This is a genomic window from Comamonas badia DSM 17552 (assembly GCF_000484635.1).
GTDB classification, from domain to species: domain Bacteria; phylum Pseudomonadota; class Gammaproteobacteria; order Burkholderiales; family Burkholderiaceae_C; genus Comamonas_C; species Comamonas_C badia.
Genome location: NZ_AXVM01000007.1, coordinates 110,603 through 151,422 on the forward strand (window position 1 = coordinate 110,603; position 40,820 = coordinate 151,422).

37 protein-coding genes, 1 rRNA gene and 1 pseudogene (1 of these 39 cut by a window edge) are annotated in these 40,820 nt (G+C 64.8%); 27 read left to right on the forward strand and 12 right to left on the reverse strand.

The genetic code is table 11. The features are described 5' to 3' along the window. A protein-coding gene (locus K320_RS0115095) for a MarR family winged helix-turn-helix transcriptional regulator (protein WP_024539660.1) crosses the window boundary here: on the reverse strand, positions 1 to 283 show its 5' portion. 152 nt of this gene lie to the left of the window's left edge; 283 of the gene's 435 nt are visible here — the first part of the coding sequence; it begins with the start codon at positions 281 to 283; its stop codon lies off the left edge, out of view. A gap of 160 nt (positions 284 to 443) precedes the next feature. On the opposite strand from K320_RS0115095, the gene K320_RS0115100 reads away from it, so the two are divergent. Next, positions 444 to 2,354 carry an FAD-dependent monooxygenase gene (locus K320_RS0115100; protein WP_024539661.1) on the forward strand — a complete coding sequence of 637 codons (1,911 nt, stop codon included), beginning with the start codon at positions 444 to 446 and terminating at the stop codon, positions 2,352 to 2,354. A 74-nt stretch (positions 2,355 to 2,428) separates the two neighbouring features. Here K320_RS0115100 and K320_RS0115105 read toward each other — a convergent pair whose 3' ends face one another. From K320_RS0115105 to K320_RS0115145, 8 genes are all read right to left on the reverse strand, one after another. Beyond that, positions 2,429 to 3,640, reverse strand: coding sequence for a BaiN/RdsA family NAD(P)/FAD-dependent oxidoreductase (locus tag K320_RS0115105; RefSeq protein ID WP_029696219.1), 1,212 nt, complete (start codon positions 3,638 to 3,640; stop codon positions 2,429 to 2,431). A 74-nt stretch (positions 3,641 to 3,714) separates the two neighbouring features. Further along, positions 3,715 to 6,867 carry an efflux RND transporter permease subunit gene (locus K320_RS0115110; RefSeq protein ID WP_024539662.1) on the reverse strand — a complete coding sequence of 1,051 codons (3,153 nt, stop codon included), beginning with the start codon at positions 6,865 to 6,867 and terminating at the stop codon, positions 3,715 to 3,717. A gap of 3 nt (positions 6,868 to 6,870) precedes the next feature. After that, positions 6,871 to 8,031, reverse strand: coding sequence for an efflux RND transporter periplasmic adaptor subunit (locus K320_RS0115115; RefSeq protein ID WP_156914020.1), 1,161 nt, complete (start codon positions 8,029 to 8,031; stop codon positions 6,871 to 6,873). 462 nt (positions 8,032 to 8,493) lie between these two features. Next, a complete protein-coding gene (locus tag K320_RS0115125; RefSeq protein WP_024539664.1) occupies positions 8,494 to 9,408 on the reverse strand; it encodes an EamA family transporter in 915 nt (304 codons plus the stop codon). Next, positions 9,405 to 10,409 (reverse strand): SDR family oxidoreductase, encoded by a 1,005-nt coding sequence (locus K320_RS0115130; protein WP_024539665.1) that lies wholly within the window; start codon positions 10,407 to 10,409, stop codon positions 9,405 to 9,407. Before K320_RS0115130 ends, K320_RS0115125 begins: the two co-directional genes overlap by 4 nt. Further along, a complete protein-coding gene (locus K320_RS0115135; protein WP_024539666.1) occupies positions 10,406 to 11,332 on the reverse strand; it encodes a bile acid:sodium symporter family protein in 927 nt (308 codons plus the stop codon). The genes K320_RS0115130 and K320_RS0115135 overlap by 4 nt, the downstream gene beginning before the upstream one ends. A gap of 18 nt (positions 11,333 to 11,350) precedes the next feature. Next, a complete protein-coding gene (locus K320_RS0115140) occupies positions 11,351 to 12,667 on the reverse strand; it encodes a flavin-containing monooxygenase (protein ID WP_029696222.1) in 1,317 nt (438 codons plus the stop codon). Then, entirely contained in the window at positions 12,664 to 13,506 is an 843-nt protein-coding gene (locus K320_RS0115145; RefSeq protein ID WP_024539668.1) for an SDR family oxidoreductase, read from the reverse strand. Before K320_RS0115145 ends, K320_RS0115140 begins: the two co-directional genes overlap by 4 nt. Before the next feature lie 82 nt (positions 13,507 to 13,588). Between K320_RS0115145 and K320_RS0115150 the strand changes: the two genes are divergently transcribed. Next, a complete protein-coding gene (locus tag K320_RS0115150) occupies positions 13,589 to 14,368 on the forward strand; it encodes an IclR family transcriptional regulator (RefSeq protein ID WP_024539669.1) in 780 nt (259 codons plus the stop codon). Positions 14,369 to 14,380: 12 nt separating this feature from the next. Here K320_RS0115150 and gstA read toward each other — a convergent pair whose 3' ends face one another. Next, the gene (gene gstA / locus K320_RS0115155) at positions 14,381 to 14,986 is read right to left on the reverse strand and encodes a glutathione transferase GstA (RefSeq protein ID WP_024539670.1); all 606 of its coding nucleotides are present in this window, start codon (positions 14,984 to 14,986) and stop codon (positions 14,381 to 14,383) included. A 252-nt stretch (positions 14,987 to 15,238) separates the two neighbouring features. Here gstA and K320_RS0115160 point away from each other — a divergent pair, with 252 nt between their 5' ends. Beyond that, positions 15,239 to 15,676, forward strand: a complete 438-nt coding sequence (locus tag K320_RS0115160; RefSeq protein ID WP_024539671.1) for a CBS domain-containing protein — start codon at positions 15,239 to 15,241, stop codon at positions 15,674 to 15,676. 34 nt (positions 15,677 to 15,710) lie between these two features. Here the strand turns inward: K320_RS0115160 and K320_RS0115165 are convergent, their stop codons facing one another. Both K320_RS0115165 and K320_RS0115170 read right to left on the reverse strand, forming a co-directional pair. After that, on the reverse strand, positions 15,711 to 17,234 hold the full coding sequence (locus tag K320_RS0115165; RefSeq protein WP_024539672.1) for a GGDEF domain-containing protein: 1,524 nt from the start codon (positions 17,232 to 17,234) through the stop codon (positions 15,711 to 15,713). Positions 17,235 to 17,302: 68 nt separating this feature from the next. Beyond that, positions 17,303 to 18,283 (reverse strand): NADPH:quinone oxidoreductase family protein, encoded by a 981-nt coding sequence (locus tag K320_RS0115170; RefSeq protein ID WP_024539673.1) that lies wholly within the window; start codon positions 18,281 to 18,283, stop codon positions 17,303 to 17,305. A 130-nt stretch (positions 18,284 to 18,413) separates the two neighbouring features. Between K320_RS0115170 and surE the strand changes: the two genes are divergently transcribed. The 24 genes and pseudogenes from surE to K320_RS0115295 all read left to right on the forward strand — a co-directional run. Then, positions 18,414 to 19,187 carry a 5'/3'-nucleotidase SurE gene (gene surE / locus K320_RS0115175; RefSeq protein ID WP_024539674.1) on the forward strand — a complete coding sequence of 258 codons (774 nt, stop codon included), beginning with the start codon at positions 18,414 to 18,416 and terminating at the stop codon, positions 19,185 to 19,187. After that, positions 19,184 to 19,960 carry a protein-L-isoaspartate(D-aspartate) O-methyltransferase gene (locus tag K320_RS0115180; RefSeq protein ID WP_029696225.1) on the forward strand — a complete coding sequence of 259 codons (777 nt, stop codon included), beginning with the start codon at positions 19,184 to 19,186 and terminating at the stop codon, positions 19,958 to 19,960. The genes surE and K320_RS0115180 overlap by 4 nt, the downstream gene beginning before the upstream one ends. 22 nt (positions 19,961 to 19,982) lie before the next feature. Next, positions 19,983 to 20,864, forward strand: a complete 882-nt coding sequence (locus K320_RS0115185) for a peptidoglycan DD-metalloendopeptidase family protein (protein WP_024539676.1) — start codon at positions 19,983 to 19,985, stop codon at positions 20,862 to 20,864. A 14-nt stretch (positions 20,865 to 20,878) separates the two neighbouring features. Then, the gene (locus K320_RS0115190; RefSeq protein ID WP_029696226.1) at positions 20,879 to 21,859 is read left to right on the forward strand and encodes an RluA family pseudouridine synthase; all 981 of its coding nucleotides are present in this window, start codon (positions 20,879 to 20,881) and stop codon (positions 21,857 to 21,859) included. A gap of 161 nt (positions 21,860 to 22,020) precedes the next feature. Then, positions 22,021 to 22,671 carry an SMC-Scp complex subunit ScpB gene (gene scpB / locus K320_RS0115195; RefSeq protein WP_024539678.1) on the forward strand — a complete coding sequence of 217 codons (651 nt, stop codon included), beginning with the start codon at positions 22,021 to 22,023 and terminating at the stop codon, positions 22,669 to 22,671. Then, positions 22,607 to 23,883: pseudogene (locus K320_RS18230) on the forward strand (pseudouridine synthase). Before scpB ends, K320_RS18230 begins: the two are co-directional and overlap by 65 nt. A gap of 74 nt (positions 23,884 to 23,957) precedes the next feature. Next, positions 23,958 to 24,383 carry a nucleoside-diphosphate kinase gene (gene ndk / locus K320_RS0115205; protein WP_024539679.1) on the forward strand — a complete coding sequence of 142 codons (426 nt, stop codon included), beginning with the start codon at positions 23,958 to 23,960 and terminating at the stop codon, positions 24,381 to 24,383. Positions 24,384 to 24,429: 46 nt separating this feature from the next. Beyond that, on the forward strand, positions 24,430 to 25,548 hold the full coding sequence (gene rlmN / locus K320_RS0115210; RefSeq protein WP_024539680.1) for a 23S rRNA (adenine(2503)-C(2))-methyltransferase RlmN: 1,119 nt from the start codon (positions 24,430 to 24,432) through the stop codon (positions 25,546 to 25,548). Positions 25,549 to 25,580: 32 nt separating this feature from the next. After that, positions 25,581 to 26,399: a type IV pilus biogenesis/stability protein PilW gene (gene pilW / locus K320_RS0115215; RefSeq protein ID WP_051384955.1), complete on the forward strand. Its 819-nt coding sequence runs from the start codon at positions 25,581 to 25,583 to the stop codon at positions 26,397 to 26,399. After that, complete coding sequence (locus K320_RS0115220) at positions 26,392 to 27,303, forward strand: helix-turn-helix domain-containing protein (protein ID WP_024539682.1); 912 nt, start codon at positions 26,392 to 26,394, stop codon at positions 27,301 to 27,303. Before pilW ends, K320_RS0115220 begins: the two co-directional genes overlap by 8 nt. A 6-nt stretch (positions 27,304 to 27,309) precedes the next feature. Continuing rightward, positions 27,310 to 28,590: a flavodoxin-dependent (E)-4-hydroxy-3-methylbut-2-enyl-diphosphate synthase gene (gene ispG / locus K320_RS0115225; RefSeq protein ID WP_407059768.1), complete on the forward strand. Its 1,281-nt coding sequence runs from the start codon at positions 27,310 to 27,312 to the stop codon at positions 28,588 to 28,590. 77 nt (positions 28,591 to 28,667) lie between these two features. Next, positions 28,668 to 29,957: a histidine--tRNA ligase gene (gene hisS, locus K320_RS0115230; RefSeq protein WP_024539684.1), complete on the forward strand. Its 1,290-nt coding sequence runs from the start codon at positions 28,668 to 28,670 to the stop codon at positions 29,955 to 29,957. Positions 29,958 to 29,972: 15 nt separating this feature from the next. Then, the gene (locus K320_RS0115235) at positions 29,973 to 30,632 is read left to right on the forward strand and encodes a YfgM family protein (RefSeq protein WP_024539685.1); all 660 of its coding nucleotides are present in this window, start codon (positions 29,973 to 29,975) and stop codon (positions 30,630 to 30,632) included. Next, entirely contained in the window at positions 30,629 to 31,765 is a 1,137-nt protein-coding gene (bamB, locus tag K320_RS0115240) for an outer membrane protein assembly factor BamB (RefSeq protein WP_024539686.1), read from the forward strand. Before K320_RS0115235 ends, bamB begins: the two co-directional genes overlap by 4 nt. Before the next feature lie 15 nt (positions 31,766 to 31,780). Continuing rightward, positions 31,781 to 33,124, forward strand: coding sequence for a ribosome biogenesis GTPase Der (der, locus tag K320_RS0115245; protein ID WP_024539687.1), 1,344 nt, complete (start codon positions 31,781 to 31,783; stop codon positions 33,122 to 33,124). 88 nt (positions 33,125 to 33,212) lie between these two features. Then, a complete protein-coding gene (gene hfq, locus K320_RS0115250; protein WP_024539688.1) occupies positions 33,213 to 33,461 on the forward strand; it encodes an RNA chaperone Hfq in 249 nt (82 codons plus the stop codon). Between the two features lie 52 nt (positions 33,462 to 33,513). Beyond that, positions 33,514 to 34,695 (forward strand): GTPase HflX, encoded by a 1,182-nt coding sequence (gene hflX, locus K320_RS0115255; protein ID WP_024539689.1) that lies wholly within the window; start codon positions 33,514 to 33,516, stop codon positions 34,693 to 34,695. Positions 34,696 to 34,734: 39 nt separating this feature from the next. After that, positions 34,735 to 36,105, forward strand: a complete 1,371-nt coding sequence (hflK, locus tag K320_RS0115260; RefSeq protein ID WP_024539690.1) for an FtsH protease activity modulator HflK — start codon at positions 34,735 to 34,737, stop codon at positions 36,103 to 36,105. A 9-nt stretch (positions 36,106 to 36,114) separates the two neighbouring features. Further along, positions 36,115 to 37,014 carry a protease modulator HflC gene (gene hflC / locus K320_RS0115265; protein ID WP_024539691.1) on the forward strand — a complete coding sequence of 300 codons (900 nt, stop codon included), beginning with the start codon at positions 36,115 to 36,117 and terminating at the stop codon, positions 37,012 to 37,014. Between the two features lies 1 nt (position 37,015). Continuing rightward, entirely contained in the window at positions 37,016 to 37,201 is a 186-nt protein-coding gene (locus K320_RS0115270) for a DUF2065 domain-containing protein (protein ID WP_029696231.1), read from the forward strand. Between the two features lie 61 nt (positions 37,202 to 37,262). After that, a complete protein-coding gene (locus tag K320_RS0115275; RefSeq protein ID WP_024539693.1) occupies positions 37,263 to 38,411 on the forward strand; it encodes an ATP phosphoribosyltransferase regulatory subunit in 1,149 nt (382 codons plus the stop codon). A gap of 38 nt (positions 38,412 to 38,449) precedes the next feature. Beyond that, the gene (locus tag K320_RS0115280) at positions 38,450 to 39,823 is read left to right on the forward strand and encodes an adenylosuccinate synthase (protein ID WP_024539694.1); all 1,374 of its coding nucleotides are present in this window, start codon (positions 38,450 to 38,452) and stop codon (positions 39,821 to 39,823) included. A 61-nt stretch (positions 39,824 to 39,884) separates the two neighbouring features. Continuing rightward, positions 39,885 to 40,409, forward strand: a complete 525-nt coding sequence (locus K320_RS0115285; protein WP_024539695.1) for a phosphoribosyltransferase — start codon at positions 39,885 to 39,887, stop codon at positions 40,407 to 40,409. A gap of 328 nt (positions 40,410 to 40,737) precedes the next feature. Continuing rightward, positions 40,738 to 40,820 (forward strand): 16S ribosomal RNA (locus tag K320_RS0115295); the annotation flags it as partial.

The following is a 40,820-nucleotide window of genomic DNA, read 5'->3' on the forward strand; positions in this document are numbered from 1 at the left end:
ATGACAGTTCACGCGCCCTGCGGTCCCTGGCGCTGACGACGCGGCGCACCCAGCCCTTTTGCTCCAGCCGGTCGATCACGCCGCCTATCGTGGCGCGGTCGTAGGCGATCAATTCCGCAATGCTCGCCTGATCGGATGCCGGATGCGCCCGAATCGCATCCAGCGCGGCGAACTGGACGGAAGTCAGGTCAAGGCCGGCCGCCTGGGTGCGCAGGGTGAAAATCTGCGTGGACCGCTGGTGCAGGCGGCGGATCAGGTGGCCTGCCATGTCGAGTGACTCCATCACCGGACTCCTTCACATTCGGGGTGCAGCGCCCATTGCGCGAGAAAAATGTTGCTGGCAAGCATACATACAGTCTTGACGGTTAATGATAAGTATAGATATTATCTGCCGGTGTCACGACGACCGGATCGGTTCACCTTCACCACCAGGAGATTTCCGCATGCAGTATTACAAGGACGGCTTTCGGGGTGGCAACCCCGATGTCAAGCAGGCCGCGCCCAACCGCCGCAGCCGCGGGGCGAACGAGCCTTTGCCGGAAAAGGTCGATGTGCTGATCGCCGGCACGGGGCCGGCGGGTCTGTGCCTGGCGGCGCAGCTGGCGCAGTTCCCGGAGATCGATACGCTGGTCGTCGAGCGCATGCCCGCCAACATCATCAAGGGCAAGGCCGACGGCATCAACACGCGCACGATGGAGATGTTCCAGGCCTTCGGTTTTGCCGACAAGGTCAAGCGCGAGACCTATTGGGTCAACCAGACCGCGTTCTGGATGCCCGACCCGCGGCGGCCCGAGCACATCCACCGCGTCGGCCGGGTGCAGGACGTGGCCGACGACAGCTCGGAGATGCCGCACATCCTGATCAACCAGGCGCGGCTGCATGAACTCTTTCTTGAGGTCATGCGCAATTCCTCGTCGCGCCTGGAGCCCGACTATGGCTGGGAAGTGGTGGGCGTGGCCATCGACGAGACGACCGACGACCACCCGGTGACGGTGACGCTCAAGGACGCCAGCGGCATCCACTGGTGGGCGACGAAAACGGTGCGTGCCAATTACGTGGTGGGCTGCGACGGCGCGCATTCGGCGGTGCGCAAGGCGATCGGCGGCGCGCTGCATGGCGACGCGGCGCACCAGGCCTGGGGCGTGATGGACATCCTGGCCAACACCGATTTCCCCGATGTGCGCCAGAAGTGCCTGGTCTCGTCGGCCAGTGAAGGCAATGTGCTGATCCTGCCGCGCGAGGGCGGCTACATCTTCCGCATGTATGTGGAGCTGGACAAGCTCCGGCCGGACGAGAAGGCGGCGAGCCGCAAGCTCAATCAGGATGACATGATCGCGGCGGCCAACCGCATCCTGCGCCCCTATGCGCTGGACGTGAAGGAGGTGGTCTGGTGGTCGATTTACGAGATCGGGCACAGCATCACCGACAGGTTCGATGACGTGCCCGCGGGCAGCGACCGCAACCCGCGCGTGTTCACCGCCGGCGATGCCTGCCACACGCATTCGCCCAAGGCCGGGCAGGGCATGAACGTCTCCATGCAGGACACCTTCAACCTTGGCTGGAAGCTGGCCCATGTGCTGCAGGGGCGCGCGCCCGCCAGCCTGCTGCGCAGCTACTCGAAGGAACGTTTTGCCGAGGCCAAGCGGCTGATCGATACCGACCATGCATGGTCGCGCACCATGTCCGCGCCGACCACCCAGGCCGAGCGCGACGGCACCGAGGAGCCGCGCATCATCCGCCAGTTCAAGGCCAACCTCGAATTCACCGGCGGCACGGCGGTGAAGTACGACCCCTCGTACTTGTTTGCCGCGCCCACGCACCAGGCGCTGGCCAGCGGCGAGGCCATCGGCCGGCGCTTTCACTCGGCGCCGGTGGTGCGCCTGGCGGATGCCAAGCAGATGCAGCTGGGCCACGCGGCCCAGGCCGATGGCCGCTGGCGCATCTACGCCTTTGCCGGCAAGGGTGACGGCGCAGGTCCGGGTTCGGCGATGCGCCAGCTGGCCGATTGGCTGGAACAGGACCCGAAATCGCCGGTGGTGCGCCACACGCGCGCGGGCGAGGACGTCGACGCGGTGATCGACGTCCGTGCCGTGTTCCAGCAGACCTTTGACCAGCTGGCCTATGGGCAGATGCCTTCGCTGTTCAGGCCGCGCACCGGCAGGCTGGGTTTGCAGGACCATGAAAAAATCTTCTGCGTCGATCACAAAGGCGCGGGCGACATCTTCACCATGCGCGGCATCGACCGCGAGCGCGGCTGCATGGTGGTGGTGCGCCCGGACCAGTACGTCGGCCATGTGCTGCCGCTGGAGGGCCATGGCGAACTGGCGGCCTATTTCGCCGGCATTCTGCGGTAGATTTAGATAGAAATAGGCTCTTGCGCTTGCCACACAAGCGCTGGCAGCTCTTCTATTGATAGCTATCGGTCTGGTTAAAGCGCCTGTGCGCAGGCGTAGGCGCTGGCCCAGGCCCACTGGAAGTTGTAGCCGCCAAGCCAGCCGGTGACGTCCACCACCTCGCCAATGAAGTGCAGGCCCGGCTGCGCCGTGGCCTCCATCGTCTGCTGCGAGAGCGCGCGGGTGTCTATGCCGCCCAGCGTCACCTCGGCCTTTTTGTAGCCCTCGGTGCCGCTGGGGGTGAGCTGCCAATCCGAGAGCCGGTCGGCGAGCTGGGCGAGCGCCTTGTCGCTGGCCTCGTTGACCGGGCGCTGCCATTCGGCGCGCTGCTGCACCCAGGCGTCGGCCAGGCGCGCAGGCAGCCACTGTGCGAGCAGGTTGGCGATCTGCTTTCTGGATTGCCCCTTGGCCTCTTGCAGCGCGGCGCGCAGATCGGTTTCGGGCGCAAGGTCGATGGCCAGCGCCGTGCCCGGCGGCCAGTAGCTGGAGATCTGCAGGATGGCCGGGCCCGACAGCCCGCGGTGGGTGAACAGCAGGTCTTCGTCGAAACGGCCGCGCTGTTTGCCGCTGCCCGCCTGGATGCGGACCGGCAGCGACAACCCCGCCAGCGCGGCGTAGGGCTTCCATGCTTCGGCGTCGAAGGTCAGTGGCACGAGGCCGGGGCGCTGCGCCACCAGTGCAATGCCGAACTGGCGTGCGATGCGGTAGCCGAAGTCGCTGGCGCCGATCTTCGGGATGGACAGCCCGCCCGTGGCGACGATGAGGCGCTGCGCGGTCACCGCCCCCCGGCTGGTGGCGATGCCGTAGCCGCCGCTGCCGGTGGCCGCTATCTGCTGCACGCCGCAGGGCTGCCAGTGCGTGACCTTGCCATCGGCGCATTCCGCCAGCAGCATGGCGATGATCTGCTCGCTGCTGTCGTCGCAAAACAGCTGGCCCTTGTGCTTTTCGTGGAAGGCGATGCCGTGGCGCGCCACCAGCGCGATGAAATCCTGCGGCGTGTAGCGCGAGAGGGCGGAGCGGCAGAACTGTGGGTTGGCGCCCAGGTAATGCTGCTGCGGCGCGCGCGGGTCCAGCAGGCGGTTGGTGAAGTTGCAGCGCCCGCCGCCGGAGATGCGGATTTTTTCCGCCACCTTGGGTGCGTGGTCTATCAACAGCACCTTGCGCCCGCGCTGGCCCGCCAGCGCCGCGCACAGCAGCCCGGCGGCACCGGCGCCCAGGATCACGGCGTCAAAGTGCGGGGCGGCCATGGATGCGAAAAATATGGATGAAAATCGGCCCTAGCGCTTTCTGCACAAGCGGTAGAAGCTATCAAAATAGTGAATCAATGCGCCGGTGTGGTCCCATCGGCCGCTTCGGGCACGCGCCCGCGCGTGAACAGCTTGCGCACCACCAGGAAAAATACCGGCACGAAGAAGATGCCCAGCAGCGTGGAAAACACCATGCCGCCCAGCACCGCCGTGCCGATGGCGTTGCGCCCCGCGGCGCCCGCGCCCGTGCCCACGGCCAGCGGCAGCACGCCGAAGCCGAAGGCCAGCGAGGTCATCAATATGGGCCGCAGGCGCAGGCGCACCGCGTGCACCGTGGCTTCGACCAGGCCCTGGCCGCGCTCCTGCAGCTGCATGGCGAATTCCACGATCAGGATGGCGTTCTTGGACGCCAGTCCCACCGTGGTGAGCAGCCCCACCTGAAAGTACACATCGTTGGCCAGACCGCGCCCGTAGGTGGCCAGCAGCGCGCCGATCACGCCCAGCGGCACGGCCAGCATCACCGAGGCGGGCACGCTCCAGCTTTCATACAGCGCGGCGAGGCACAGGAACACGAAGAGGATGGAGACGGCGTAGAGCAGCGGCGCCTGCGAGCCCGACTGGCGCTCCTGCAGCGAGGCGCCGGTCCATTCGATGCCGATGCCCGGCGGCATGGTGGCCATGATGCGTTCCACGGCCGCCATTGCGTCGCCCGAGCTTGCGCCCGGAGCGGTGTTGGCCTCCATCTCCATCGCCGGGCTGCCGTTGTAGCGCATCAGTTGCGGCGAGCCGCTGCTCCAGCGCGTGCTGGAGAAGCTGCCGAAGCGCACCATCTCGCCGTTCTTGTTGCGCACCGACCATTTGGCGATGTCCTGCGGCAGCATGCGGTCGGGCGCGTCGCCCTGGATGTACACGCGCTTGACGCGCCCCTGGTTGATGAAATCGTTCACGTAGGTGCCGCCCAGTGCGCTGGAAAGCGTGCTGTTGATGTCGGCCGTGGCAATCCCGAAGGCCGCGGCCTTGCGGTCGTCCACCTCGATCTGCAGCTCGGAGGTGTCGTCAAAACCCGTGGTGCGCATGCTGGCCAGCGCCGGCTCCTGCTGCGCGGCGGCGAGCATGCCGTCCTTGGCCTTCATCAAGGCCTCATGGCCCAGGCCGTTCAGGTCTTTCAGGATGAAGTTGATGCCGGCGCTGGAGCCCAGCCCGCGCACCGGCGGCGGCAGCACGGCGAAGATGCGCGCGTCGCGGATGCTGCGCAGCGCCTCGTTGGCCTTGCGTGCAATCACCTCGGCCGACTGCTCGGGCAGCGGGCGCTGGTCCCAGCTCGTGAGGCGCACGAACATGCTGCCTGAATTCTGGTTGCCGTTGAAGCCGTAGATCGCGCTGGTGCTGCGGATCTCCGGCATGTCCTTGAAGTACAGGCGGATGTCTTCCATCACGTCCTGCAGCCGGGCGTCGGTGGCGCCCGAGGGCAGGGTGACGTTCACGCGGATGAAGCCCTGGTCCTCGTTGGGCAGGAAGGACGTGGGCAGGCGGTGGAACATCCAGGCCACGGCCGCCAGTACCACGGCGAACAGCACCATCATGCGCAGCGAGCGCTGCAGCAGCCGGCCCACACTGCTCTGGTAGCGGTTGGCGCTGCTGTCGAAGTGCCGGTTGAACCACTGGAAGAACCGGTCGGCCAGCCCCCGCGGGCCCCGCCGCGGCGCATGCCCTGGCTGCGCGTGGGCCGTGGGCTTGAGCAGGCTGGCGCACAGCGCGGGCGTGAGCGTGAGGGCGATGAAGACCGAGAGCGCCATCGCCGCGACGATGGTGATGGAAAACTGCCGGTAGATCACGCCGACCGATCCGGGGAAGAAGGCCATCGGCACGAACACCGCCGACAGCGTGAGGCCGATGCCGATCAGCGCCGGGGTGATCTCGCGCATGGATTCGCGCGTCGCCTCCCTGGGCGACAGGCCCTGCTCGTTCATCACCCGTTCGACGTTCTCGATCACCACGATGGCATCGTCCACCAGCAGGCCGATGGCCAGCACCATGGCAAACATCGTCAGCATGTTGATCGAATAGCCCATGGCGTTGAGCACGCCCAGCGTGCCCAGCAGCACCACCGGCACCGAGATCATGGGGATGAAGGTGGCGCGCCAGTTCTGCAGGAAGACGAACATGACGAGGGCCACCAGCACCATGGCTTCCGCCAGCGTCTTGAGCACTTCCTTGATCGAGGCGCGCACGAAAGGCGTGGAGTCGGAGCTGACGAAACCGGTGATGCCATCGGGGAAGTAGGGCGACAGCTGCGCCAGCTTTTTCGCCACGTCGTCGGCCACCTTGGTGGCATTCGCGCCATCGGCCAGGATGATGCCCAGGCCCGCGCCCGGCTTGTCGCCCAGCGTGGAGCGCACGGTGTAGAGGTCGGGGGCGAGTTCCACGCGCCCGATGTCGGCCATGGTGACGAGCGAGCCATCGGGCAGCGCCTTGAGCACGATGTCCTTGAACTCCTGCACGCTGGTGAGCTTGGTGCGCGCGGTGATCGTGGCGTTGAGCATCTGGTCCTTCACCGCGGGCAGCGCGCCCAGCTGTCCGGCCGAGACCTGCGCGTTCTGCGCGTTCAGGGCATTCACCAGGTCGGACGGCATCAGCGCGTACTTTTCCATCAGCGCCGGGTTCATCCAGATGCGCATCGCATACGGCGTGCCGAAGACGAAGATGTCGCCCACGCCGTCGATGCGCGCGAGCACGTCCACCACGTTGCTGCTCAGGTAGTCGCCAATCGTCACCTGCGACACATTCGGGTCGGGCGAGGTGAATACGTAGGTGACGAGAAAATCCTGCCCGCCCTTGTTGATGAACACGCCGCGGCTCTTGACCTGGTCGGGCAGGCGGTTCATCGCGCCCTGCATCTTGTTTTGCGCCTGCACCTGCGCCACGTCGATGTTGGCGCCGGGCGCGAAGGTGAGCGTGGTGCGCGAGCGCCCGGCCGAGTCGCTGGTGGACTGCATGTACAGCAGGTTGTCCAGGCCCTTCAATTGCTGCTCTATCACCTGCGTGACCGAGTTTTCCACCGTCTCTGCCGAGGCGCCGGTGTAGGTGGTGTTGATGGTCACGCGCGGCGGCGCGATCTCGGGGTACATCTCCAGCGGCAGCGTGAAAATCGAAAACGCCCCCGCCAGCATGATCATGATGGCGATCACCCAGGCGAAGACCGGGCGGTTGATGAAGAACTGCGCCATGGCTCAGCCCTTCTCGCTGCCGGTGGTGCTCTCCTGCGCCGGGGGCTCTACCTGCACGGGCTTGACCTTGTCGCCCGCCTTGGCGCGCAGCGAGCCGTCAACCAGGATGCGTTCACCGGCATTCAGGCCGGCAAGCGCCTCCCAGCGGTTGCCCACGGCCGCGCCGGTGGTGATGCGCCGGCTCTCCAGCGTGTCGTCGTCCTTCACCACCAGCACGCGCGCCACGCCGGCCGGGTCGCGCGTCACCGCCTGCTGCGGCACCAGCAGCGCGTTCTCGTTCACGCCTTCCTGCAGCCTGGCGCGCACGTACATGCCGGGCATCAAGAGGCCCTCGGGGTTGGGCACGGTGGCGCGCAGCGTGATGGCGCCGGTGGCGGGGTTCACCTGCACGCCGCTGAACTGCAGCGTGCCGGGGTGGGTGTAGCGGCTGCCGTCGTCCAGCACCAGCGTGATGCGCGCGGCGCCTTTCTCGTCCTGCGTGAGCTGGCCGTCCGCCAGCTGCCTCTTCAGGCGCAGCACCTCGGTGGTGGACTGCGTGATGTCCACGTAGAGCGGATCGGATTGCGTGATGGTGGTGAGCGCCTGCGCCTGGTTGGCGGTGAGCAGCGCGCCGGGGGTCACGGTCGATGCACTCGTGCGCCCGGAAATCGGCGCCTTGATACGGGCGTAGCCTAGGTTGAGTTCGGCTGCCTGCACGGCGGCCTTGGCGGCGGCGATGTCCGATTGCGATTGCGCGAGCGCCGTCTGGCTGTCGTCGTACTGCTGCTGGCTGATGGCGCGCGATGAGATCAGCTCGGCATTGCGCGCGGCATTGGTCTGTGCCGCCTTCTGGTTGGTCTGCGCCTTGGCCAGCTGCGCCTTTGCCGTGGCCAGCTGCACTTCAAAGCTGGCCGCGTCGATCTGGTAGAGCACCTGCCCGGCCTTGACCATCGCGCCTTCGGTGAACAAGCGCTTTTGCAGGATGCCGCCCACCTGCGGGCGCACCTCGGCGCTGAGATACGCACTGGTGCGCCCGGGCAGCTCGGTGGTGAAGGTGTGCGGCTGTGCCTGCAGCGTCATCACGCCCACTTCGGCGGGGCCGGCAGGACCGGCGGGGGCGGCTTTCTTCTCGCCACAGCCTGCAAGCGCCAGCCCAAGCCCCAGCGCGATGGACACGCAGACCATGGCCGGCAAGCGTTGTGTGAAAAAGGTGGCGGATGTTCCAGGGTCGAAAGCGAAGAAGCGGCGCGGCGCGGGAATCATGAGTGGTTCGTTGGATGGAGTGAGTTCGCGCGCCCATGGTGGCGGCGGAAGATGCGAATGTCGCACATTCGAGCCGCGCCTGTATCTAAAAAGGGGATGGCTTCACGCTTCTTTACCCGCTGGGCGGGACAGGCCACCGCCTGGCATTGGCGTGGCAATAGGTGCGCAGGCGCGGGCAGGCGCTGCAGGAGCGATGCACTCGCTCACGATGCAGCCGCACCCGGGCGTTCGGTGCCGGCGTGCTGCTGGCCTCGCCAAAAAATGCAGCGCAGCCCCATCAAGAGGCCGCGCATTCCCTCGGCGCCTGCTGCATCTTGCGATGAGATGCATTGTTGCCTTTGCAGCCGGGCAGCTTGGCAGCGGCAAACTTGCCGTGTGTGGGCTCTATCGCACGCTGGCCGCAGGCCGCCCAATTGGGCGCCACTGGTTCACCACCAGCCCCGCCAGCACCACGGCCGTGCCCAGCCATTGCACCGCGCTGGGCTGCTCACCCAGCAGCACCACGCCCGCCCACAGGCCGACCACGGGCACCATCAACGCGAAGGGCGCCACTTCGCCCGCGGGGTGGCGCTGCAGCAAACGTGTCCAGAGGCTGTAGGCAAGCAGGGTGGCGAGCAGTGCGAGGTAGAGCACGGCACCCAGGCTCGCCAGGTTCAGCGCGCGCAGCTGGTCCGCCACGGTGGCGGTGCCGTCGAGCCAGATGGCCAGTGCAAAAAAAGGAGCTATGGCCACGCCGCCACTCCAGACTATGAAGGGAAAAGGCTCGTAAACGTAGGACTGGCTTGCGCGTCTAGCTATCACGTTGGAAGCGGCCCACATGGCCGATGCGCCGGTGGTCAGGATGAAGCCAATCAGCGTCATCTGCCCTGGTCCCTCGCCGTGCGAGGTGGCGATGAGCAGCAGCCCGGCCATGGCCACCGCCAGGCCCAGCCACTGCGCAGGGCGCACGCGCTCCTTGAGCCAGGGCGCGGCTGCCAGCGTGAAGAACACCTGGATCTGCATCACCACCGAGGCCATGCTCGCCGTCATCCCCAGGCGCAGGCCCAGGAACAGCAGGCCGAATTGCCCCACGCCCTGCGCCAGGCCGTAGCCCAGCGTGAAGCGCCAGGGCAGGCCGCGCGGCGGGCGCACGAAGAGCAGGAAGGGCAGCGATGCCGCCGAAAAGCGCAGCGCGCCCAGCAGCATGGGGCTGAGGTCTTTCAGGCCCAGCTTCATCACCACGAAGTTCAGTCCCCAGATGACGACGACGGCGATGGCGCGTGCCCAATCCGCACGCGAAAAATGCAGGCGTGCGCTCATGCGGTGACCGGGCGGCCCTGCGCGGCGCGCGCGGCGATGAAGGCGTCCAGTGCCTGGCTGCTGGTGTACTTTGGCGTGTAGCCAAAGCGCTCTTTGAGCGCCGTGTTGAGCAGCACCGGGCGGTAGCGCAGAAAGTCCAGCTGCTCCGGCCCATAGCGGCTGATGCCCAGCCTGGAGCCTATGGCAAGCAGCGCCTTGAGCAGGCCCGCCGGAAAGTTGGTGGTGCGCTTGCCCAGGCGGGCCGCAATCTCGTGGAGGGTGAGGGCCCCATCGCCCGCCAGGTTGTAGCAGCCGGGCTCTGCGCGGCCCGAGAGGGCGTGCAGCATGGCGCCGGTCACGTCCTCGTCCCAGATGAAGACGAAGGGGCTGTCGCTGCCACGGATGGCAATCAGCCGGGGTTTTTCAAACAGCGCGGTGATCTGGTTGTCCACCCGCTCGCCGAGGATGGTGCCTATGCGCAGCACCGTCTGCAGCAATTGCGGATGGCTTTGGCGGTGCGCGGCCAGCATTTCCTCCACCAGCCGTTTGTGGTCGGAATAGGCGAAGACCGGGTTGCCGCGCAGGGGCATGTCCTCGGTCAGCCAGGGCGCGTTGTCGGCGTGGTAGCCGTAGGCCGCGCCGCTGGAGGACACGACGATGTGGCGCACGCCGCTGGCGATGCAGGCGGCGAGCACGTTGCGCGAGCCCTCCACATCCACCGAATACTCGAAGGCGCGCGTCATGCCCTTGCCGGGCGTGACGATGGAGGCCAGGTGCACCACGGTGTCGGGGCGCAGCTGCTGGAACTGCACCGTCAGATCGGGCGCACGCACGTCGAGCAGCGCGTAGTGCACGCCGGGCAATTGGCGCTCTTGCGGTACGGCGCGCACGTCGCAGGCCAGCACCGCCTCGATGCGGCCTTCGGATTGTTGCTGCGCCAATGCGGCGATCACGCTGCGTCCGACAAAGCCGTCGGCGCCGGTGACGAGCACGCGGCGCGCGGCAGGAGCAAGGAGGTTCATGCAATGGCTTTCACGTTGCCGGTGGCGGCTGCCGGCCGGCGTGCCCACAGGCGGGCCAGCGCCAGGCCGGCGATGATGTCCCAGAAGCCCCAGACGCCGGCGACCACCGCCATGCCGCCCAGGCCGCCGAAGAAGCTGAAGATCAGCACCAGGCCCAGGCCGGCGTTGCGGATGCCGACCTCGAAGGTGATCGCGCGCCGGTCGTAGTCTGGCACGCGAAACAGCCGCGCGCAGCCGTAGCCGGTGGCCAGCGCCAGCGCGTCGTGCAGCGCCACGGCGAGCAGCACGACGCCGGTGTAGTCGAGGAAGAAACGCCAGTTGCCGGCAATCGCGCCGACGATGAAGCCGATCAGCGCGAGAAAGCTGACGATGCCCACCGGGCGCTTGACGCGCCGGGTGAGCGCCGGCCAGCGGTGGGCGATGAAGATGCCGAGCACAAACGGCAGGCCGATGATGGCGATGATGTGGCCCATCATTTCCCAGGGGCTGAGCGCGATGCGCTGAAACAGCGGTGCCGCCGTGGGGTGCAAATGCGCCCAGAAGGCGAAGTTCAGCGGCATCAGCACGATGGACAGGGCGTTGGAGACGGCGGTCATCGATACGCTCAGCGCCACATTGCCCTTGGCCTGGTGCGTCAGGATGTTGCTCACGTTGCCCGGCGGGCAGCAGGCCACGAGGATCATTCCCAGCGCGATGCTGGGCTGCACCTTGAGCAGCAGCGAGAGCACGAAGGTGATCGCCGGCAGCACGATGAACTGTGCCGCGATGCCGACGCCAAACGCCAGCCGCATGGACAGCACGCGGCGGAAATCCTCCACCCGCGTATCCAGCGCGATGCCGAACATCAGAAAGCCCAGCACCCAGTTGAGCAGCACGAGCGAAGCGGGGTTGAAGTTCAGCCGGATCTCGTCGATGGGCAGCATGGAGTGCCTCCTGTGGAATCAGGCCAATGCCTGCGCGGCCTTGCGCACCGCGTCGCGGTACACGTCTTTGTTGACGTAATAGGCCATGCGCGCCAGCTTCAGGTAGTGGTAGCTGCCGGAGAGATCGGGCGGCGGCCCGGCCTTGGCCTGCGTCAGCGCCTGCGCGGCCGCCGTGCCGTCCTGCAGCGCCTTGAAGTAACGCGCCACCAGCTCAGCCTGCTCATAGCGCCCCTGCCAGCCCAGGCCGCTGGCCTCCACCATGCCCAGCACCGCCAGGCGCGAGAAACGCGGCGCAAAAATGTTCAGGTAGAGCTGCGGCGCCATACCCTGCCAGTTCAAAAGCTGGTCGGCTATGAAGGGGTAGTGCAGCTGGTAGCCGGTGGCCGCCAGCACCATGTCGTACTCGCCCTGCGTGCCGTCCTTGAAGTGCACGGTGTGGCCGTCGATGCGTGCGATGTCGGCGCGGATGCGTGCGTCGCCATGGCCCAGGTGGTAGAGGATGAGCGAGTTCACCACCGGGTGCGATTCGTACATCTTGTACGCGGGTTGGGGGAAGCCAAAGCGCACCGGGTCGCCGGTAAACCACTTCAGGATGGTGCTGTCTATCTTCTGCTTGAGCCAGGGCGGCAGGCGCAGCTTGCCGCCCACGGTGTCGGCCGGAATGCCGAACACATACTTGGGGACGAAGTAGTAGCCGCGGCGCACCGACATATCGATGCTTTTGGCGTAGTGCACCGCGTCCACCGCGATGTCGCAGCCCGAGTTGCCGGCGCCGACGATGAGCACGCGCTTGCCGGTGAACTGGCGTGGCGATTTGTAGGCGCTGGTGTGCAGCAGCTCGCCGTCGAAGTGGCCTTCAAAGGTCGGCATGTTGGGCTCGGCCAGCGTGCCGTTGGCGATCACCACGCCCTTGTATTCGGCGGTTTCCGGCGTGCCGCCCGCGCTTTGCACCGTCACGCGCCACAGCGTGTCGGGCGTGTCGCTGACGGGCTCCACCTGCAGCACGCGGGTGCCGAAGCGGAAATGCTTGGTCAGCCCGAAATGCGCGGCATACGCACGAAAGTACTGCAGCAGCTCGGCGTGGCCGGGGTAGTCGGAGGTGCCCGCCGGCATCGGAAACTCGGTGAACTCCGTCGTCGTCTTGCTGGAGATCAGGTGGGCGGATTCGTACACTGTCGAGCGCGGGTTTTCTATGTTCCACAGGCCGCCCACGTCGTTCCAGGCCTCAAAGCCCTGGAACGGCACGCCGGCCTTTTGCAGCGCGCGGGCGCCCGCCAGGCCCGAGGGGCCGGCGCCGATCAGCGCGATCATGTCCTGGGTGGCGATGGTGCTCATGGGTTCGATTTTTCAGAAGAAGAAGAAGACTCGCCCAGGCCCGGAATGGGGGTGGCACCCGCTTCATGGGCGCGCGGCTTGCGCGGCTGGCGCAGCAGGAGGGCGTCGTGCCAGCGCGCGGGCAGGCAGGTCAGCGCGGTCGCGAGCCAGCCGGTGCGCCGTGGCAGCACGATGTGTTCGCGCCCGGCGGCCACGCCTGCCAGCAGCCGGCGTGCGGCCACGTCGGGCTCCAGCAGCCCCGGCATGGCAAAGCGGTTGCCTGCGGTGAGCTGGGTGCGCAGGTAGCCGGGGCTCACGGTGTGCACGCTGGCCACCGTGCCGCGCAGTTCGGCGCGCAGGCTTTGCAGGTAGGCGATCAGCCCGGCCTTGCTGGCGCAGTAGGCGCCGTTGCCCGGCAGGCCGCGCCAGCCCGCGATGCTGGCGACGCCGACCAGCGCCAGCGGCTGCGTTGGCTGCCCGCCTGCGGCGTGGAGAAACGGCTGGAAGGTGGTGGCCACGCCCAGCAGGTTGATCTCCAGCATGCGGCGCAGCACGGCCAGGTCTTCGGCCTGCGCCGTGTCAAAACCGCCGGCGACGCCAGCATTGGCAATCACCAGGTCGGGCAGGCCGTGGCGCGCCATCCAGTCGGCGGCCATCGCCTGTATGGCGCTAGCGTCGCTCACGTCAGGCGTGTAGAGGGTGCTGCGCTCGGGCGCGATCGCCGCGAGCTGCTGCAGCACCGGCTGCTGCAAACCCACCAGCGCCACCTTGGCACCTTGATCCAACAGCTGGCGTGCCAGCGCCTGACCCAGGCCGCCGCAGGCACCGGTGAGGACGACGTTGTGGAAGTGGGCTGGCATGGCAGAGAAGGGTATGGATTGCCTTCTACTGTAGAGGGTAATAAAATTTGTCTCTTAAATTTATATTAAAACGTCTCAAAAAATGAGATTTATTAAAAATGTCGATGAATCTGCCGCCAGCAAGCCCACATTGCGCCAGTTTGAACTGTTGGAGGCGATGGCGCGCGAAGCACGCCCCTTGAACACCGCCGAGCTGGTGGCGCTGCTCGCCTGGCCCAAGCCTTCGGTGCACCGCCTGCTGCAGCAATTGGAGGCCGCCGAGCTGCTGCGCCGCGAGCCGGACAGCCACCGTTTCACGCTGGCGCCGCGCCTGCTGCGTCTGGCCGACGCCGTGCAGGCCGCCAGTATCCCGCAGGGTGTGCGCCATGCGGTGCTGCGCCAGCTGGTGGCGCAGGTGGGCGAGAGCTGCAACCTCACCGCGCTCTCGGGCGCGCAGGTGCACTATCTGGACCGGGTGGAATCGGCCTTTCCGCTGCAGATGGAATTGCGCGCCGGCACGCGCGTGCCGCTGCACTGCTCGGCCAGCGGCAAGCTGTTTCTTGCATCGCTCGCGCCCAACAAGCGCGAGGACCTGTTGCAAGCCTTGCCACTGACGGGATATACCTCCACCACCCTGACGCAGCGCAAGGCACTGGATGCAGAACTGGCCTGTATCGCGCGCCAGGATTACGCCGTCGATGCGGAGGAATTCGTGCAGGGCCTGGTGTGCGTGGCGGTGCCGGTGCGGATTTCCGCGCAGAAGGCAGTGCGCTGCGCGGTGGCGCTGCAGGCGCCTGTGGCGCGCATGACGCTGGCACAGGCGCTGCAGCACTTGCCCCATTTGCGCCAGGCCGCGGCGGCGCTGGCGCGGACCTGGGGCTGAGTCACCCGACTCTCAGATCAGTCCTTCGGCCTTCATCGCGCGCTGCACCGCCGGGCGGGTAGCCATGCGCTCGCGCCAGGCCACCACGTTGGGATAGGGCAAGAGGTCGATGTTCATCGGTTTGGCCCAGTTGGTGACCGTGAATAGGTAGGCGTCAGCCACGGAAAAATCTGCGCCCATGAGGTAGTTCTTGCCTGCCAGTTCGCCATCCACCCACTTCAGCCGGGCGCCAATTTTTTCCTTCATCAACGCTTTCGCCGCGTCGGGCATGCCAGGCTGGAAGAGCGGCGCAAAGCTCTTGTGCACCTCGGTGGCGATGAAATTCAGCCAGCTCATCAGCGCATACCGGGTGCGCGTGCCATTGGCGGGCGCCAGGTGTTTTTCAGGAACCTGATCGGCGACGTATTGCACGATGACTGCGCATTCGCGGATGCCGCTGCCATCGTCCAGTGCCAGATACGGCACATAGCCCAGCGGATTCACCTTGCGGTAATCCGAGCCGTCAGGCAGCTCCTTGGTCTTGGTTGGTGCGGAAACGGCTTCGTACGGCAGGCCGCTTTCTTCCAGAACGATGTGGGGCGCGAGCGAGCAGGCACCAGCCGAGTAATAGAGTTTCATGGGGATTTCCTTGCAAATGAACAGTGGCTCATGCGACGCATGGACTGCGGTGGGGCAGCCTAGCAGAAAGCGGATTTTCGAGCTGCCGCCGGGCTTGCTGTCGATGGCGCAGCGCGCTTGACGCGATGGCATGCGTGTTGCGGATTTGCGCCGGAATGGCGGATTGGGGCAAAGCCTGATTGCGAGCTACCATCGCATGTGCTCATATGGCACCGGTGTTGTGCCTCACATTGCCCGAAAGAGAGGTTTGCCATGGCGACGGTTGCAGAAATTCTCCGCTCCAAGAGCGGCTCCGAGGTGTATCGCGTTGCGCCGACGGATTCGGTGCTGCATGCGCTGCGTCTGATGGCGGACAAAGAGGTTGGGGCGCTGATGGTGCTTGATGGCGAAAAAATCGCCGGCATCTTCACCGAGCGCGACTATGCCCGCAAGGTGGCGCTGGTGGGACGCAGTTCGGGCGATACGCCGGTAAGCGAAATCATGACGCGGGCGGTGCGTTTCGTGCATCCGGAGCAGACGACCGAAGCGTGCATGGCCCTCATGACGGAGCACCGCCTGCGCCATCTGCCGGTGGTCGATGGCGAGCGGCTTGTCGGCCTGGTATCCATCGGCGATCTGGTGAAGCAGATGATCTCGCAGCAGCAGTTCGTGATAGCGCAGATGGAGCAGTACATCACCGGCGGCTGGTAAACCGTTCTGCCGCGCCGGTGGCGCGGCGCCCATCTCACCCCGCGACCACCCGGTTCTTGCCGGCCCGCTTGGCCAGGTACATTGCCTGGTCGGCACGCTTGAGCGCCTGCTCGCTCGTTTCGCTGGGCGCAAGCTGTGCCACGCCCGCGCTGAAGGTGATGAGCACATGCTCGTTGTTGTTCATGAAGTAGCGCGTGGTGAGCTCGCGCTGCAGGCGCTTGATGGCGTCCACGCCCTGCTCAAGGGCGGTATTGGGCAGCACGATGACGAATTCCTCGCCGCCGTAGCGCCCCAGCTGATCCTGCGGGCGCATGGCGGCGCGCGCCGTTGCTGCCAGATGCACCAGGGCAGCATCGCCGGCGGCATGGCCCAGCCTGTCGTTCAATACCTTGAAATTGTCCAGGTCCAGCAACGCCACGCACAGCGGTGCATCGCTGCGCAGCGACAACGATATTTCTCGCTCCAGGGCCTCGTCCAGGCCCTTGCGGTTGAGTGAGCCCGTCAATGGGTCGTGGCGCGCCTGGGCGCTGGTGAGCTCAAGTTCCTTGCGCAGGCGCTCGATTTCGCCATGGGCGGTGTCGGCACGTTCGCGCAGGCTGTGCAGCTCGGTGCGCATGGCACCGCTCTTCTGCGACATGGCTTGCGTGGCCGCCATGACTTCCTGCAGCACCGGTTGCAGCTCCTGCAGGCTGCCGGCGTGGCCGATGCGCTCGGCGCAACCCGAAAGCTGGTCATGGAATGCGGCACTGCTTTCGTCCATTTGCGCCAGGCGATCGATGAAGGTGGCCAGCAGCTCACGCATCTGCTGCTGGGCGGCGACCGCGCGCTCCTTGGCTTCGGCCTGCTTGAACACCACGTCCTTGAGCCGGCGCTGCACCTCATCCAGGCGCCGCAGCGTGAGCGGCGGCGTGGCTGCGTCGCGCAGGGCCTGTGCCTGACCCTGCAGCCATGCGTCGTCCGGGCTGAGCACGGCGATGTTCTCAAACACCAGCTGCAGCAGCATCAGCAGTCCGCTGCGTATCGCGGCCTGGTCTTCGGCGGCAAACGACAGCCGATAGCTGAAATTGGACAGCAGCTTTTCGGTCTCGCCCAGCGCCGGCATGGGCTGGCGCAGCCAGCTGACCAATTTCTGGCCGAGCGCCTGCAGGCGGTCGTCGTCCTCGCCGACGGCGGGAAGAATGTTGTCTACCAGCCGTGCCAGATGTTCCGCGAAAACCGTATTCAGTGCATGCGGTGCTGGCGCGGTGTCTGCTATGCCTGCCGAAACAGGCTTCAACCCCAGCGTGGCGTAACCAACCAGGGTGTTCTGCAGCGCAATCCAGTCCTTGCCTTCAACCGCGGCGTTGAACTGGTCCAGCAGGCGCTTTTGCCCCGTCGTCTGCCCGGGCAGGATGCGTGCGATCTGGCGCAGGCGCATGTCCGGAAAGGCGGGCTGGCTGATCTGCCCCGAAATCTCGTCATAGATCGCCTGGTAATGGTCCGGCGTGGGCTGCAGCTTGCGAATGGCAAGCTGCTTGAGGGTTTCGCGGGCATATTCCGAAACAGACTTGGTGACCATGGCAAGCGGGGCAAAGCGTTGCAACAAGGCGTGATTGTCACCGGTTCATGGCACGCCGTTCCTCCTCTTCAGGGAGCATTCACCAGCACCAGCTTGCCCTTGACGTTGCGCGCAGCCATCTGCGCGTACGCGGCAGGCAGCTCCCGCATGGGAAGCTGGCGGTCAATGACCGGCTTGATCCTGCCGCTGGCATACCATCCGGCCAGTTCTGCCAGCATGGCTGCATTCGCCTGGGGTTCGCGCTTGGCGTAGTCGCCCCAGAAGACACCCACGATGGAAGCGCCCTTGAGCAGCGCCAGGTTCATCGGCAGGCTGGGGATGGGCCCGGCGGCAAAGCCCACGATCAGGTGGCGCCCGCGCCAGCCAATGGAGCGGAAGGCCGCTTCGGTGAAGTCGCCGCCCACGGGGTCGTAGATCACGTCCGGGCCGCGGCCTTCCGTCAACGTCTTGATGGCATCGCGCAGGTTTTGCGTGGCGTAGTTGATCGTCGCGTCAGCGCCCTGCGCGCGGCAAACGGCGCATTTCTCATCCGTGGAGGCGGCCGCGATGACATGGGCGCCTGCAGCCTTGGCGATCTGGATCGCCGCGGTGCCCACGCCGCCGGCCGCACCAAGTACCAGCACCGTCTCCCCGGCCCGCAGCGCGGCGCGGTCCATCAGCGCGTGGTGCGAGGTGGCGTAAATCATCATGAATGCCGCGGCATCCGCATGCGGGAAGCCTGTGGGCAGCGGCATGCACAGCTTGGCAGGCGCCACCGCGTGGGTGGCGAAGCCGCCGGTCCCGGAAAGGCAGGCCACGCCTTGCCCGACCTGCAGGTGCTTCACCCCTGCGCCGATGGCGCGCACGATGCCGGCGTATTCCGAGCCGGGCACAAAGGGCAGCGGTGGCTTGAACTGGTACTTGTTCTGCACGATCAGCAGATCCGGGAAGTTCAGGCTGGCCGCGCGGATCTCGATCAGCACTTCGCCGGGCTGCGGTTCGGGTGTTGGCAGTTCGGTCCATGCGAGCGCCTCGACGCCGACGGGGTTGCTGCAAAGCCAGGCATGCATCGTGGGGTTCCTCAACAGGTGCGAAGCCGGTCATCATAGGGGCTGCGCAGGGCGGTGCTTTGTCCCTCTTGCGACCGGCGGCGAGCGCAAGATCGCCGCCCTACAATGCTGCACTTTTTCACAGACCGTGATGCGCATTCTTCTGAGCAATGACGACGGCTACCAGGCGCCAGGCTTGGCGGCCCTGCATGCGGTGCTGGCGCCCATCGCCGATGTGCAGGTGATTGCACCGGAGCACAACAACAGCGCCAAATCCAATGCGCTCACGCTCAATGCGCCGCTGTACGTGCATACCGCGCACAATGGCTTTCGCTACGTCAATGGGACGCCGGCGGATTGCGTGCACATTGCGCTGACCGGCTTGCTGGAGCAGCGTCCCGATCTCGTGATTTCGGGCATCAACAACGGTGCCAACATGGGGGATGACACGCTGTATTCGGGCACTGTGGGCGCGGCCATGGAAGGCTACCTGTTCGGCATTCCTGCGCTGGCGGTGTCGCAGGTGGACAAAGGCTGGCTTGAGCTTGATGCCGCTGCACAGACGGTGCGCAACCTGGTGGCGCGGATGCAGCAGCAGCATCTGGTCGGCAGCTTGCCGTGGCTGCTGAACATGAACATTCCCAATCTGCCGCTAGCTGCGTTGCGGCCACCCAAGCTGTGCCGCCTGGGGCGTCGCCATGCCGCGCAGGGCGCAATACGGCAGGAAAATCCGCGTGGTGAAACCATGTACTGGATAGGTGCGGCGGGCCATGCGAAGGACGCCGGCGAAGGGACGGACTTTCATGCCACCGCGCAGGGACATGTATCGATCACGCCGCTGCAGGTGGATATGACGGACCACCAGCATCTGGGCTACTGGGCGCAGACCATGGCGCGGTTGGCCGCTGCAGGCGGGCAGGCATGACGGCCTCGCGCAAGCCAGGCTTTCCTGCCAGGCTGGGCGGGGCTCCCAAGCCCGCCGCCAGCCCGGCGGCGGGTGCCCGCGCAGCTGCTGGGCCAGCGGCCTTGGCGCAAGGGTTGGGCATGGATTCCGACGCTGTGCGCCAGCGCATGGTGCGGCGCCTGGCGCAAGCAGGTATTGGGCGTGCCGAGGTGCTCCAGTCCATGGGCAGCGTGCCGCGGCATCTGTTTGTCGATACGGCGCTGGCGGCGCAGGCGTATGAGGAGACCAGCCTGCCCATTGGCTGGGGTCAGACGATATCCAAGCCGGCGGTGGTGGCGCGCATGGTGGATCTTCTGCTGGGAGCGCCGGGCGCGCAAGCGCAAGGAAAGTTGGCGCGCGTGCTCGAAATCGGCACCGGTTGCGGCTACCAGGCGGCCGTGCTGGCCCAGCTCGTGCGCGAGGTGTACACGGTGGAGCGTTTGCGCGCGATGCATGAACGCGCGCGTGATCGCCTGCGCCCGCTGCGCCTGGCCAACGTGCATTTGATTTTGGGCGACGGCATGCTGGGCTACGCGCCTGGCGCGCCTTATGCCGGCATCATTGCGGCCGCGGGCGGCGAACAACTGCCCGATGCCTGGTGCGAACAGCTGGCCGTCGGCGGGCGATTGGTTGCGCCCGTCGTCGGCGCTGGAGGCGGTCAGGCGCTGATGGTGATTGACAGAACGGCGCAGGGTTTTGTGCAAAACGTTCTCGAGGCGGTGCACTTCGTCCCTCTAAAATCGGGCGTGGCGTAATCAACGAAGCGCAGGTTCGGGTATGAGGCAAGCGATAGCGGTAGGGTTGTGGGCGGTAGTGCTGGGGGCGGCGCTGGTGTTGCCGGGGTGCAGCACCTCCGTTAACCAGGCGCCGGTCGAAAGCCGTGGCACCGCTGCCGCTGGCGCCGCGGATCCGTCCCGGGCCGCGGCCGTGGCAGCACCCGCGACAGCGCCGCTGCCAGGGGCGGAAAACGCCGGCAAGCCGGGCTACTACACCGTCAAGCCGGGAGACACGCTGATCCGCATCGGGCTGGACCATGGGCAAGCCTGGAAGGACATCGCCCGGTGGAACCAGCTGGACAACCCCAACGTCATTGAAGTGGGGCAGGTGTTGCGCGTGGCGCCGCCCGATAGTGCGGCCGCGGCAGCTGCAGTGGCCGCTGACAAGGGTGTGGTGACGCGCCCGGTGGCCAGCGGCGGCCCGGCCAGCCCTGCCGCGGCACCGGCAGCCGCTGGCGCGGCCAATCCTCCTGCTGCGGCCTCTACTGCCTCTGCGGCGCCGATCGCGCCTGGCGGGACGATTGCCTTTGCCTGGCCTGCGTCGGGTGCTGTACTGGCCGGATTTGACGAGGCGCGCAACAAGGGCGTGGATATCGGCGGCAAGGCTGGCGACCCGGTACAGGCGGCGGCCGATGGACGGGTGGTCTATGCCGGTGCCGGTCTGCGCGGCTACGGCAATCTCATCATCCTGCAGCACAACAAGACTTTTCTCACGGCCTACGCGCACAACCAGAAACTGCTGGTCAAGGAAGATCAGACGGTGCAGCGCGGCCAGAAGATTGCTGAAATGGGCAGCTCGGACGCCGACCGGGTCAAGCTGCATTTCGAGATCCGCCGCGAAGGCAAGCCGGTGGACCCGTTGAAATACCTGCCTGCACGGTGAAGTCAGCGGCCCTATTGGAAGAGGATGCCGGTGATTTTCAGCCGCCTGATGGCCTGGCTGAATGGGAGCAGCGCCGCGCCGCAGTGTCCGCTGAAGTGCACGGCTGGCGCCTGGACAAGGCGCTGGCGCATCTGGTGCCGGAATTTTCCCGCAGTTACCTGCAGCAACTGCTTGAGCAAGGTGCCATAGCACTCAACGGTGCATTGAACGTCAAACCGGCGCACAAGGTCAGCGTTGGCGATGTGCTGCTGGTGCAGATGCGCCCGACCGAGCAAAGCCAGGCGTTTCGTCCGGAAGCGATGGCGTTGGACATCGTGCACGAGGACGAACATATTCTGGTGGTGAACAAGCCCGTCGGGCTGGTGGTGCATCCTGCTGCCGGGCATTGGAGCGGCACGCTGCTCAATGGGTTGCTCGGGCGTGACGCGGCGGCCGCGCAACTGCCGCGTGCCGGTATCGTGCATCGGCTGGACAAGGACACCAGCGGGCTCATGGTGGTGGCCCGCACCCGCATGGCAATGGACGCTCTGACACGCGCGATTGCGGCGCGCGAAGTGGGGCGCAAGTACCTGGCCCTTGCCTGGGGTCGCTGGGAGCCTGGCGCAATGCGCTGTATTGACGCCCCCATCGGGCGCGATCCGCGCAACCGGCTGCGCATGGCGGTCGTCGATCTTGCCTTGCATGCCGGCAAGAGCGCACGCACGGATGTCCAGGCCCTGGCCAGCGACGGACGCGCCACGCTGCTGCGCTGCACGTTGCACACGGGCCGTACGCACCAGATCAGGGTGCACCTTGCGTCCATTGGTCATCCCCTGGTGGGCGATGCGCTGTATGGCGGCGCCGCGGCGGGTGGATTGCAGAGGCAGGCCCTGCATGCCTATTCGCTGGCGCTTGCCCATCCGGCCACGGGAGCGTTGATGGCGTGGCGATCACCGCTGTCGCAGGATATGTCTGACGCACTCGGCCAGTGGGGCATGCACTACAATGACTCGTAGATAGTGGCTGCCGCTTCTTCTGGCGGCAGTGGCACGAGGGCGCAGCGGCACGCTGCCATCAGCGCTTCATGCGGCTTCTGAATGAAGCCACGCCCCATCCAATTGCAACGGTTTGACAGGCCTCGCCGCCAACGCGGCGGACCGGTCGCACATGCCAGACCATGAATACGGTAGATGCCAGAAAGGTGCTGGAGACCGCGCTGATCTGCGCGGCGCAGCCGCTCGCGCTGCGCGAGCTGCGTGCGCTGTTCGATGATGCGCTGGGTGCCGACACCGTGAAGCTGTTGCTTTTGCAGTTGCAGGACGAATGGAGCCAGCGTGGCGTGGAGTTGGCGCAGGTGGCTTCTGGCTGGCGTTTTCAGAGCCGTCCGGAAATGCGCCCCTACCTGGATCGCATGGTGCCGGAAAAGCCGGTGCGCTACAGCCGGGCGGTACTGGAGACGCTGGCCATCATTGCGCACCGCCAGCCGGTGACGCGCGGTGACATCGAGGACATACGCGGCGTCACGGTCAACAGCCAGATTTTGAAACAACTCGAAGACCGAGGCTGGATAGAGGTAGTGGGCCATAGGGAAACGGTGGGGCGCCCGACCCTGTTTGCGACGACGCGACAGTTTCTTGACGATCTGGGACTGGCTTCACTGGCAGGCCTGCCGCCTTTGCAGGACGGCGCGCCCGGTCAGGCGCGCGATGACGGGGATCCGCATGGGCCGATGGTCCAGGCGGCATTGCCGCTGCCGGAGCAGGATGTGCACGGCGTTGAAACGGGGTGCGAACCCGCGGGAAGTGACGATGAACGAAGAACCGATTGAAGTGCCGGACGAGCCGGCAACGCCGGCGGCAGACCCCGGGCAGAAGCCGCGGCCGGCCTCTGATCCGGGCAATCGTGGACCGCGCAGGCGCGGCATGCGCAGGCTCGCGGAGGATGGCTCGCCACGCCCGCGCGCCGAGCGGCCGCCGCGTGAACAGGTCTACGCGTTCGCCGATGTCGTTGCCGGTCGGCTCGACGAAGACGAGAACAATGCCGAGCTGGCGCCGCCCAAGCGCGTGCTGCAGCCGCTGCCCGAAACGCCCAAGCTGCACAAGGTACTGGCACAGGCCGGGATGGGCTCGCGCCTGGAGATGGAGCAACTGATCCTGGAGGGACGCATATCGGTCAACAACGAGCCCGCGCACATTGGGCAGCGGGTCCAGTTCGGCGACCAGGTCAAGGTCAATGGCAAGCCCATCCGCTTTCGCATCGAACCGCCCGCTCCGCGCGTGCTGGCCTACCACAAGCCCGCTGGCGAAGTGGTGACGATGGACGATCCGGAAAATCGTCCGACGGTGTTCCGCAAGCTGCCGCGACTGCCCCAGGGCAAGTGGCAATCGGTGGGACGGCTGGATTTGAATACCGAAGGCTTGCTGCTGTTCACCAGCTCCGGTGATCTGGCCAACCGCCTCATGCACCCGCGATTCGGCATGGAGCGCGAATATGCGGTACGGGTGCTGGGCGCCCTGAGCAACGAGGAAAAACAGCAACTGCTCGATGGCGTCACGCTCGATGATGGCGTGGCGGCGTTTGGCACCATCGAGGATGGCGGAGGCGAAGGCGCCAACTGCTGGTATCGCGTCACGATCGCGGAAGGGCGCAATCGGGAGGTCCGCCGCATGATAGAGGCCGTCGGTCATGCCGTAAGCCGCCTGATCCGCATCCGCTACGGAGCGATGGTGCTGCCGCGCGGGCTCAAGCGCGGCACCTGGATATGGAACTGGACGAGCGCGACATCCGCGCGCTGACGCAGGCGGCGGGCATGCCGCAGGGCGCTGCAGGGCGCGGTGACCGCAAACCCGGCGGCAGTCAGAACGGCGGCCGGCGAGGTGCAGGCAAGGCGCAGGGGGCTGGCCGTGAGGGCCGCGCGGGCGGTGCTGCCCAGCCGGATCCGATGAAAACCTCGGTGGGCTACATCGGTGCCGACAGTTTTGCGCGTCAGCGCCGTGAACGGCAAAACCCCGGACCACGCCGATCTGGCCGCCGCTTCTGAAGGAACATCGTAAAATCAACGGCTTTGCGCATTGCGCGAAACCACACTTTCATCGCACTCAGGAATACATAGCCATGGCCATTGAACGCACTCTCTCCATCATCAAACCGGATGCCGTTGCCAAGAACGTGATTGGCCAGATCTATGCCCGTTTTGAAGCGGCAGGCCTCAAAGTGGCCGCCGCTCGCATGATCCATCTCTCGCGCGCGCAGGCCGAGCAGTTCTATGCGGTGCACAGGGAGCGTCCGTTTTTCAAGGATCTGGTGGATTTCATGATTTCAGGTCCAGTCATGGTGCAGGTGCTCGAAGGCGAAAACGCCATCCTCAAGAACCGCGAACTCATGGGCGCGACCGACCCGAAAAAGGCTGCGGCCGGCACCATTCGCGCGGATTTCGCCGACAGCATCGATGCCAACGCGGTGCACGGCTCTGACGCGGCCGAGACAGCCGCCGTGGAAGTGGCGTTCTTCTTCCCCGGCTGGTCCGTCTACGCGCGCTGAACGCTGCGCCTCTGCCCCCGCCCCGGGGGACGGCGCGGGTGAAACCATGCTGACCAATCTCCTTGATCTCGACAGGGATGCGCTCGTGGCGTTTTGCGGCGGGTTGGGGGAAAAGCCGTTTCGTGCAACGCAGCTGTTTCGCTGGATCCATCAGCGTGGTGTGCGGGATTTCGACCAGATGACCGATCTGGCGAAATCCTTGCGCGAAAAGCTCAAGGATTGCGCCTACGTCGTTGCACCGCCGGTGGCAAAAGAGCATGTCTCTGCCGACGGCACCGTCAAGTGGCTGTTTGATGTCGGCCGCGGCAATGCCATAGAGACCGTGTTCATCCCCGAGGATGACCGGGGCACGCTGTGTGTTTCGAGCCAGGCGGGCTGCGCGGTTGGCTGCCGCTTCTGCTCCACCGGCCACCAGGGCTTCAGCCGCCATTTGACGGCCGGCGAGATCGTCGGACAACTCTGGTGGGCCGAGCATGCGCTGCGCAAGCGCCTGGGGGCGCGGGAGAGGGTGATTACGAACGTGGTGTTCATGGGTATGGGCGAACCCATGCACAACTACCCGGCGCTCGTGCCGGCGTTGCGCACCATGCTGGATGACCATGCCTATGGTCTGTCGCGTCGGCGGGTGACGGTGTCCACATCGGGGGTCGTTCCGATGATTGACAGGCTGGCGCAGGATTGCCCGGTGGCGCTGGCGATCTCGCTGCACGCGCCTGGCGATGCGCTGCGTGACACCTTGGTGCCGCTCAACCGCAAATACCCGCTGGCAGAGCTGATGGGTGCTGCCAGGCGGTATCTGGAGGCCGCGCCGCGCGATTTCATCACCTTTGAATACTGCATGCTCGATGGCGTGAACGACCAGCCCGAGCACGCTCGGCAGTTGATTGACCTTGTGAATGACAAGCGCTGGGCGGGGCTGTCCTGCAAGCTCAACCTGATACCGTTCAATCCGTTTCCGCAGTCCGGTCTGCGGCGCTCGCCCGATGCGGCCATCGCCGTATTTGCCAAGGTGCTGCTGGATGCAGGTATCGTCACCACCGTGCGCAAGACGCGTGGCGACGATATCGATGCGGCCTGCGGCCAGCTGGCCGGCGAGGTGCAGGATCGCACCCGTGTGGACGAGCGCATGGCCAAGCTGCGCGTGAGTGCGCCACAGGCCACGTGATGAATGGGCGAGTCGTGACGAAAGGGGTGGGCATGGGGTGGAGCCATTGGTTGAGAGATCGGTCGCCCGGATGGCTGGCGGCGCTGTTGCTGGGCACGGCATTGCTTGTTTTGCAAGGCTGCGCTCACCAGCCACCGCCGGACGATGCCCAGACAGCGGTCGGCTCAGCCAACCCGGATGCACGCAAGCGTGCGCATATCCGGCTGGAGCTGGCGGCCAACTATCTGCAACTGGGCAAGACCGATGTGGCGCTGGAAGAAACGCGCCAGGCGCTGGCGGCAGACCCCGGCTATGCCGATGCCTACCACATGCGCGGCCTGGTCTATATGTCCATGCAGGACTGGACCAGGGCGCAGGCCAGCTTGCAGCGTGCGCGCGAACTCAAGCCCAATGATGCGGACATCCTGCACAACTTGGGCTGGCTGCAATGCCAGCAGCAGCACTGGGACGAGGCCGACGCATTGTTCAGGCAGGCGTTGGCCACTCCCGGCTATGCATCCAGAATCAAGACGCAAACAGCCCAGGGCATATGCTATGAACGCGCCGGGCACTTGAAGCTGGCGGAGCAGGCGCTGCTGCAGGCTTATGAGTTCGATGCGCGCAGCCCTGTCGTGGGCTACCACTTGGCGTCGGTGACGTTTGCCCAGGGTGATGCCCAGCGGGCGCAGTTCTACATCCGGCGTGTCAACAACGGCGAGTTTTCCGATGCGGCTTCCCTGTGGCTGGGCATCAGGGTGGAGCGTGCGCTCAAGGATGGTCAGGCGATGAGCCAGCTGGGAGAACAGCTGCACAGGCGCTACCCCGAATCCAAAGAGGCCTTGGCCTTGAGCCGGGGGGCGTTTGATGAGTGACGCGGCCAGTACTGCGCCGCAGGAGTCGGCGCTGGTCAGTGGTGCGGCGCCTGAGGCCATGACGGCCGGCAGGCTGATCGCGGCTCGGCGTGCACAGGCGGGCATTCACCTGGCGGCGGTTGCCGCGACCCTGAAGGTGCCGATGCACAAGCTGGAAGCACTGGAGGCCGATCGCTACGACGCATTTCCGGATACGGTGTTCCTGCGTGCGCTGGCATCGAGTGTGTGCCGGGTGCTCAAGAGCGATCCGGCGCCGGTGCTGGCCCTGCTGCCGCGCAACCCGCCCGCGGCGCTCGAAAGCAGGCCCGATTTGAATGCCCGTTTCAAAGAGAGCGGCGGAACCGGAGGCGGGGGCGGTACCAGCAGGCTGCCGATGTCCCGCGCCATGGCGTTCACGGTGATCGCCTTGCTGGCGGCAGCATTGGTGCTGGCGTTTTTGCCGCGCGATGGCGCGGAGGTGGCGCAGCCTGAAGCAGGCTCGACAGAACCGTTGCAGCTGCCCGAGGCGTCTGTGGCCGCCGTGCCAGCCATTGCTTCCACGGCGGCCCCTGAGGAGCAGGAGACGCCGGCGCCAAGGGATGCGCCCGCCCCAGCCGCAACTTCGGATGATGCCGCGGGGACGCAATCGGCGGCAACGCCAGCGGATGCACCGGCCAGCCCTGCGCCGGACGAACCGCTGGTCATTCAGGCGCGCGAGCAGACTTGGGTGCAGATCCGCGATGCCTCGGGCACCATCTTGCTGGAAAAGACCCTGCGGAAAGGCGACAGGTTCGCTGCGCAAGGATCTGGCCCGTGGTCTGTGGTCATCGGCCGCGCGGACGCAGCCGATGTCGTGGTGCGCGGGCAGGTTATGGATTTGATGGGCATCGCACGCAGCAATGTGGCGCGGTTCGAGGTGAAGTGAATGTCGATGGCTGATGGAAGTACGCCGATTGCACTGGTGGCGCCGGCACAGCGCCGCTCTCGCCAGGCACGCGTGGCGTGGGGCGATGCGGTGGTCACGGTGGGGGGCGGCGCACCGGTGCGCGTGCAGTCCATGACCAATACGGACACGGCGGACATCAAGGCCACGGTCATCCAGGTGCGTCAGCTGGCGCAGGCGGGGTCCGAGCTGGTGCGCATCACGGTGAACACGCCCGAGGCCGCTGCGGCCGTGCCGCTGATCCGCGAGCGGCTGGACCAAATGGGCGAGTCGGTGCCGCTGGTGGGCGATTTCCATTACAACGGGCACCGGCTGCTGACGGATTTCCCGGAATGCGCCCGCACGCTTTCCAAATACCGCATCAACCCCGGCAATGTCGGCAAGGGCGACAAGCACGACAAGCAGTTTGCGCAAATGATCGAAGCGGCGCTGCACTGGGACAAGCCGGTGCGTATCGGCGTGAACTGGGGCAGTCTCGACCAGGAACTGCTGACCGGCCTGATGGATGAAAACGGTCTGCGTCCCGAGCCTTGGGATGCACGCCAGGTGATGTACGAAGCCTTGGTGCGCTCGGCGATTTCATCGGCCAGACGCGCCGAGGAACTCGGCATGCGGGGCGAACAGATCATCCTCTCGTGCAAGGTCAGCGGCGTGCAGGATTTGATTGCGGTCTATCGGGGTCTGGCGCAGCGCTGTGATTACGCGCTGCACCTGGGCCTGACGGAGGCAGGCATGGGTGCCAAGGGCATCGTCGCTTCCACGGCGGCGATGGCGCAGCTGCTGCAGCAGGGTATCGGTGACACCATCCGCGTCTCGCTCACGCCCAAACCGGGTGAATCGCGCACGCAGGAAGTCCTGGTGGCGACCGAAATTCTGCAATCGCTGGGCCTGCGGGCATTCGCGCCCAGCGTCACGGCCTGCCCGGGTTGCGGGCGCACCACCAGCACCACGTTCCAGGAGCTTGCCAAGCAGATCGACGACTACCTGCGCGCGCAGATGCCCATCTGGCGCTCGCAATACCCTGGTGTGGAGCAGCTGCGCGTGGCGGTCATGGGCTGCATCGTCAACGGCCCGGGAGAGAGCAAGCATGCGGATGTCGGCATCAGCCTGCCAGGCACGGGCGAGGCCCCGGTTGCCCCGGTGTATGTCGACGGAAAGAAGGCCACAACCCTGCGCGGCGACCACATTGCCAGTGCATTCCAGGAGCTGGTCGAAGGCTACGTGAGGCAGCGCTTCGGGCTGAAGGCTGGCGCTGCCGAAACCCCATAAGTTTACTATAAAAAATAGAGCTTCTAACGCTTGCCTGGCATGCGTTAGAGGCCTTTTGAATTGAATTTTTGACGCACATGCAAAGACTGGCCGCCATCAAAGGCATGAATGACATCCTGCCGCCCGACTCCGCCTGCTGGGAGTGGTTGGAGGCCGTGGTGCGCTCGCTCATGCAGCGCTACGCCTACCGGGCGATCCGCACGCCCATCGTCGAGTCGACGGCGCTTTTCGTACGCGGGCTCGGCGAGGTGACCGATATCGTCGAGAAGGAGATGTATTCCTTCGAGGACAGGCTCAACGGCGAACAGCTCACCTTGCGCCCGGAGGCCACGGCAGGCGTGGTGCGGGCGGCGGTGGAGCACTCCCTGCTGCACGATGGCGGCAAGCGTCTGTACTACATGGGCCCGATGTTCCGCCATGAGCGCCCGCAGCGCGGCCGTTATCGGCAGTTTCACCAGATCGGTGTCGAGGCGCTGGGTTTTGCCGGCGCGGAGTTGGACGCCGAGGTCATTTTGCTTGCCCACGCACTGTGGGCCGAGCTGGGTCTTGCTCATGTGCGGCTGGAGCTCAACAGCCTGGGCCAGCCCGAAGAGCGCAAGGCGCATCGCGCGGCTTTGATTGCTTATTTCGAGCAGCACAAGGACCTGCTGGATGAGGATGCACGGCGGCGCCTGTACAGCAACCCGCTGCGCATTCTGGATACCAAAAACCCGGTGATGCAGGCCATGGTGGAGGCTGCGCCGCAGTTGATGGATTACCTGGGCGATGCTTCGCGCGGGCATCTGCAGGCGGTGCAACGCATTCTCGATGCCGCTGGCGTTGCGTGGCGCATCAACCCGCGTCTGGTGCGCGGCATGGATTACTACAACCTCACGGTCTTTGAATTCGTCACCGACCAGCTTGGATCGCAGGGCACGATCTGCGGAGGCGGCCGCTACGACTACCTGATCGGGCAGATGGGTGGCAAGGCAGCGCCCGCGGTGGGCTGGGCGCTGGGCGTGGAACGTGTGCTTGAGCTGCTCAAGGAGCAGGAACTGGCCGTGCCCGCGGTCGTGCCGGACGCCTATGCCGTGGTGCCGGACGCCCATGCGCTGCCGGTGGCGATGGCCACGCTGCAGCAGCTGCGCGCCCAGGGCATCGCGGTGCAGATGCACAGCGCGGCGGGCAGTGCGCAGGGCATGGGCAGCATGAAGGCCCAATTCAAGAAGGCGGATGCCAGCGGGGCGCGCTACGCTCTCGTTTTCGGAGTGGATGAGCTGCAGGCAGGCATGGTGTCCGTCAAGCCCCTGCGCGATGCGGGAGAGCAGGTACAGCGCCCGCTGACCGAGGCCGCACTCTGGGCCGCCAGCCTACAATCCGCGCGCTGAACGAAGGACTCACACATGGCTCGTCATTTCGACCTCGAAGAACAGGAACAGATCGCCCAGTTCAAGCATTTCTGGGGCACCTGGGGCAACCTGATCACATGGAGCGTGATTGTCATCATGGGCGCGCTTGCGGCCTGGAACGGCTATCGCTACTGGCAGGCTCGACAGGCTCAGCAGTCCGTGGCCATGCTGGATGCCGTGCAGGTGGCCGCCCAGGCGAAAGACCTGGAGCGGGTGCAGCAGATTTTTGGTGATCTGTCCAAGGACTACCCGCGCACCGTGCAGGCGGGCGTTGCCGGCCTGCTGGCGGGACAGGAATTTGCCAATGCCGGGCGCTGGAAGGAATCACAGGCTGCGCTGCGCTGGGTGATCGACAACTCCAGCGACGATGGCTACACCTCCCTGGCGCGCCTGCGCCTGGCCGGCGTGCTGATCCAGGAAAAATCCTACGACGATGCGCTGGCGCAGCTGTCGGCATCGTTCCCGCCGGAATTCGCGGCCGTTGTCGCGGATCGCAAGGGGGATGTGCTGGACCTGCAAGGCAAGAAGCAGGATGCCATCGCAGAATACCGCCGTGCCTACGATGGGTTGAACGAGCAGCTGGCCTATCGCCAGGTGGTGCAAGCCAAGCTGGATGCATTGGGTGCGGGTGTGCCGGTCAAGGAGGGTGCATGAGTGCGGTTCGCCGTTCGGCCAAGGCACTGGCCGCTGGTGCGGTGCTGGCTGCTGCGCTGGCGCTGGCGGGCTGCGGTTCGTCCAAACCCAAACCGGCGGAACTTGGGCCGCCCGTGGCGCTGCTGCCGGTGCACCAGGCATGGCACGCCCAGCTCGGCTCTGTGGCGGGGATGGTGCTGGTGCCAGCTGTTCACGGAGAGGCCGTGGTTCTGGCATCCGAAGGCGGCACGGTGACGGGGCTGGATGCCCGTACCGGCGGCGGCCTCTGGCGCGTCCAGCTCGATGCCAGGCTGGCAGCGGGTGTTGGCACGGACGGGCGGCGCACGGCGGTCGTGTCCAAGGAGCGGCAGCTCATCGTCATCGAGAACGGCGCGGAAAAATGGCGCCGGCAGCTGCCTGCCCAGACGTTCACGGCGCCTCTTGTCGCCGGCGGACGGGTGTTCGTCATGACGGGGGATCGCGCCGTCATGGCCTTTGATGGCGAAACCGGCTACCGCCTCTGGAATCAACAGCGCCAGGGCGAACCTCTGGTGCTGCAGGCAAGCGGCTTGCTGACGGCCGTGGGGGATACGCTGGTAGCGGGTCTGTCGGGGCGCATGGTCGGATTTGACCCTGATACCGGCGCCATACGCTGGGAGGCGCCCTTGGCTACACCGCGCGGCTCCAATGATGTGGAGCGTCTGGTGGAGCTCCTCGGCGGCGTGAGCCGCGAGGGCAATGTACTGTGCGCGCGCGCCTTCCAGGCCGCGGTCGGATGTGTCGATGCTTCGCGCGGCGCCTTGCTCTGGACGCGGCCGGCGCATGGCGCGCAGGGGGTTGGTGGCGACGCCGAGGCTCTCTATGGCAGCGAGAGCAGTGGCACGGTCCAGGCGTGGAAGCGCGCCGATGGCGCGCCCTTGTGGACGCACGAACAGTTGCGCTATCGCTCGCTCACTGCGCCGCTGGTGCTGGGGCGCTCTGTCGTGATCGGCGACGAAACGGGACAGGTGCATCTGCTGTCACGTGAAGATGGTGCGCCGCTCAACCGCTTGAGCACCGACAGCTCGGGTGTCGCGGCAACGCCCGTGGCGGCAGGCAAGACGCTGGTGGTCGTCACGCGCCAGGGCGGCGTCTACGGCTTTCGCCCTGATTGACACCGGGAATGCTTCGTGAAACCAGTGATCGCCCTTGTGGGGCGGACCAATGTTGGCAAGTCCACGCTGTTCAACCGCCTGACCCGATCGCGTGACGCCATCGTGGCCGATGCGGCTGGCCTGACCCGCGACCGCCATTACGGCAACGGCCGACAAGGCTCGCACGAATACATCGTCGTTGATACCGGTGGCTTTGAACCCGATGCAGGCACCGGCATCTACCAGGAAATGGCCAAACAGACGCGCCAGGCGATTGCCGAGGCCGACGTGGTGGTGTTTGTGGTGGATGTGCGCGGCGGCCTCTCGGCGCAGGACCACGACATCGCCAAATACCTCAGACGCCTGGGCAAGCCCTGCATCGTCGCCGGCAACAAGGCCGAGGGCATGCAGGAAAGCGCTCTGCTGGGCGAGTTCTACGAGCTCGGACTGGGCCATGTGCATCCGGTATCTGCTGCGCACGGGCAGGGCATACGCAGCCTGGTGGACCTTGCCCTGGAGCCGCTGAACCTGGGCGAGGACGATGATGATGGCGCGGCGCCGCAAAGCGATGCCATCCGCCTTGCGGTGGCGGGCCGGCCCAACGTTGGCAAGTCAACGCTCATCAACGCCTGGCTGGGTGAAGAGCGTCTGGTGGCGTTTGACATGCCCGGCACCACGCGCGATGCCATCACGGTGCCATTCGAGCAGCGAGGGCAAAAATTCGAGCTGATAGACACCGCCGGCCTGCGCAAGCGCGGCAAGGTGTTTGAAACCATAGAAAAATTTTCCGTCATCAAAACCCTGCGCGCGATTGAATCGGCGCATGTCGTGCTGCTGCTGCTCGATGCGACCCAGGGAGTGACGGATCAGGACGCGCACATTGCCGGCTACATCCTTGAAAGCGGCCGGGCCGTGGTGATCGCCGTCAACAAGTGGGACGCCATCGACGATTACCAGCGCCAGCAGGTGCAGCGCTCGATAGAGAACCGGCTGGCATTCCTCAAATTCGCTGCAATGCATTTCATTTCTGCCTCCAGGCGCCAGGGTATCAGCGCGCTGTGGGGATCGGTCCGCCAGGCCCACCTGGCCGCCAATCGCAAGATGCCGACGCCGGTGCTGACCCGGGTGCTGCTGGAATCGGTGCAGTTCCAGACGCCCAAGCGCTCCGGCTCCTCACGGCCCAAGCCACGCTACGCCCATCAGGGCGGCATGAACCCTCCAGTCATCGTGATCCACGGCAACGCATTGGAGCAGCTGACGGATGGCTACAAGCGCTTTCTCGAGGGGCGTTTCCGCAAGGAATTCGACCTGGTGGGCACTCCCCTGCGGCTGGAGCTTAGAACCTCCAAAAACCCCTACGCAGACAAAGGCGGCACTTGAAACTCCGTTTTTTCACCTCAGATCTCAGTCACGGGGCGGCTGTGGTAAGGTGGCGCCCCACAACAACAGTTTGAACACGGAGCATATCGTGAGCAACAAAGGCCAACTTCTCCAAGACCCGTTCCTGAACGCGCTGCGTCGCGAACATGTGCCGGTGTCTATTTATCTTGTGAATGGCATCAAGCTGCAGGGCCAGATCGAATCCTTCGATCAGTATGTCGTGCTGCTGCGCAATACCGTGACTCAAATGGTGTACAAGCATGCCATCTCGACCATCGTGCCGGGGCGTGCCGTCAATTTTGCCGCTGCTGAATCCGCCGATGGAGGCGATCAATAAACGCCGCGGTGCAGCTTGACGCTGCATCGCCGGCGCGCGCGGGCATGCGGCGATGAATTCGGCGATCTCTTTAATTCAGGACACGGCACCAGTACTGCTGGCCGGTGTGGATTTTGGCGCGGGCGGATTTGACGGCGAGCTCGAAGAGCTTGCGTTGCTGGCGCGCAGCGCCGGGCTTGCGCCTGTGGCTCAGCTGACATGCAAGCGCAAGGCGCCGGATGCGGCGCTTTTCGTCGGCAGCGGCAAAGCGGAGGAAATTGGCGTGCTGGCGAGGGACAGCGGAGCGCTGGAGGTCATTTTTGATCAGGCGTTGAGCCCTGCGCAGCAGCGCAATCTGGAGCGAGCACTGGGCTTGCCGGTGTATGACCGAACCATGCTCATTCTGGAGATTTTTGCGCAGCGCGCGCGCAGCTACGAAGGCAAACTCCAGGTGGAGCTGGCGCGCCTGCAATACCTGAGCACCCGTCTCGTGCGCCGTTGGACGCACCTGGAGCGCCAACGCGGCGGTATTGGCGCGCGCGGTGGTCCGGGCGAGCGGCAGATTGAACTGGACAGGCGCATGATTGGCGACACCATCAAACGCACCCGGGATCGGCTTGTCAAGGTGCAGCGCCAGCGGGCGACCCAGCGCCGCCAGCGCCAGCGTCGCGATACTTTTTGCGTCTCCCTGGTGGGTTACACCAACGCAGGTAAATCAACGCTGTTCAACGCCTTGGTGAAGGCACAGGCCTATGCGGCAGACCAATTGTTCGCCACATTGGATACCACCACACGACGGATGTATCTGGGTGAACACGCGGGCACCATTTCGCTGTCCGATACCGTCGGTTTTATCCGCGATCTGCCGCATGGCCTGATCAGCGCGTTCAAGGCCACTTTGCAGGAGGCGGCGGATGCCGATCTGCTGCTGCACGTGGTCGATACGGCGAACCCCGGACATTCAGAGCAGATGGCCCAGGTCCAACAGGTGCTCGAAGAGATTGGTGCCGCGGATGTGCCGCAGGTGCTTGTCTTCAACAAGGTGGATGCGCTCGCCGATCTGGAGCGCCCGGTCGCGTGGCAGGATGCGTACGCGCTGCAGGGGCGCGAACTGGAGCGTGTGTTTGTCAGTGCACGGGCCGGCGATGGCCTGGCGGCGCTGCGGGAGTTGCTGTCGAAGAGGGCAACCCGGCGCGCTGCTGAATCCGGGGACTGCGCGAACGCTGAACAACCGGGCGATTGCAGCATCCATTAACGCGACAATATCAACCACCATTGAGCCGAGAACGCACGCATGTATCTCCATGAAAGGGTCATCCGCAGGGCATTTGGACGGATGTACAACCTCAACGACCCGCGCTGGGGCCGTGGCGATGAAAAAGGACAGGACGAGGCACGCCCTGATTCGGAACGTCCGCCGGATGAGGCGCCGCCCGAAAGACCCGCACGTAGTCCGCAGCCGGGCGGTTCGGCACCGCCGGACTTGGACGAGCTGTGGCGCGACCTGCAACGCAAGCTCAATGGCCTGTTTGGCGGCGGAGGTCGCGGAGGTCGGCGCGGCTTTCCTTCACCTCCTGGCGGCGGTGGGGGCGGTTTTCAACCGGACATGCGCAATGCGCGCAAGGGCATTGGCCTGCTCGCGATCGTGGGGGTGCTGATTTGGCTGGCGACCGGGTTCTTCATCGTGCAGGAAGGCCAGCAGGCGGTCATCACGCAGTTCGGCCAGTACAAGAGCACGGTGGGGGCGGGATTCAACTGGCGTCTGCCGTATCCGATACAGCGCCACGAATTGGTGTTCGTGACGCAGATTCGTTCGGTCGATATCGGGCGCGACAACATCATCAAGGCCACCGGCCTGCGCGATTCGGGCATGCTCACGGCCGATGAAAACATCGTCGAAATCAAATTCGCGGTGCAGTATCGCTTGAAGAACGCGCGCGATTACCTATTCAACAGCCGCGATCCCGCCAGTGCCGTGGTGCAGGCCGCCGAGTCTGCCGTGCGCGAAGTGGTGGGGCAGATGACGATGGATGATGCAATCGGCGAAGAGCGCGACAAGATCGGTCCGCAGGTGCGTACGCTGATGCAGACCATCCTGGATCGCTACGACGTTGGCATTGAGGTCGTCAATATCAACCTGCAGCAAGGCGGGGTGCGGCCACCCGAACAGGTGCAGGCTGCGTTTGACGATGTGCTCAAGGCTGGGCAGGAGCGCATACGCACCCAGAACGAGGCGCAGGCCTATGCCAACAACGTGATTCCGCGCGCCGTCGGTGCCGCATCGCGCTTGATGGAAGAGTCCGAGGGTTACAAGGCACGCATCGTTGCGCAGGCCGAGGGCGATGCACAGCGCTTTGATTCGGTGCTCACGGAGTACCAGAAGGCGCCGCAGGTCACGCGGGAACGCATGTACATCGATGTCATGCAGCAGATCTACGGCAGCGTTACCAAGATACTGGTGGACTCGCGGCAGAACTCGAATCTGCTGTACTTGCCATTGGACAAGATCATGCAGATGACGGGCCAGGGTACGCCGACCAATGGTGCATCCACACAGCCAGCGGCGCCTGCGGGCACGGCTGCGCCTGCGGCACCTTCTTCCAGCCTGTCCGGCGGCGACCGTAGTCGTGAAGGCGCCCGTTCGCGCGATCGCGATATACGCTAGGAGTATTCTGTGAACAGAGTTGGTTTCATTGTTTCTTCCCTCCTGGTGGTGCTGGTGCTGCTCAGCTCGGTATTGTTCGTTGTCGATCAGCGCCAGTTCGGGGTCGTTTACGCGCTCGGTCAAATCAAGGAAGTCATTACTCAGCCGGGGCTCAATTTCAAGCTGCCCCCACCGTTTCAGAACGTGAGTTATTTGGACAAGCGCCTGCTGACGCTGGACAGCACCAATGCCGAGCCGGTGTATACGGCGGAGAAACAGCGCGTGGTGATCGACTGGTACGTGCGCTGGCGCGTGATTGATCCCACCGAGTACATTCGCAACGTCGGACTGGACGAAGGCACTGGCGCGAGCCAGCTTAACGTGGTGGTGCGCAACGCGTTCCAGGCCGATATCAACAAGTACACGGTCAAGGAGTTGCTGGCTTCCAAGCGCGATGCGCTGATGTCCTCGGTCAAGACCCAGGTGCTTGCCACTGTGCGCGGCGCCAAGCCTTGGGGCATCGATGTGGTCGATGTGCGCATCACGCGCATCGACTATGTAAGCGACATCACGGATTCCGTCTACCGGCGTATGGAAGCCGAGCGGCAGCGGGTGGCCAATGAACTGCGTTCCACTGGTGTGGCCGAGGGTGAAAAAATCCGCGCCGATGCCGATCGCCAGCGCGAGGTGACGGTGGCCAATGCCTACCGCGATGCGCAGAAGGTCAAGGGCGAGGGCGATGCCCAGGCGACGCGGATCTACGCCGATGCGTTCGGGCGCGATCCCCAGTTTGCGCAGTTCTACCGCAGCCTGGAGGCTTACCGCGATAGCTTCAAGGGCAAGGGCGATTTCATGCTGTTGGATCCCGCGAATACCGAATTTTTCAAGGCATGGCGTGCACCAGCGCCCGCTGCGGCGTCCCGCAACTGATATGCCTGATGCTCTCTGGGCGGCGCTGGCCTTGGTGCTCGTGCTCGAAGGATTGCTTCCATTCGCCGCGCCGGGAGCCTGGCGCCGTGCCTTTGCCCAGATGATCCAGATGCGCGACGGCCAGATTCGCTTCTGCGGCTTGGTGTGCATCTGCTTGGGCGGGTTGCTGCTGTTGTGGTTGGACTGAAACCTCGGGCCTGCTCTGCACGCTCGGTAGAATCCTTTTTTTAACAAGCTCGGTGTTTCGCATGTCCGCCTGGGTGCTTCCGGATTACATCGCTGACGTATTGCCATCCGAGGCCAGGCGCATTGAAGAGCTGCGCCGTGGCCTGCTCGATACCGCTCGGAGCTACGGTTACGAACTGGTCATTCCACCCGTGTTCGAGCATCTTGACTCACTGCTGACGGGAGCGGGAGAAGCGCTCGATCTGCAGACTTTCAAGTTCGTGGATCAGCTTTCCGGCAGATCCTTGGGGTTGAGGGCCGACATGACACAGCAAGTCGCCCGCATCGACGCCCACTTGCTCAATCGACCAGGCATCACCCGCCTGTGCTACTGCGGACCAGTCATGCGCACCAGGCCCGACCGGCCGCACGCCACCAGGGAACCTTTGCAGTTTGGTGCGGAAATTTACGGCCATCAGGGCATAGAGGCCGAGATCGAGTCCGTGATGTTGGCGCTGGAATGTCTGCGCGGGGCCGATGTCCATGAGCTGAGCATCGACTTCGCTGATGTTCGGATTGTCAGAAGCTTGTTGGCTGGTGTGCCGGTTGACGCGCAGGTCTTGGGACAGGTGCATGCGGCGCTGGCTGCTAAGGATGCGAGTGAGTTGGTCCGGTTGACCAGGGGTTTTCCGAAGACGTCGCGCGATGGCTTGGCAGCGCTGCTGCAGTTGTACGGCGATAGGAGTGTCCTGGATGATGCTGAAAAAGTACTCCGCGGCTTTCCTGGAATTGGCCCTGCGCTACAAAATTTGCGTGATGTGACGGCCGTGGTCCGACGTGCGCGCGTGACGTTCGACCTGGCCGATCTTCGTGGCTATTCATACTACAGCGGCATCCGTTTTGCCATCTATGCCACGGGTGTCTCAGATGCTTTGGCCCGCGGTGGGCGCTACGATGAAGTGGGTGCGGTGTTCGGCCGCAATCGCCCGGCCGTTGGATTCAGCCTGGATGTCAAGCAACTCGTTGGTGCCATCCCTGCCCCACCGCTGCGTGCCGCGATACGGGCGCCATGGCCCGTTGATGAGGCGGTGTCAGGTGCAGTGGCCTCCTTGCGCAAGCGGGGTGAAACGGTGGTGTGCGCATTGCCCGATAGCTCCAGCCAGATCGATGAGTTCGATTGCGATCGGGAGTTGGTGAGCGTGGGCGGGCAGTGGGTCGTTCGGGCCTTGTAACTCATTGAAAATTCGTTGACTGGGATGGGGTGGTGGCGATGAAGGCAATCAAGGGACGCAATTGCGTTGTGGTAGGGGCGCAGTGGGGCGATGAAGGCAAGGGCAAGCTGGTCGATTGGCTGACTGAGTCGGCGCAGGGTGTTGTCCGTTTCCAGGGCGGGCACAACGCCGGCCATACGTTGGTGATCAATGGAGTGAAGACAGCCTTGCACTTGATCCCCAGCGGCATCATGCATCCGGGGGTCAAGTGTTACATCGGCAACGGTGTCGTATTGTCTGCAGCCAAACTGTTCGAGGAAATTGAAGGCTTGGAAGCTGCGGGAGTACAGGTACGGTCCCGCTTGCGCGTGAGTGAGGCATGCCCACTGATTCTTCCCTTCCATGCCGCGCTGGATGTCGCTCGCGAGGCAGCGCTGGAGCGGGGCGGGGTTGAGAAAATCGGCACGACAGGCCGTGGGATTGGTCCGGCGTACGAAGACAAGATTGCCCGGCGTGCGCTACGGGTGCAAGACCTCAAGCACCCTGAACGTTTTGCGGCCAAGCTGCGTGCTTTGCTCGAGTTGCACAACCACACCCTGGTCACCTATCTTCGCTCACGAGATTTTATTTTTGGCGATGCATTCAAACCGTACATGCGCGATGGAGCCGTGCAATTTGAGCCTGTGTATGCCGAAGCGATGCGTCACGCCGAACAGCTCAAGCCGATGATGGCCGATGTATCCCGAGAGCTCAATCAGGCACATGCAGAAGGAGCCAATCTGCTGTTCGAAGGCGCCCAAGGAACTTTGCTGGATATTGATCACGGAACCTACCCTTACGTGACGTCGAGCAACTGTGTCGCCGGCAATGCGGCGGCCGGCTCTGGAGTGGGGCCAGGCATGTTGCATTACGTTCTCGGCATAGCCAAGGCCTATTGCACTCGCGTGGGTGGGGGGCCGTTCCCGTCCGAGCTCGACTGGGAGACGCCAGGTACACCCGGATACCACATGAGCACGGTGGGTGCTGAAAGAGGGGTGACTACGGGTCGTAGCCGCCGTTGCGGATGGTTCGATGCGGCCTTGCTCAAGCGTAGTGCGCAAGTCAATGGCCTGTCGGGGCTTTGCGTCACCAAGCTGGATGTGCTCGATGGGCTGAAAGAGCTTTCTTTGTGCGTCGGATATGAACTCGATGGTGAGCGCGTAGATCTGTTGCCGATGGGCGCGGATGAGATTGCGCGCTGCACGCCCATCTATGAAGTGATGCCTGGATGGTCCGAGACTACCTTCGGTGCCACACGGTACGAAGATCTGCCTGCCAACGCCCGTCGCTATCTGGAGCGGATCGAACAGGTGACGGGTGTGCCGATAGCCATCGTTTCCACCAGCCCAGACAGGGCGCACACCATCGTGCTGCAGCAGCCATTTGCCGGGTAGCCGCCGGTTGTCGCGTGCGCTGTACCTTGTTCCTTCCACCAATCAACGCCTGGACCCAACGATGCTGACAGAAGACGGCAAGCACTTGTACGTGAGCTATGACGAGTACCACGCCCTGATCGAAAAACTTGCGCTCAAGGTGCATCACTCGGACTGGCAGTTCGACACCATTCTTTGTCTGGCGCGCGGCGGTATGCGTCCGGGGGACATCCTGAGCCGTATTTTTGATAAGCCGCTGGCGATCATGTCCACGAGCTCTTATCGTGCTGATGCTGGTACGGTGCAGGGACATTTGGATATCGCACGCTACATCACTACGCCCAACGGGGAAATTGCTGGTCGCGTGTTGCTGGTGGACGATTTGGCTGACACGGGCCATACGCTCAACGCGGTTGTGTCTCTGCTCAAGGCGAAGTACGCCCCCATCACTGAGTTGCGCTCGGCAACCTTGTGGGTGAAGGGGGTGTCCACCTTCGTGCCGGACTACTACGTCGATTTCTTGCCGACTGACCCGTGGATTCATCAGCCATTTGAGACCTATGACGCGCTGTCGCCAGACAAGCTCCTGGAGCGTTGGAAGGTGTGATGTCGGAAGAGGCTTCGGGTTTTCCAGAGAAAATTCAGGTTCAGGCAAATGAGTGGAAATATCGTGTACAATGCAAGGCTTCGCTGATCGCAGCGCTTCTTTGCAAGGGATGCTCCCGGACTTGATCTGTGGGGTTTTTGTGGGGGAGAAGGGATCGTTAACAAGTTACAGCCGATAAGCGTGGGCGTTTGGTGGTGCTCCTGGTGAGTGCCTGCTGGGCTCGTCCTTTGGGATGGGTCTGAAACAAACGCTCATGGAGATAGAAGTGAAGTTCACTTCAATTCCGTTTTTATGAGTGAGGTCGCAAGACCTTAAATTTAACAAGATCGAACTGAAGAGTTTGATCCTGGCTCAGATTGAACGCTGGCGGCATGCCTTACACATGCAAGTCGAACGGCAGCGCGTCCTTCG

Bases quoted from the DNA above. Each gene is read 5' to 3' on its own strand.
- K320_RS0115100 (WP_024539661.1), top strand. From the start codon at position 444: ATGCAGTATTACAAGGACGGCTTTCGGGGTGGCAACCCCGATGTCAAG.
- K320_RS0115105 (WP_029696219.1), bottom strand. From the start codon at position 3,640: ATGGCCGCCCCGCACTTTGACGCCGTGATCCTGGGCGCCGGTGCCGCC.
- K320_RS0115110 (WP_024539662.1), bottom strand. From the start codon at position 6,867: ATGGCGCAGTTCTTCATCAACCGCCCGGTCTTCGCCTGGGTGATCGCC.
- K320_RS0115115 (WP_156914020.1), bottom strand. From the start codon at position 8,031: ATGGTCTGCGTGTCCATCGCGCTGGGGCTTGGGCTGGCGCTTGCAGGC.
- K320_RS0115125 (WP_024539664.1), bottom strand. From the start codon at position 9,408: ATGAGCGCACGCCTGCATTTTTCGCGTGCGGATTGGGCACGCGCCATC.
- K320_RS0115130 (WP_024539665.1), bottom strand. From the start codon at position 10,409: ATGAACCTCCTTGCTCCTGCCGCGCGCCGCGTGCTCGTCACCGGCGCC.
- K320_RS0115135 (WP_024539666.1), bottom strand. From the start codon at position 11,332: ATGCTGCCCATCGACGAGATCCGGCTGAACTTCAACCCCGCTTCGCTC.
- K320_RS0115140 (WP_029696222.1), bottom strand. From the start codon at position 12,667: ATGAGCACCATCGCCACCCAGGACATGATCGCGCTGATCGGCGCCGGC.
- K320_RS0115145 (WP_024539668.1), bottom strand. From the start codon at position 13,506: ATGCCAGCCCACTTCCACAACGTCGTCCTCACCGGTGCCTGCGGCGGC.
- K320_RS0115150 (WP_024539669.1), top strand. From the start codon at position 13,589: ATGAGATTTATTAAAAATGTCGATGAATCTGCCGCCAGCAAGCCCACA.
- gstA (WP_024539670.1), bottom strand. From the start codon at position 14,986: ATGAAACTCTATTACTCGGCTGGTGCCTGCTCGCTCGCGCCCCACATC.
- K320_RS0115160 (WP_024539671.1), top strand. From the start codon at position 15,239: ATGGCGACGGTTGCAGAAATTCTCCGCTCCAAGAGCGGCTCCGAGGTG.
- K320_RS0115165 (WP_024539672.1), bottom strand. From the start codon at position 17,234: ATGGTCACCAAGTCTGTTTCGGAATATGCCCGCGAAACCCTCAAGCAG.
- K320_RS0115170 (WP_024539673.1), bottom strand. From the start codon at position 18,283: ATGCATGCCTGGCTTTGCAGCAACCCCGTCGGCGTCGAGGCGCTCGCA.
- surE (WP_024539674.1), top strand. From the start codon at position 18,414: ATGCGCATTCTTCTGAGCAATGACGACGGCTACCAGGCGCCAGGCTTG.
- K320_RS0115180 (WP_029696225.1), top strand. From the start codon at position 19,184: ATGACGGCCTCGCGCAAGCCAGGCTTTCCTGCCAGGCTGGGCGGGGCT.
- K320_RS0115185 (WP_024539676.1), top strand. From the start codon at position 19,983: ATGAGGCAAGCGATAGCGGTAGGGTTGTGGGCGGTAGTGCTGGGGGCG.
- scpB (WP_024539678.1), top strand. From the start codon at position 22,021: ATGAATACGGTAGATGCCAGAAAGGTGCTGGAGACCGCGCTGATCTGC.
- ndk (WP_024539679.1), top strand. From the start codon at position 23,958: ATGGCCATTGAACGCACTCTCTCCATCATCAAACCGGATGCCGTTGCC.
- rlmN (WP_024539680.1), top strand. From the start codon at position 24,430: ATGCTGACCAATCTCCTTGATCTCGACAGGGATGCGCTCGTGGCGTTT.
- pilW (WP_051384955.1), top strand. From the start codon at position 25,581: ATGGGGTGGAGCCATTGGTTGAGAGATCGGTCGCCCGGATGGCTGGCG.
- K320_RS0115220 (WP_024539682.1), top strand. From the start codon at position 26,392: ATGAGTGACGCGGCCAGTACTGCGCCGCAGGAGTCGGCGCTGGTCAGT.
- ispG (WP_407059768.1), top strand. From the start codon at position 27,310: ATGGCTGATGGAAGTACGCCGATTGCACTGGTGGCGCCGGCACAGCGC.
- hisS (WP_024539684.1), top strand. From the start codon at position 28,668: ATGCAAAGACTGGCCGCCATCAAAGGCATGAATGACATCCTGCCGCCC.
- K320_RS0115235 (WP_024539685.1), top strand. From the start codon at position 29,973: ATGGCTCGTCATTTCGACCTCGAAGAACAGGAACAGATCGCCCAGTTC.
- bamB (WP_024539686.1), top strand. From the start codon at position 30,629: ATGAGTGCGGTTCGCCGTTCGGCCAAGGCACTGGCCGCTGGTGCGGTG.
- hflX (WP_024539689.1), top strand. From the start codon at position 33,514: ATGAATTCGGCGATCTCTTTAATTCAGGACACGGCACCAGTACTGCTG.
- hflK (WP_024539690.1), top strand. From the start codon at position 34,735: ATGTATCTCCATGAAAGGGTCATCCGCAGGGCATTTGGACGGATGTAC.
- K320_RS0115270 (WP_029696231.1), top strand. From the start codon at position 37,016: ATGCCTGATGCTCTCTGGGCGGCGCTGGCCTTGGTGCTCGTGCTCGAA.
- K320_RS0115275 (WP_024539693.1), top strand. From the start codon at position 37,263: ATGTCCGCCTGGGTGCTTCCGGATTACATCGCTGACGTATTGCCATCC.
- K320_RS0115280 (WP_024539694.1), top strand. From the start codon at position 38,450: ATGAAGGCAATCAAGGGACGCAATTGCGTTGTGGTAGGGGCGCAGTGG.
- K320_RS0115285 (WP_024539695.1), top strand. From the start codon at position 39,885: ATGCTGACAGAAGACGGCAAGCACTTGTACGTGAGCTATGACGAGTAC.